General features: G+C 47.0%; 49 protein-coding genes (2 of these 49 only partly in view). 40 read left to right on the forward strand and 9 right to left on the reverse strand.

Features of this window, described 5'->3' with window-relative positions:
* The 3 genes from ACX9NY_RS03170 to rpsD form a co-directional block, all read right to left on the reverse strand.
* Window positions 1–1,932, reverse strand: partial view of a transglycosylase domain-containing protein gene (locus ACX9NY_RS03170; RefSeq protein ID WP_339235724.1) — the 5' portion only. It extends 1,164 nt beyond the left edge of the window; only the first 1,932 of its 3,096 coding nucleotides appear in the window; the start codon lies at window positions 1,930–1,932; its stop codon lies beyond the left edge, outside the window.
* Between the two features lie 231 nt (window positions 1,933–2,163).
* Complete coding sequence (locus tag ACX9NY_RS03175) at window positions 2,164–4,269, reverse strand: methyl-accepting chemotaxis protein (protein WP_472477031.1); 2,106 nt, start codon at window positions 4,267–4,269, stop codon at window positions 2,164–2,166.
* A gap of 187 nt (window positions 4,270–4,456) precedes the next feature.
* Complete coding sequence (gene rpsD, locus ACX9NY_RS03180) at window positions 4,457–5,056, reverse strand: 30S ribosomal protein S4 (RefSeq protein WP_062835377.1); 600 nt, start codon at window positions 5,054–5,056, stop codon at window positions 4,457–4,459.
* Between the two features lie 465 nt (window positions 5,057–5,521).
* Between rpsD and ACX9NY_RS03185 the strand changes: the two genes are divergently transcribed.
* The 5 genes from ACX9NY_RS03185 (at window position 5,522) to ACX9NY_RS03205 (ending at window position 10,592) form a co-directional block, all read left to right on the forward strand.
* Window positions 5,522–7,513, forward strand: a complete 1,992-nt coding sequence (locus tag ACX9NY_RS03185; RefSeq protein ID WP_339256335.1) for a sensor domain-containing diguanylate cyclase — start codon at window positions 5,522–5,524, stop codon at window positions 7,511–7,513.
* 101 nt (window positions 7,514–7,614) lie between these two features.
* The gene (locus tag ACX9NY_RS03190; protein ID WP_339235716.1) at window positions 7,615–8,505 is read left to right on the forward strand and encodes a hypothetical protein; all 891 of its coding nucleotides are present in this window, start codon (window positions 7,615–7,617) and stop codon (window positions 8,503–8,505) included.
* A 111-nt stretch (window positions 8,506–8,616) separates the two neighbouring features.
* Window positions 8,617–9,732 carry an aminopeptidase gene (locus ACX9NY_RS03195; RefSeq protein ID WP_253439101.1) on the forward strand — a complete coding sequence of 372 codons (1,116 nt, stop codon included), beginning with the start codon at window positions 8,617–8,619 and terminating at the stop codon, window positions 9,730–9,732.
* A 96-nt stretch (window positions 9,733–9,828) separates the two neighbouring features.
* The gene (locus tag ACX9NY_RS03200) at window positions 9,829–10,074 is read left to right on the forward strand and encodes an HPr family phosphocarrier protein (RefSeq protein WP_036614658.1); all 246 of its coding nucleotides are present in this window, start codon (window positions 9,829–9,831) and stop codon (window positions 10,072–10,074) included.
* A 224-nt stretch (window positions 10,075–10,298) separates the two neighbouring features.
* Window positions 10,299–10,592, forward strand: coding sequence for an Fpa/YlaN family protein (locus tag ACX9NY_RS03205; RefSeq protein WP_017687426.1), 294 nt, complete (start codon window positions 10,299–10,301; stop codon window positions 10,590–10,592).
* Window positions 10,593–10,776: 184 nt separating this feature from the next.
* On the opposite strand, the gene cax is transcribed toward ACX9NY_RS03205, so the two are convergent.
* Window positions 10,777–11,847, reverse strand: a complete 1,071-nt coding sequence (cax, locus tag ACX9NY_RS03210) for a calcium/proton exchanger (RefSeq protein WP_339235714.1) — start codon at window positions 11,845–11,847, stop codon at window positions 10,777–10,779.
* A 183-nt stretch (window positions 11,848–12,030) separates the two neighbouring features.
* Between cax and ACX9NY_RS03215 the strand changes: the two genes are divergently transcribed.
* Window positions 12,031–12,393 carry an Asp23/Gls24 family envelope stress response protein gene (locus ACX9NY_RS03215; protein ID WP_017687428.1) on the forward strand — a complete coding sequence of 121 codons (363 nt, stop codon included), beginning with the start codon at window positions 12,031–12,033 and terminating at the stop codon, window positions 12,391–12,393.
* Between the two features lie 130 nt (window positions 12,394–12,523).
* On the opposite strand, the gene ftsW is transcribed toward ACX9NY_RS03215, so the two are convergent.
* Both ftsW and ACX9NY_RS03225 read right to left on the reverse strand, forming a co-directional pair.
* Window positions 12,524–13,813 (reverse strand): putative lipid II flippase FtsW, encoded by a 1,290-nt coding sequence (gene ftsW, locus ACX9NY_RS03220; RefSeq protein ID WP_339256333.1) that lies wholly within the window; start codon window positions 13,811–13,813, stop codon window positions 12,524–12,526.
* Between the two features lie 13 nt (window positions 13,814–13,826).
* Window positions 13,827–14,174: a YugN family protein gene (locus tag ACX9NY_RS03225; RefSeq protein ID WP_017687430.1), complete on the reverse strand. Its 348-nt coding sequence runs from the start codon at window positions 14,172–14,174 to the stop codon at window positions 13,827–13,829.
* A 210-nt stretch (window positions 14,175–14,384) separates the two neighbouring features.
* On the opposite strand from ACX9NY_RS03225, the gene ACX9NY_RS03230 reads away from it, so the two are divergent.
* The 8 genes from ACX9NY_RS03230 to ACX9NY_RS03265 all read left to right on the forward strand — a co-directional run bounded on the left by ACX9NY_RS03230 (window position 14,385) and on the right by ACX9NY_RS03265 (window position 22,690).
* Complete coding sequence (locus tag ACX9NY_RS03230) at window positions 14,385–15,554, forward strand: M20 family metallopeptidase (RefSeq protein WP_339256331.1); 1,170 nt, start codon at window positions 14,385–14,387, stop codon at window positions 15,552–15,554.
* A gap of 189 nt (window positions 15,555–15,743) precedes the next feature.
* Window positions 15,744–17,438 (forward strand): DNA repair helicase XPB, encoded by a 1,695-nt coding sequence (locus tag ACX9NY_RS03235; RefSeq protein WP_339256329.1) that lies wholly within the window; start codon window positions 15,744–15,746, stop codon window positions 17,436–17,438.
* A gap of 36 nt (window positions 17,439–17,474) precedes the next feature.
* Window positions 17,475–19,196 carry a helicase-associated domain-containing protein gene (locus ACX9NY_RS03240; protein WP_339256327.1) on the forward strand — a complete coding sequence of 574 codons (1,722 nt, stop codon included), beginning with the start codon at window positions 17,475–17,477 and terminating at the stop codon, window positions 19,194–19,196.
* Between the two features lie 152 nt (window positions 19,197–19,348).
* Entirely contained in the window at window positions 19,349–19,786 is a 438-nt protein-coding gene (locus ACX9NY_RS03245) for a YlbF/YmcA family competence regulator (RefSeq protein WP_339235702.1), read from the forward strand.
* Window positions 19,787–19,816: 30 nt separating this feature from the next.
* Window positions 19,817–20,080 (forward strand): YlbG family protein, encoded by a 264-nt coding sequence (locus ACX9NY_RS03250; protein ID WP_095290540.1) that lies wholly within the window; start codon window positions 19,817–19,819, stop codon window positions 20,078–20,080.
* Between the two features lie 165 nt (window positions 20,081–20,245).
* Window positions 20,246–20,683, forward strand: coding sequence for a hypothetical protein (locus ACX9NY_RS03255; protein ID WP_017687436.1), 438 nt, complete (start codon window positions 20,246–20,248; stop codon window positions 20,681–20,683).
* 143 nt (window positions 20,684–20,826) lie between these two features.
* Entirely contained in the window at window positions 20,827–21,750 is a 924-nt protein-coding gene (locus ACX9NY_RS03260) for a selenium metabolism-associated LysR family transcriptional regulator (protein ID WP_339256325.1), read from the forward strand.
* Window positions 21,751–21,820: 70 nt separating this feature from the next.
* Window positions 21,821–22,690, forward strand: a complete 870-nt coding sequence (locus tag ACX9NY_RS03265) for a PHP domain-containing protein (protein ID WP_339256323.1) — start codon at window positions 21,821–21,823, stop codon at window positions 22,688–22,690.
* 144 nt (window positions 22,691–22,834) lie between these two features.
* On the opposite strand, the gene ACX9NY_RS03270 is transcribed toward ACX9NY_RS03265, so the two are convergent.
* Window positions 22,835–23,281: a GNAT family N-acetyltransferase gene (locus ACX9NY_RS03270; RefSeq protein ID WP_339256321.1), complete on the reverse strand. Its 447-nt coding sequence runs from the start codon at window positions 23,279–23,281 to the stop codon at window positions 22,835–22,837.
* Window positions 23,282–23,501: 220 nt separating this feature from the next.
* Window positions 23,502–25,274, reverse strand: a complete 1,773-nt coding sequence (locus ACX9NY_RS03275) for an Rqc2 family fibronectin-binding protein (protein ID WP_472477040.1) — start codon at window positions 25,272–25,274, stop codon at window positions 23,502–23,504.
* Between the two features lie 356 nt (window positions 25,275–25,630).
* On the opposite strand from ACX9NY_RS03275, the gene ACX9NY_RS03280 reads away from it, so the two are divergent.
* The 19 genes from ACX9NY_RS03280 (at window position 25,631) to spoVM (ending at window position 47,142) form a co-directional block, all read left to right on the forward strand.
* Window positions 25,631–28,489 carry a cation-translocating P-type ATPase gene (locus ACX9NY_RS03280; RefSeq protein WP_472477042.1) on the forward strand — a complete coding sequence of 953 codons (2,859 nt, stop codon included), beginning with the start codon at window positions 25,631–25,633 and terminating at the stop codon, window positions 28,487–28,489.
* Window positions 28,490–28,671: 182 nt separating this feature from the next.
* On the forward strand, window positions 28,672–29,505 hold the full coding sequence (dapF, locus tag ACX9NY_RS03285; protein ID WP_036614947.1) for a diaminopimelate epimerase: 834 nt from the start codon (window positions 28,672–28,674) through the stop codon (window positions 29,503–29,505).
* A 212-nt stretch (window positions 29,506–29,717) separates the two neighbouring features.
* A complete protein-coding gene (locus ACX9NY_RS03290; RefSeq protein ID WP_472477044.1) occupies window positions 29,718–31,607 on the forward strand; it encodes a bifunctional homocysteine S-methyltransferase/methylenetetrahydrofolate reductase in 1,890 nt (629 codons plus the stop codon).
* 19 nt (window positions 31,608–31,626) lie between these two features.
* Window positions 31,627–32,526, forward strand: coding sequence for a YicC/YloC family endoribonuclease (locus ACX9NY_RS03295; RefSeq protein WP_076211386.1), 900 nt, complete (start codon window positions 31,627–31,629; stop codon window positions 32,524–32,526).
* Between the two features lie 51 nt (window positions 32,527–32,577).
* On the forward strand, window positions 32,578–32,838 hold the full coding sequence (gene remA / locus ACX9NY_RS03300; protein WP_006209218.1) for an extracellular matrix/biofilm regulator RemA: 261 nt from the start codon (window positions 32,578–32,580) through the stop codon (window positions 32,836–32,838).
* 13 nt (window positions 32,839–32,851) lie between these two features.
* Entirely contained in the window at window positions 32,852–33,424 is a 573-nt protein-coding gene (gene gmk / locus ACX9NY_RS03305) for a guanylate kinase (protein ID WP_017687445.1), read from the forward strand.
* A gap of 158 nt (window positions 33,425–33,582) precedes the next feature.
* Window positions 33,583–33,795, forward strand: a complete 213-nt coding sequence (gene rpoZ / locus ACX9NY_RS03310; RefSeq protein ID WP_036614619.1) for a DNA-directed RNA polymerase subunit omega — start codon at window positions 33,583–33,585, stop codon at window positions 33,793–33,795.
* Between the two features lie 139 nt (window positions 33,796–33,934).
* A complete protein-coding gene (coaBC, locus tag ACX9NY_RS03315) occupies window positions 33,935–35,170 on the forward strand; it encodes a bifunctional phosphopantothenoylcysteine decarboxylase/phosphopantothenate--cysteine ligase CoaBC (RefSeq protein ID WP_339235684.1) in 1,236 nt (411 codons plus the stop codon).
* A gap of 3 nt (window positions 35,171–35,173) precedes the next feature.
* Window positions 35,174–37,723, forward strand: coding sequence for a primosomal protein N' (priA, locus tag ACX9NY_RS03320; protein ID WP_339235682.1), 2,550 nt, complete (start codon window positions 35,174–35,176; stop codon window positions 37,721–37,723).
* 117 nt (window positions 37,724–37,840) lie between these two features.
* Window positions 37,841–38,329, forward strand: coding sequence for a peptide deformylase (def, locus tag ACX9NY_RS03325; protein ID WP_017687449.1), 489 nt, complete (start codon window positions 37,841–37,843; stop codon window positions 38,327–38,329).
* 12 nt (window positions 38,330–38,341) lie between these two features.
* Complete coding sequence (gene fmt, locus ACX9NY_RS03330; protein WP_472477048.1) at window positions 38,342–39,295, forward strand: methionyl-tRNA formyltransferase; 954 nt, start codon at window positions 38,342–38,344, stop codon at window positions 39,293–39,295.
* Window positions 39,292–40,719 (forward strand): 16S rRNA (cytosine(967)-C(5))-methyltransferase RsmB, encoded by a 1,428-nt coding sequence (rsmB, locus tag ACX9NY_RS03335; protein ID WP_472477050.1) that lies wholly within the window; start codon window positions 39,292–39,294, stop codon window positions 40,717–40,719. Before fmt ends, rsmB begins: the two co-directional genes overlap by 4 nt.
* Window positions 40,720–40,973: 254 nt before the next feature.
* Window positions 40,974–42,014, forward strand: coding sequence for a dual-specificity RNA methyltransferase RlmN (gene rlmN / locus ACX9NY_RS03340; protein ID WP_036614609.1), 1,041 nt, complete (start codon window positions 40,974–40,976; stop codon window positions 42,012–42,014).
* 7 nt (window positions 42,015–42,021) lie between these two features.
* Window positions 42,022–42,798, forward strand: a complete 777-nt coding sequence (locus ACX9NY_RS03345; RefSeq protein WP_339235676.1) for a Stp1/IreP family PP2C-type Ser/Thr phosphatase — start codon at window positions 42,022–42,024, stop codon at window positions 42,796–42,798.
* Complete coding sequence (gene pknB / locus ACX9NY_RS03350; RefSeq protein WP_472477053.1) at window positions 42,795–45,008, forward strand: Stk1 family PASTA domain-containing Ser/Thr kinase; 2,214 nt, start codon at window positions 42,795–42,797, stop codon at window positions 45,006–45,008. The genes ACX9NY_RS03345 and pknB overlap by 4 nt, the downstream gene beginning before the upstream one ends.
* 61 nt (window positions 45,009–45,069) lie before the next feature.
* Window positions 45,070–45,978, forward strand: coding sequence for a ribosome small subunit-dependent GTPase A (gene rsgA, locus ACX9NY_RS03355; RefSeq protein ID WP_472477055.1), 909 nt, complete (start codon window positions 45,070–45,072; stop codon window positions 45,976–45,978).
* A 1-nt stretch (window position 45,979) separates the two neighbouring features.
* A complete protein-coding gene (gene rpe, locus ACX9NY_RS03360; RefSeq protein ID WP_017687456.1) occupies window positions 45,980–46,639 on the forward strand; it encodes a ribulose-phosphate 3-epimerase in 660 nt (219 codons plus the stop codon).
* A gap of 3 nt (window positions 46,640–46,642) precedes the next feature.
* Window positions 46,643–46,894: a hypothetical protein gene (locus ACX9NY_RS03365; RefSeq protein ID WP_105410212.1), complete on the forward strand. Its 252-nt coding sequence runs from the start codon at window positions 46,643–46,645 to the stop codon at window positions 46,892–46,894.
* A 167-nt stretch (window positions 46,895–47,061) separates the two neighbouring features.
* Window positions 47,062–47,142, forward strand: coding sequence for a stage V sporulation protein SpoVM (gene spoVM / locus ACX9NY_RS03370; protein ID WP_019424875.1), 81 nt, complete (start codon window positions 47,062–47,064; stop codon window positions 47,140–47,142).
* 194 nt (window positions 47,143–47,336) lie between these two features.
* On the opposite strand, the gene rpmB is transcribed toward spoVM, so the two are convergent.
* The gene (rpmB, locus tag ACX9NY_RS03375) at window positions 47,337–47,525 is read right to left on the reverse strand and encodes a 50S ribosomal protein L28 (RefSeq protein ID WP_017687459.1); all 189 of its coding nucleotides are present in this window, start codon (window positions 47,523–47,525) and stop codon (window positions 47,337–47,339) included.
* Between the two features lie 636 nt (window positions 47,526–48,161).
* Between rpmB and ACX9NY_RS03380 the strand changes: the two genes are divergently transcribed.
* The 7 genes from ACX9NY_RS03380 to ACX9NY_RS03410 all read left to right on the forward strand — a co-directional run.
* Window positions 48,162–49,973: a DAK2 domain-containing protein gene (locus tag ACX9NY_RS03380; RefSeq protein WP_472477058.1), complete on the forward strand. Its 1,812-nt coding sequence runs from the start codon at window positions 48,162–48,164 to the stop codon at window positions 49,971–49,973.
* 76 nt (window positions 49,974–50,049) lie between these two features.
* Entirely contained in the window at window positions 50,050–50,913 is an 864-nt protein-coding gene (locus ACX9NY_RS03385) for a DegV family protein (RefSeq protein WP_339235667.1), read from the forward strand.
* A 10-nt stretch (window positions 50,914–50,923) separates the two neighbouring features.
* Window positions 50,924–52,969: an ATP-dependent DNA helicase RecG gene (recG, locus tag ACX9NY_RS03390; RefSeq protein ID WP_472477060.1), complete on the forward strand. Its 2,046-nt coding sequence runs from the start codon at window positions 50,924–50,926 to the stop codon at window positions 52,967–52,969.
* A gap of 114 nt (window positions 52,970–53,083) precedes the next feature.
* Complete coding sequence (locus ACX9NY_RS03395) at window positions 53,084–53,371, forward strand: stage VI sporulation protein F (RefSeq protein WP_278299015.1); 288 nt, start codon at window positions 53,084–53,086, stop codon at window positions 53,369–53,371.
* Between the two features lie 934 nt (window positions 53,372–54,305).
* Window positions 54,306–55,958: a sensor histidine kinase gene (locus ACX9NY_RS03400; protein WP_339243138.1), complete on the forward strand. Its 1,653-nt coding sequence runs from the start codon at window positions 54,306–54,308 to the stop codon at window positions 55,956–55,958.
* Window positions 55,959–55,968: 10 nt separating this feature from the next.
* Complete coding sequence (locus ACX9NY_RS03405; RefSeq protein WP_472477062.1) at window positions 55,969–56,763, forward strand: LytR/AlgR family response regulator transcription factor; 795 nt, start codon at window positions 55,969–55,971, stop codon at window positions 56,761–56,763.
* A 180-nt stretch (window positions 56,764–56,943) separates the two neighbouring features.
* Window positions 56,944–57,671, forward strand: the 5' portion of a protein-coding gene (locus ACX9NY_RS03410; protein ID WP_472479202.1) for an L-lactate MFS transporter. It continues 508 nt past the right edge of the window; only the first 728 of its 1,236 coding nucleotides appear in the window; the start codon lies at window positions 56,944–56,946; its stop codon lies off the right edge, out of view.

A 57,671-nucleotide genomic window follows, 5' to 3' on the forward strand; every position in this document is an offset into this window, starting at 1 on the left:
ATAGCCTTCAAACCAAACATCTGCATAGTTTTGAGTGGAACCTGTTTTACCTACAATCGGTACACTTTTCGAGTATTTGTAATTTTCACGTACTTTATCTGCCGTTCCCTCTGTAATAACAGTCCGCAGCATATCGGTCATCAGGTATGCTGTCTGCTCCGAGAAGGCCTGAACTGGTTCCGTATCGTGTTTGTAGACGATGTTGCCTTTGGAATCTACAATTTTGCTAATCATGTAGGAATCATTATATACACCATTATTGGCGATGGCACCATAGGCACTGGTCAGCTCTTCAACGGTTACACCGTATTGGAGACCTCCGAGAACACCAGTTTGAGCCTGATAGTCTTCCTTCTGAATCGTGGTGATTCCTAATTTCTTGGCGAAAGCCCACGCTTTGTCGATTCCGACTTCTTCATTGAACAATTTCAAAGCCGGTATATTAAGTGAGTAATTCAGTGCTCTGCGGGCCGTAACAAGTCCTTGGTACCGGTTGTTAGCGTTCTTTGCAATGTGGTACCCGCTCGGACCGCTTTTCAAAATGATCGGTGAGTCATCAATAATTGAAGCTGGCTGAACAAGACCTTCATCTAACGCAGGAAGATAAGCGGCTATTGGTTTCATCGTTGAACCTGGCTGACGTATCATCTGCGTTGCGTAGTTCATCTGTTCATCCTGGAAATCCCGTCCTTCAATCATGCCGAGAATAGCACCTGTTTTGTGATTAATCAGCATGGCAGCAGTTTGTTCTTTTCCTTTGACAGGATCATCTGCTGAGAAGTTGCTGTCATCTTCCGCAATGGTACGCATCGTTTTGTAGATACTTTTGTTGATGGTCGTGTAGATGCGATATCCACCTGTCCGCAGTTGCGTCTGAGCTTCCTCTAATAATGCACTGCTTTCCTTCTGAGGTGTGTCGGCATCCGTACCTTTGTCTGTAGATTCAGCTGTGTCGGAATTTAATTGTTTCATCAAAATCTGTGCAGCTTGTCGTTCCGTTTCCATCATAAGATATGGATAAGTATTGTAAGCCTTGATGGTCTTCGGAGCGAGTGAACTTTTGATATCAAAAGCAAGAGCTTCGTCATACTCGGACTGATTGATCTTGCCCAGTTCAAGCATACGACGTAATACCAGATGCTGACGATTGATTGCGCGGTCAAAATTTTCCTCTACAAAATCACCTTTACCGTTAAAAGCGGAGTAAGAGGAGGGGAGTTGTGGCAATCCAGCAAGATAAGCAGCTTGAGCAATGTTGATTTTTTCTAGATCGTTAATATTAAACAATCCTTTGGCGGCCGCTTTGATTCCATAAACGTTGTATCCGCTGGAACCATTACCAAAAGGAACTTTGTTCAGATAGGCTGTCATGATCTCGTCTTTGGTCAGGAAACGTTCGAGTCGAAGTGAGAGCAAGATTTCTTTCACTTTTCGATCTTCCGTGCGATCCAGATTCAAAAATACACGACGCGCCAATTGCTGAGTCAGTGTACTACCGCCGGTTTGTACTGATTCTTTCAGCACTTTTTGTTTCACGGCACGTAGTGTTCCGCTCATGTCTACACCTTTATGTTCGTAAAAATGATTGTCTTCAATCGCAATGACTGCATCAATAACCTTTTGTGGGATCTGGTCCGTAGTGACCGGACGCCTGTCTTCTTCCGTACGTAATTGACCGATCGGACTGCCGTCGGCAAAGTAAGCAAAGCCTGTGATGGAGTTTTCGCTGACTTTTTGTTCAATCAGGGCCCTTGAACGGACAGGCTCGTCTTTCACAATGGAACTGACGTATCCCATCAAAGCACCGCCTACAAATAGTACCCCCATAAATCCAAGGACAACCATCCATTTGACGAAACTTCCCAGTCTGCGGGCAAAGCTGCGCTTGCGTACAGGCTGTTCATCGGGCTTTTTCTTATTAACATCAACCATTCAGTGTCTTCCTCCTTTTAACAGCACTTATTATAGCATAAAAAGGCGGGTTTGCATGCCTGAGAAATACAAGTAATGGTCGAAATTTGCCATTCTGCCATGCATTATGCTATATATCATGCGATATTGAAGCACATTTCATGAGTTGTAAGCCAAAATATAAGCAGGCCACCTCCATGCTGAGGTGCATAGGGTGGCCTGAATGATGTGTCGTATTGGAGGTCTTTTACATCAGGTTTTGAAACGTTGAATCAGTTCTAAGAGTTCCTGGGTAAGATTAGCCAGAGAGGCAGATGCCGCCGTAATCTCTTCCATGGATGCGAGTTGTTCTTCAGAGGCAGAAGCAACACGAGTTGCATGATCTGCTGTTTCATGACCGATGGTTTTGAGTTGTTCCAACGTGGCATCAACCTGCTGTGATCCAGCTGACATCTGCTGTGCAATGGCTGAGACATGCTCGATCTGCACATTAACATCTGAAATCTGTGATGAGATGGAGAGGAAGAGCTCACCACTCTCATTAATCACGTCCGCAATATGAATAACTTCGGAATTTCCATGTTCCATATTTTCAACGAGAGAAAGGACCTCTTGCTGAACGCTATGAATTAACGCTGCAATCTGCGCTGCTGATACTCTGGATTGTTCAGCCAGATTACGAATCTCGGAAGCAACAACGCCAAACCCGCGTCCGTGTTCCCCTGCTCGTGATGCTTCAATGGAAGCATTAAGTGCGAGTAGGTTGGTTTGACGGCTAACTTCCGTGATCATGCCTGTAATATGGCCAATCTCTTCGGAACGTTGGCGGAAATTCTCCAGTGCGGTCATCGATGTCTGCACAGATGAAGTGGCACTATCGACCATGCGCATGGCGGACTGAATCTTACCACTTCCGACGGTTGTTCGTTCGGCCACCGTTCGCGATGAATCGGATACATCGGAGGCGGCCTTTGCTATTCTTCCGATCCCGACAGATATTTCATTCATGGAACGGGAGGACTCTTGCAGCTCCTGCACCTGTTTACCTGCTTTATCTGCAAGTTCGACTCCTGTTAGGGCAATCAGTTCGGCGGCTTTACCTGTTTCTTCGGCACCTGCGGTCAACTGTTGAGAAGTTGAGCCTACAGATAGAGCATGTTCGGATATAACCGATATGGTATGTCGCAGGGTATCCATCATCTGATTCATATGACCTGCCATGACGCCAAATTCATCTTTGGATCGAACAGGTAACTTTTGTGTCAAGTCTCCGCCAGCCAGCTGCCCAGCGACGATATTAACTTGATTTAATTGTCTAACAATGGAGATGATGGTGTAGGTAACCACACCTGCAAGCAGAAGTACAGCCAGTGCGGCAATCAGTATGGACCAGTTCAAGCTGTCATAGAAGGGTTGAAGAATGTGGCTCTTTGGCAGTGCTGATACAAGATACCAGTTCGAATCTGTTCCTTGTAACCTGGCAGGTTCAGCAATAAACAGCTCTTCCCCTACTTCGGGATCAGTGGCATAAAACTGAGACTCGCCGGACTGTATACGCTGAATGACCGTCTTCATATCAGGTGGAATGACGGCGTCTGCATTAGCCAGTTCCGGTTTGGAGCCGTGCGCAGCGATCTGTCCTTCACTAGTAATCAGCATGGCATAACCTTGATCCGGATTAAGTGATGCTATATTTTGCTGAAAACGATCAATGGTAAAGTCGGCCCCAACAATACCGAGAAAAGTGTTGTTTTCATCCAAGAGAGGGAGGACAATCGAAACGAGTAGTGTTTCTTTCCCGCCAACCGTATAGGTAACAGGCTCTGACCAATAGATGGATTTGGTTTTCTTGGGCAGCTGATAATATGTACTGGTTTCACTGTTTCCCTCATAGGTCGTGAGCGGCTCAAAATGCAGAGAGTTGCCGTCCCGTATGGCGTATGGAACAAATCGACCCGTAGCATCATCATAATCATTTTTATTGACGTGACTCGCATCGTTTCCATCAAAGGCATTCGGTTCCCAGCCCGCATAAAAGCCAAAAACTTTCTCATCCTTTTTCAGATACTGCTCAAGAAGTCTAACGACTTCCTCGCGATTGAGTGAGCCGTTCTTAGCGGCATCCAATAACGTGATACTCATGGTGTCCAATGTGTTTTTGACCTGGTTCATGTCTGTCATGAACTCGTTCGTAGCACGATTCGCTGCTTGTCCCGCAACGGTTTCCCCGTATTGCAGGCTTTTGTCGTAAATCGATTTGGTGTTAAATGCAATCAGGGCTCCAATACAGCAGAGCAATACGATCCCGAGTAAAAGTCCCAGCTTAACAGCGAGCTTGCGATTGCGAAAAAAAATCATGTGTAATCCCCCTTGATGTAACTCTTGTGATGATTGTATGGATGTGTGCTTCTCCTAAAGGGAGTCTATATTTTATATCGTTAATTAAGGTCTTTTAATGAAGATAAATAGAAAAAAGCATAGAAAAACAGCTGTCGAGGAAATCTCGACAGCTGTTTGGATTGAAACTTTAATGTGATTCCAACGATTAACGGTTGTAGAACTCGACGATTTGTTTTTCATCGATGTCTTGGGACAATTCAGCACGCTCAGGCAAGCGGATGAATTTACCTTCTACAGCTGCTTCGTTGTATTCAACGTAAGCTGGAAGATGCGAACGGCCTTCCAAAGCTTCTTTAACGGAAGAAAGAGCGCGGCTCTTCTCACGCAAGCCGATTACATCGCCAGTGCTTACTTGGTAAGAAGCGATATCGACTTTTTTGCCGTTTACAGTTACGTGACCGTGTGCTACCAACTGACGCGCTCCAGCGCGGGAGTTAGCAAACCCAAGGCGGTAAACGAGGTTGTCAAGGCGGCACTCAAGCAAGAACATGAAGTTCTCACCGGCAATACCTTGCATTTTTTGAGCTTTAGAGAACAGTGTGCGGAATTGCTTCTCGCCCAAACCGTACATGTGGCGCAATTTTTGTTTTTCTTGCAATTGCATACCGTAGTTGCTCATTTTTCTGCGTTGGTTAGCTCCGTGCTGACCTGGAGGGAAAGGACGTTTCAATTCTTTGCCTGTTCCGCTAAGGGAAATGCCGAGGCGACGGCTCAATTTAAATTTAGGACCAGTGTAACGTGCCATGTTTAAAGTAGCTCCTTTTTAGTTAAAGTTCATATTAGGGCTCTGTTTGCGCTCCAATTTGTTGATGCGGGCTTGGCCTCGCATAGAACGATCAGGAAAGTTCAGCCGCTGTCCTGAAAGCAACAAAAAGAATGAGGGTGACACAACCGGTAATGCCCAAATTTAAAGACCCATTAGTAGTCTTCATCAACAATTTATATTACAGTTTAAGAGAACCAAAGTCAAGCGTAGAATAAAAGCAAAAAAACGTCTAAATTTGTCGATAGGTCATTGGGCCTAAAATAATGGGACAATTTTCTGAAATATGGATGCAAAAAAGCTTTAAACAGAGTAAAATAGATTGTATCTTAACTTTAAATCATCTTTATGTAATAAGGTTATCGTGACGAATTTGCAGGTTTGCGATAACGTCTGCAGATTAATGCATCCTGGTGGATGCAAAAACGGTGCAAAGGAGCGCCTGACATGTTAGAACATCTAAGAAGTTTACCTGCCAGCTTGAATTCACGAAGTTCGGGCGATTCCGCATCTGTTTCCGCTCCTCGTTCTCATGAAGAGCATGTGTTGTGGATGCAAAAAATGGATATCACACCTTTTGATTTTTCATATTTGGGCAGCTTGCTAGAGCAGGCATACAGTGACTGGAACTCCAAAGCAGATTCAGGCCTAGACAAGGGATCAACCTATTACAGCGTATGGAACACGGAAGGCGATTGTGTAGGGTACGATCGTGATCATGAGGCTGATCCAGGGTTGGATGCACGCAGGCTTGTATTGGAATGTTTGGATAAAAGACAGGCCCTGTCTCTCAGAGGGACTAGCGACCATGGAGAATATCTCCTGATAACACACCCCTTATTCTCCAGAACGAACAAGGATATGTTTGCCGTATTCACTGCTGTGATCTATGAATCCAATCGATATGAAACGTCTGAAGCTGTGGTTCGATCTGAGGCATTGCATTACCGCACCTGCTTTTACCGAAGATTTGAATACATATTTATGACGGACCTGTTACATGCTCATGAACAAACAGCGCGTGAGGAACACCGGAGGTCTATCCTCTTTCAGATTGTTCAGCGAATGCATGACAAAATGGATGTCGAGGCCATATTGGATGAGGTATTTGACAGTATGGACTACCTGTACCCGGCCACCTATATCAAACTCTATATGTCTCAGGATCAGAGCAACTATAATCCACGGATTAAACCGTTGCTTGTCCACGAGCGGGGAGAAGATATCTGTGTACGTTCATTTATGGCAGGCAAACTGATTGTTGCTCGTTCCGATGATGGAGAAGACCGCATTGTAGATGTAGGTATTCCGCTGAAAGGAAAACAAGGCATATACGGTGTGTTCCATATTGAAATGAATGAAGAGATCATGGAAGAATCGGACTTGCAATTGATTACCATGATGGTGGACACTGCAGGCACGGCCTTTGAGAACGCCAAGTTGCACGAACAATCCAATATGTTGATTCAGGAACTTCGTCTAATCAATGATCTTACACAGCGTTTAAACAAGAGCCTGCACCTTTCGGAGATTTATCAATTATCCGAGCAGGAGTTGAAGGAAATATTTCAGGCTGAAACATGTTGCATTCTTCAACTCAATGATAGTACAAACGACTTCGAAGTCATGTCATCCAATGTGAAGGATGTATTTCACCAATCTTTTTCTGTGGACTACGGTATTGCAGGCTTGGTGTATCGAACAGAGGAACCGCTTATTATAACCAATTATGCGCAATATGATAAAGTCTCCTCCTTTTTCATGGAAGATACGGGATCTATGTCACTGATTGCTTCACCGATTAGAGTTAATGGTGAAGTGAAGGGAGCCATTTTGCTGGGACACAGTCGAGAGCATTATTTTTCATATGACAATTATCGGCTCTTACAGATGTTGTCCATCCATATCGGGCTAGCGCTGTCAAATGCCACGTTACACGCCGAGGTTCGGCGCTTGGCTAATCTGGATATGTTGACAGGTCTGTACGTGAGGCATTATCTGGATAGTGTCATTCACGAGCGACAGGCTCATGAATTCTGTGGCTCCCTCATTGTGGTGGATATTGATCAGTTCAAACAGGTGAATGATACCTTTGGACACCAGACTGGCGATCAAGTACTGAAACAAGTGAGTGAGATCGTCACCAGTTCGGTTCGCACGGAGGATATATGCGCCAGATGGGGTGGAGAAGAACTCGCGATCTATATGCCGCAGGTGAGTGTACGTCAGGCGCTGGATTATGCGGAAGTGATTCGAAAGAGAGTTGCAGAAGAGACCAGACCACTCGTTACGGTATCCAGTGGCATCGCAGAGTGGAATTGGATGGATGAGAAGGTTAGCGTAGAGTCTTTGTTTTATCGGGCTGATATGGCCTTGTACAGCGCGAAGAATGGTGGTCGGAACAGAATTGTTGTAGAGGAACAGGATATAACGCGTTAAGAGAGAACAATTCCATTTGCGGAGTCGTTCTCTTTTTTTTATGTATTCGTGATCAAGTTGTGTATAGAAGGAAGTATAAGCATATACGGGCGGGGCAATCTATGGAGAAAGTTCATGGAAGGGTGAAGATAGACATGCTTAACCGCCATTCGGTACGTACGTTATGGTTATTAGTGAGCATCTTGATGATTGGTGTCCCGGGTTGTGGATTCATCCAGCGAGATCGAACGCCCGAAGAGGTTTTTTCCCTGGCTTTATCGGGGATAGCGGGAAAAGAAACATTAAGTTTTGAAGGAGAAGCAGGACTTCGACGGGAGAACAGTGGATTGTTCGAGAATCAGTTCAAATTCGAAGGAAAGCTGGAGAATCATGACCGCCTGACCCTTCAGACCCGATTACCTGGAGAAGTAACTGCTGTGGGCACAGGCATTCATACGACTGCCGTAAAAAATAATGGACAGCCCAGTGGGTTTAGCGCCTCTTTCGAGCGGAAACAAGGGCAGTGGATGGCATTATCAGCGCAACATGAGCCGCTTCGTGGTTCTCTTTCCCGCTTTAATCCAATTGCCCAGATGGAGAAAATAGACAAGATGAACAAAACCATTCAATCCGAATATGGGGCCGGTCGTCGAACCAGAACATTACGAATTGAACTTGCACCGGAAGATGCCAAAACATGGGCTGTAGCCCAGCTGAACGACGAAATGAACGCCATTCGGGCAGAATATATGCATAAGGCTTCTACGGTGAAAGGCGCACGTAAAGAGAAGCTTGAGAAGGATCTGGATCAAGTTTGGAAACAAGGTGAAATAACGATGCAACAGATGATGAAACAAGCGAGCGTACAGACGGTATATCATCTCACCGTAGATCGGAAGAGCAGTCTGCCTCTTCGCTTATCCTCTGAAAGTCAGGTAAGTTACACGGACAACAACCGTAAAAATAACAAAGAAGCCCTTGTCACCGATGTAAACTTCAAGTCATATCAATAAACGAAGTGAGGGACTGCCTGCTGACGGGATGACTGTTCGCGTGCTACAATAGTATCGTAATTTACCGTTGTTCAATTCAAGCATGGCAGAAGACAGGAGGATTTTACCAAGATGAAAGACCCAAGAATTCAAAAGCTTGCAGCAAGCCTGGTGGGCTATTCTGTAGATGTGCAGCCTGGTGAAAATGTATTGGTTGAGATGATTGGATCAGAACGTGATCTGATTAACGCCATCATTGAAGAGGTAGGCAAAAAAGGTGGTAACGTCTTTGTACAGTTGACTGATAAGACCGTACAGCGTGCTATGCTGAAAAATGCGACCGAAGAAATGATGAAAACATGGGCAGAGATTGATCTGAACCGTATGAAGCAGATGGATTGTTATATCGGTATTCGTGCGGGAGAAAATGTGAATGATCTGTCCGATGTACCGGAAGAAAAAATGAAAATGTACAATTCATTGTACTCCCACCCGGTACATAGTGAACAACGTGTCAAACATACGAAATGGGTTGTACTTCGTTACCCTAACGCAAGTATGGCGCAACTCGCCAATACGAGTACAGAAGCGTTTGAAGATTTCTACTTCGACGTATGTAACCTGGATTACGCCAAAATGGACAAAGCGCAGGACTCGCTCGCTAACCTGATGAAGCGTACAGATAAAGTTCGTATTACCGGACCGGAAACAGATCTGAGTTTCTCCATTAAAGATATCGGTGCAGAGAAATGTTCCGGGCAAAAAAATATTCCGGATGGTGAAGTGTACAGCGCCCCTGTACGTGATTCCGTGAACGGAACGATCAGTTATAACACACCAACGTTGTATAACGGAGTGACATTTGAAAATATCAAGTTCACATTCGAGAATGGGAAAATCATTGAAGCGACAAGCAACGATACTGAGCGTTTGAATGAAATCCTGAATTCGGATGAGGGTGCTCGTCATATCGGTGAGTTCGCAATTGGATTTAACCCGCATATTCTGCATCCGATGAAAGATATTCTATTCGATGAAAAAATTGCAGGCAGCTTGCACTTTACACCAGGTCAGGCTTACGAAGAAACAGACAATGGCAACCGCTCGTCCATCCACTGGGATCTGGTGTTGATCCAGCGTCCGGATTATGGCGGCGGGGAGATTTATTTTGACGATGTGCTGATTCGTAAAGACGGTATTTTTGTGATTCCTGAGCTGGAATGCCTGAATCCGGACCGTTTGAAATAGGAACAGGATTTTGCTGTTGCTAGGAAAGCGGATTCACGGTATCATGTAGTGGTAATTAATAGATGATACCAATCGTAAAAAGACGGAGGGATTCCTATGTCGAGTAATAACGCGGCTGTAGTGGAAATTGCTCAAACAGCAGGCAAGTTTACTTCTTCAATCGTGCTTCATTCGGAGAACAAGTATATCGATGTAAAAAGTATTCTCGGATTGTTTACAACGCTGATCAGCACGCACAGCTATGAACTGCATGTTCATGGTCCAGATGCAGTTGAAGCAAAAGCAGCCATGTCAGAAGTATTTGCCAAGCATGGACTGAATGTAAGCATCGCATCTGAGTAATAGCTCTCAAGAAGCACCTTTGCCTTTTTGGCAGGGGTGTTTTTTGGCATGGAAGGATCTGAATACTCATCTGGACGGGACTGGAACAGGAGGATTAAGGTTCAACAGCAGGCTTAACTTTGCGTTCTTATTTTGGTCAGGTTCTTGTATTAGCTCTTCATTTCGTCTAATATTAGAGGTAGAACGTCTTTACGCGATTTTTGGGACATAGGGGGGAAAAATGCATGACTTCATCTGATCTGCAGGACCAGCTGAATTTGAAAGCGATCAGTCTTCTTCAAGAAGATGCAGATAAAATACAGAAGCTTATTGAAGTACAGATGGAGAATCTGGCTACCCGCTACTGCCCTCTCTATGAGGAAGTATTGGATACACAGATGTATGGGTTCTCCAAGGAAGTTGATTTTGCTGTTCGTGCAGGGCTCCTTCCAGAAGGTGCAGGTAAGCAGCTGGTTAGCGCGCTTGAGCGGAATTTGGCAATTCTATATGAAGCCTTGAACAAGAAGAATGAGCAATAGCCTGCAAATGCGCGGGTCAGAATAGAAGGCATGCAGGCGTTTATGCATGCTTTTTTTGTGCGTCTGAAGGGGATGGGGATACAAGCCAGCCAGAAGGCGTATACAAGCAAAGAGACAGCTCCAAATGTACATTGGGCTGCCTCTTGTGGCTTGTTTATTATGATGATGGATGCGTAAGGCCTTGTTACACCAGGAAGAAGGATACGCCGAGTATGATATATACCACGAGCAGGAGTAGGCCTTCGTACCAATTGGTTGAACCATCTTGGGTAATGGACTTGGCAATAAATACGGATACGCCAATGGCGACCAGTTCAATGGTTGTAAATACGATATCCATGGTTCTGCCTGTGAAGTAGCTGACAAAAATCAGTACAGGAGCTACGAAAAGTGCGATCTGCAAACTGCTGCCGACCGCAATCTCGACGGCGGCTCCAATTTTATTTTTCATGGCAAGCATGATGGCTGCACTGTGTTCGGCCGCATTACCGATGATGGCCACCAGGAATGCACCGACAAACAGTTCGCTAAGTCCAAATTCCGAAGTGAAGACTTCAAGCGTGCCGACCAGCCATTCACTGACAAAGGCAACCATGACCGTTGCGAGCACCAGGTAGAGAATAGACTTTTTCTTGGACCATGCCGGAGCATGTTCATGCGGCAGCTCTTCATCGCGATCCTCAGTGACGTCTGCAAGGTAGTTCTTATGCGTCACCATGGAGAATAATAACCAGGCAATATACGCGAGAATGAGCAATCCGGCTACGATGAGACTAAGTGTATTGGTGTCTTTCTGTGTAATGGAATGTGTATTGAGAAAGACTGCCGGAATAAACAGCGCAATGATGGCAACAATCATCAGGGATCCATTCAGACCTGCGAGTGAAACATTATAATTCTGAATTTTGAACTTGAGTCCCCCGGCAAAAATACTTAACCCAAGCACTAACAGCAGATTACCGATGATGGATCCTGTCAGACTTGCTTTGACCATGTCGAACAGTCCCTCTTTAACGAGGAAAATGGCAATAATCAATTCGGCGGCATTGCCGAAGGTCGCATTCAAGAATCCACCCAGCCGCTGTCCGGCGTAGTGGGCAACATTTTCGGTGGCTTTGCCTAAAAAACCGGCCACAAAAATAACCGAAATGGCTGATATCACGAACTGTAGAATCGAATCCCATTTCAAGAAGTGGGCGATGGCACTGAGTGCAAAGAACACAATCAGCAAAATGGATGAAATCCGGTTTCTCACAACAAACACCTCGGTTATAAAATTATTTTGTTTTGAATTGCATGTAAATCGCTTATGAGATTATTTTCATATTTCAATATAACCAAATGGTGGTAGGTTGTAAACGCATCTTTTTGAGTTTAATTTGCTTTTTGGGGTGGAAAGGATTTAAAATACGAGTAACGAAGTGAAGGAGGATGTGGCATGGCAGAACAACTTCAACTGGAGAGCGGAAACATCCGGATTGCCGATGACGTGGTTGCGAAAATTGCCGGAATGGCTGCAATGGAAACGCCCGGAATTGCCGCAATGTCTGGAGGTTTGTCAGAGGGCTGGGCGAAGCGACTCAGCGGTAAAAACGTACAGAAAGGCGTGAGCGTTGAGGTCGGCCAGCTGGAAGCAGCCATTGACCTGCGCATCATCGTCCTGTACGAAACCCCGATTCATGAAGTTTCCCGTATGCTTCAGCAGAACGTAAGAGAAGCGGTAGAGACCATGACCGGATTACGCGTGGTTGAAGTCAATGTAAAGGTAGAAGGCGTATCTTTCAAAGGCGACGATCTGTAGACATCGCAATCCGCAATGGAGAACAGGATACATCAACCTGTTCTTCATCTTGATAGACAGAATTGTCAAACGAGTACACACAAAAAGGCTGCGCATCCATTAGGTGCACAGCCTTTTTTTATGTTGTTTTTTACCGAATCCGACGAATGGACTCCCGTGAACGAAGAGCAGGAGAGGTACGAGTCTGTGTCTGTACAGTCACGGACTTCGTTTTCTCTTCCTTGATTACGTCCAGATTGTTGGTGCGCGAGATACTGAGCAGAATGCCCATGGCGACCATCATCACAAAGAGTGAGGTACCCCCATAACTGATAAACGGAAGCGTGACACCCGTCACCGGAATGGTTTGAGTTACACCACCGATGTTGATAAATGCCTGAATCGCGATCAATCCCATAATGCCAATGCCGACCAATGTTCCGAATGGATCGGGACAGCGGAGAGAGACAATAATTCCTCGCCAGATGAAGTACAGGTAAACGAGCAGGAATAATGTACTTCCGATGAACCCGAGTTCTTCACCAATGACGGAGAAAATAAAGTCATTATACGCATTTGGCAAATAGTGAAGCTTCATCGTACCTTGTCCAATCCCGGAACCTGTCATGCCGCCATCACCAATGGCAACAAGGGAACGGTAGAGGTTAAGACTTCCGCCATTAATATCGGATAATGGATTCAGGAAAGCTTGGATACGTCCGATCTTGTAGTTCTGCTCCGCAGTGACAGCTGTTGTAGCGGTCGTCGTGTCGGAGGGAGACATGGAAGAAAATAGGGAATTTGCTCCGAACGCCAGGGCTCCACCGAGTACAACCAAGAGAATCGAACCTAAGATATGTTTCATACTGGCTCCACCGGCATAAATCAAGAGACCACAAGTGGACACCAGAATGAAGGTGGTACCAAAGTCTGGTTGCAGCATGATCAGTCCTGCGATGAATCCAACGATGAACAAGACGGGAAAATAACCTGTCTTGAAAACTCTGAATTTCTCACCTTTTTTGGTGATCAGAGCAGAGAGATATAGAATGATAGCAATTTTGGCGAATTCCGCAGGCTGAAGACTGAAGCCGAAAATGTGAATCCAGCTTCGTGCACCGTTCAATACTGCGCCTGAGATCAAAACAATCACCAGCATGACCGTAGTGATCAGGAAAAAGGGTGCATAGAGCTTTTTGTACTTGTTGAAGCGGATATTCATGGCAAAGAACATGCCAAATAGACCGATAATCGCCCACATAAGTTGTTTTTTCGTGAAGTAAAGGGCATCATTGTTAAATCTGTCGCTTGCGATTGCAATGCTGGAACTGGAGCTGAATACCATCACCAGTCCAAAGCCCACCAACAATAAAGTGAGGATTAGCAGTTGAAAATCCGGCGTGCCTCTCTTCGTTTTCGTTTGGGCCGTTTGTTGTTTCATCGTTTGGCCCAGCCTATGCTTCCAGCAGTTCTTTAAGCTGCTGTAATTTTTGGGCTGCCAGCTTCACGACTGGTTGGGGAACGGAAGAGTCATAGTCCAGGCCGTGAGGGAAGGTGGCTTTGCCAAGGTACACTGCTTCAACAGCAAGAACGGTATCCGGTTTTTCCAATTTGCCTTCCACGGCGCGGGTATTAATGCGTACAAAGTATTCTGAGTTGGTTTGTTCATCTTCAATTTTGTAGTCGTATGTAGCACGGTAATATTCCCATTGCCACCGGACAAATCCGACTTTCTCGGCGCTCTCATCCAGGTATGCCAAGTCGCTCTTCAAGCCATCCAAGCCTGTATTCTCAAAAATCATAAGCGTTTGATCCTCCTCATAAGCTTCCGAGTATAATTTCTCGAGTATTTCTCTAGTTCATGATAGTATGTTTCCCCTTCCCGTGCAAGCTTTCCAAGGGCGTTTCGTATCGGTTTTCTTCCAATTCTGCTACAATATACAGCAATAGGTTCGAAGAGGCAGGTTCGGGCTTGATATAAGTCCCGTTCAAGATTGAAAGGATGGAGAGACATGACTAATAATATATGGTGGGAAGATCTGCAGATCCACATGGTGGAATGGCGGCGTCACCTTCATCGCAATCCAGAGGTTTCCTTTCATGAGGAGAAGACATCCTCTTTTGTAGCGGATATGTTGGAGAGCTTTGGCGTTGAAGTAAGGCGTCATGTTGGTGGTCACGGGGTCATTGGTACAATCCGTGGCGACAAGCCGGGTCCTGTCGTCATGCTGCGAGCTGATATGGACGCACTGCCGATTCAGGATGAAAAGAATATCGAGTATGCTTCACAACAAGCAGGAGCAATGCATGCATGCGGCCACGATGGTCATATCTCCATCTTGCTCGGTACGGCATTGTATTTCAGCCGTCACAAGCAGGAGATTCGAGGAGAGATTCGCTTTTTATTCCAACCAGCAGAAGAACTTCTTCCAGGCGGTGCAGTCCAGGTTATTGCGGATGGTGCGCTTGAAGGTGTAGATGTCATATACGGAATTCATCTGTGGACTCCGCTCCCTGTAGGTGTGGTTGCCAGTAAAGCAGGACCAATGATGGCGGCGGCGGACGATTTTTACATTGAGATCAAGGGCAAGGGTGGACACGGCGGGATGCCGCAATCCACAATAGATAGTCTTATCGCCGGTTCTGCGCTTGTGATGCAGCTTCAGACGGTTGTCAGCCGTTCGGTGGATCCCTTACAGCCGGCGGTGCTGACCATTGGCACAATGCAGGCGGGATCTGCTCAGAATGTAATTGCAGAGCAATGTAAAATGAGCGGTACAGTTAGAACGTTTGATGAAGAGACCCGAAACGTGATGAAAGAGCGTGTGCTTACCATGGTAGACCAGACAGGGACAGCCTATGGAGCAGAGACACAAGTGAAATATATTATGGGATATCCACCTGTGGTGAACGATGAACAGGAGACAGCACGTTTCTTCAGGGAAGCTACAGAGTTATTTGGGGCAGAACGAGTACAAGCCTCCCCGATGCTGATGCCAGCGGAAGATTTTGCGTATTATCTGCAGAAGGTTCCAGGGTGCTTTATGTTTGTTGGAGCAGGCAACCCGGATAAAAATGCGATCTATCCGCATCATCATCCGATGTTTGATTTTGACGAAGACGCGATGCAGACGGCCGTGAGATTATTTATCGCCATGGCTAAGGGTTACACAGCCGAATGACTTTAGATGCAGTTGGGCATCCTGTTCATACCGAGGTATGGGCAGGGTGTTTTTTCATGGATTTTTTAGAGTTTGTTCAATAAGTCCACTTTTCGTTACTGAAATAAGACTTGTTGAACTCGGAATTATACAGGTTCATTTTCGGAAGCAGCCGGAACTGGACTTTTTTGTGATAGGAGGAAGGCGCGAATGGAAGGAACAGAACATATGGGTAGAACGGATGCTTGCATTGTTCAGCGAGATTTTACAGTTTTGCTGGAAGTCGGCCACCCCGGATTCGAAAGGGCAAGAGAGCAGCTTGGGATGTATGCTGAACTGGTCAAGACACCCGCAGCATTTCATACCTACCGAATCACTCCGCTGTCGCTCTGGAATGCAGCTGCGCTAGGGTGGAATTCAGATCAGGTCATCGCAAGTCTGGAGCTGGTATCGCGTTGGAACGTGCCTGCTGCACTGATACAGGATGTTCGGAGAATTATGGATCAGTATGGCAAATTAAAGCTGCATTCCGAAGCAGATCACACCAGAATGCGCCTTTACAGTGAGGATGAACGGTTGCTCGATGAATTAAGTGGATTGAAAACAATAGCTGCCTTTCGTATGGAACGTAAGGACGCTCATCAACTTATGCTCCCGGGAGAACAGCGAGGGTTACTAAAAAGGGAATTAACACGACTGGGTTACCCCGTACTTGATTATGTGGGGTATCGGAAGGGAACCGAGCTTTCATTTGAATGGCGAACCAATGATTCAGGGGCTCACTCTGAGCGATTTGCACTGCGTTCTTACCAGAAAGAGGCTGTGGACGCATTCGAAGGCAGTGAGGGCATGGGAGGAAGCGGGCTACTTGTACTTCCTTGTGGGGCAGGCAAAACGGTCATTGGCATGGCCGTGCTGGAGCGGCTTCAATGTGAATGCCTTATTTTGACGTCCAATACAACGTCTGTGCGACAGTGGATTCAGGAAATTCAAGACAAAACCACGATCACCAGCGAACAGATTGGTGAGTATTCAGGTCAGAAAAAACAGGTGAAACCTGTGACTGTAGCTACATATCAGATTCTTACACACCGGAAATCAAAAGATGCTGATTTTACCCATATCAAACTGCTCAGTGAGCGGCAATGGGGGCTGATCATATATGATGAAGTACATTTGCTTCCAGCGCCGGTGTTTCGTGCAACTGCGGATATTCAAGCTACGCGAAGGCTGGGATTAACAGCCACGTTGGTTCGAGAGGATGGCTGTGAACAGGATGTATTTTCGTTAATTGGTCCGAAGCTCTATGACATGCCGTGGAAACAACTGGAGCAGCAAGGGTGGATTGCTGATGTACAATGCCAGGAGATACGTATCCCATTCTCCCCGGAATTAAGATCGAATTATCTGCAAGCCGAGGTTAAGCATCAATTTCGATTGGCTGCAGAGAATCCGGCGAAGGTACGTGTGGTGAAGCGTTTGCTGGAACGTCATCAGGATTTGCCTGCACTAGTAATTGGACAATATCTGGACCAACTAGAGTTGATTGCCCGGGAAATTGAAGCACCTTTAATCTCCGGAACCATGTCACAGCAGGAGCGAATCAAATGGTTTGGCGCTTTTCGACGTGGAGAGATTAAAACGATTGTTGTATCCAAGGTTGCCAATTTTGCTGTAGATCTGCCCGATGCTGCTGTTGCGCTTGAAATATCCGGGAGTTTCGGTTCAAGGCAGGAAGAGGCACAGCGGTTGGGACGAATTCTGAGACCGAAAGCGGGGGAAAATAAAGCATATTTCTATGCGCTGGTATCGAAGGATAGTAAGGAACAGGAGTTTGCATTAAACCGTCAGATGTTCTTGGTGGAGCAGGGATATGAATATGCTATCGTTCATGAGAACGAATAGCCCATTTATACTCGCGAAAAGAGGAGGGATTGGGAAATGTCTTCATCTGGACCAACAAATGAACCTGTGGTACTGAACCTTGATTCATGGTCAAAGCTTACTTGGGTGGAACAAAAAGTACTTGGTGCAATTTTTCACAAACATGCTGGTCAGCCTTTTTCCTCCCTCATGCCGCGAGAACAATGGGCCATCGAAGGACTAAGTGTCGCAGAAGCCAATTCTTCCTTCGCCCACCTTCGGCAGCAAAAATGGATCGAATCTGTGCATAAGAGTTGGGGGGAGCGACTATTCTATATTCCTGCTTCACTGATCGAGACATTGACTATTGCTTATGCGCAAAGAGTGGGCATAACCGTCAAACAGGATATAAATTTTGCTCATGTAATACAGGAGGGAAAGTCGGATGTTGCTGGAGAGTTACTTCATCTGATTGCTTGGATCGGAAGAGAAGGACTTCCTTTGACAGGTAAAGGCACTATACATAAGAAAAGTGTTCAAAAATTAAGTATGATCACGGTGTTATCTTCGACAGACTTTGATGGTTTGGGTATCCGATATGAACATTCGGAGTTGTATCCGACCCACGTTGCCATTCTTCTGGATCTACTTCTTAGTCTGAATCTGGTTCAGAAGTCAGATGGGCGAATCCAGATTCAAGATCATCAATTAAAAAAATGGTTAGGGCTATCGTGGACACAGATGCATAGGGAAATATATCAAGCGTGTATGGAAAGATACGGAGAAGTTGAACCCGCGTTACAGCATTTCCGTTATCAATTGGCAGTGCTTGTTCCAGAAAAGAACATATGGTGCCGTATAGCGAATTCGGAGCTGAAACCACGAATTATGGGCTGGCTCTATGCCCTTGCTGGGTGGGGTTATGGTGAAGTTGGAGCGGATCAGTCGGGAGATCTGGCATTTCGTTGGCTGATCGACCCGCAGAGCCTTTTATATCGAGAACGAGAGATGGTAAGTGAGACGGAACCGAGTGGATTTTACATGCAGCCTGATTTCGAAATGTTGGTGCCACCGGAAGCAAGGCCTGATGTGATCTGGATGCTGGAGCAATGCGCAGAACGGGTAACGCGTGACCGGATGTCCATCTATCGCATGACAAGAGAACGATTCGTTTGGGCCTTAGCCAAAGGGCGTGGATTACGTGAAATGATGGAGTTTCTGGATCAATATGCCCTGACAGGCATACCGGAGAATGTACGTATTGCGTTGGAAGGGTGGGGAAGGGAGACGGTTGCTGTACCGTTGACTGTAGAAGGGAAGATGGAGGCAACGGAGGCAAGTACAGGTACCGAAGCGCCTTCGAAATTATTAGAAGAAGATGTGTTGACCGATGTATATGCTTCTTCTTTCTACACACCCGATAATCAAGGACTGGTTGATGTTCCTGAACTTCTGCATGGGTTGGAGCGTGATCATTCTGTCATTGAGAAGAAGTTCTCTCTGCTCGGATTGGAGGAGATACCGGAGACCTGGTACAAGGAGTGGCGTCGATATCATAGTTCAACCGCACGACAGATTGCTGCCAAAGCCATTGAGTGGCAGACCAAGCTGGGGATACAGCAGGAAAATTGTACGCGATACCTCATTCCACACCAGGTAGAGGGCCATGAACAATGGACTTTAAGTGGTTGGTACATGCTGGATTCAAATGAACATACATCAGAGACGGAATGGCGTACATTCTCCCCGTCGGAGTGGGATACAATGCGTCTTATCCTGCCTGATGATGTTACAACCTGACTGTTTTTCGTGAATATCAGGTTGAAAGGCGAATTTTAAAGCTCTCGCTATTTCTAATTGCAGGAAAAACTCTTCTTAACTATTCATGGATATGCTATGATGGGGTAGTCTACGTTAAGTAGAACTTTATATATAGATAGGATGAATATTTCATGAGCGTAGCGGAAATGAACACGGTCGATATGGCCCAAGTGTTAACGGGCGCATATGAACTGGGCGACATGATTAACCAATCTGCCGAAGTATCGGATTATTTATATTGGAAGCAGCAAGTCGAGACTTCCCCTGAGATTCAGATGGGGATTCGGAAGCTGAATGCCAAGAAGGAATTGTTTGAAGAAACACAGCGTTTCGGTCATTTTCACCCGGATTATCATGCAGCGAAAGACCAGGTGAAGGCTCTGGAACAGGAGTTGGAAAATTTCGAGGCGGTGGTCCGCTTCAAACAGGCAGAGAAGTCCCTGGATGATATGTTATTCCAGATGTCAGAGACCATTGCATTCGCAGTGTCAACGACCATTAAGGTACCGAGCAATGATCCGAATCCGAAGGGCGGCTGCGGTAGTGGCGGCAAGTGTGGTTGCAGTTAAGTAATCATTATAGAAGGGCGGGGAACGATGATGTTTGCGGAAAGGACAGGATTCATTATTTGGGTCAGTGATTTGAAGGCTGCCCGTAATCTCGAAAAATATGGCACCGTGCATTATATCTCCCGCCGTATGCATTATGTGGTCATGTATGTTAATGCAGAACGGGCAGAAGATACGATGAAAAACGTGAAGCGACTTTCCTATGTGCGCAAGATCGAACGATCGTATCGTAATGAGATCAAAACTGAGTATGCCAGCAAAACCATGGACAAAACGAGCTTTTACGGAATATAGACGAGAAACTGGAGGGGCCCCTTGGGGTCGCTCTTTTCTTAAATTATGCACAAATGAACTTTAGTGAAAAAAAGTTACACTTACGCCTTGAGGTTGCGGGACTAATGTTGTAATATATTTGGTAATAAATAGATAGAAAGTCCTATCTGGTGGAGAGTGATTCCCATGCGTGATAAGGTGATGCAACGTTGGAGCACCTACGAGCCGTTTTTCGTGGCTCTTGGAGACAAGAAAGTGGCCGACATCGTCATTACCCATCATGCCAAGATGCGGTATGCAGACCGTATTGAGCCTGCACGTAGTGATGATGACCATATTGCGGCGTGGTTATGGGAGTGTCTGAAGCAGGACCGTATAACACCATACTACCGTAATGAACAGGACGTCTACCTGATTGATGAGGATCTGGTGGTGGTCGCCGAATTTTCCGAACTTGAAGGGGAATATGATATTGCGGGCAACCCCTTGCACAAAATGATCGTAGTTACGTTTCTGGGACGAATGTCGGAGACCATTGAATTAAGGGACTTGAAGTCATACTATTCATGGTTAAGACACTCAAGAAGAATGACGTTGGTCAAAAATAGCCGTAAGCATAAGTAAGTTGATTAGATTCAATATGAGATTCAATATGTTGAAATCATAGATTCAAGTCGTATCGCATGCAGACAAGCTGCATGCTTTTTTTGTTGCCAAGCGGGAAATCGGCTACAATATAGAGAGTGTAATCGAAGAGGGGCGAAGATATGAATTTTCACCAATTGCATATTTTTTATACGGTAGCAGAGAAAGGAAGCTTCTCGGCTGCTGCACAAGCATTACATATGACTCAACCGGCAGTGACGATGCAGATTCAATCATTGGAGGACTATTTCGGGACCAAGTTATTGCATCGTTCCACCAAAAAAATAGAATTATCCGAGGCGGGTCGGACATTATTACCTCATGCCAAACGAAGTGTAGAACTGGTTAGACAGACGGATGAAGCGATGTCAGCGTTTACCCAAATGTTACAGGGCCGACTCCAGCTTGGAGCTAGTTTAACGATCGGGGAATATGTACTTCCACGTATGCTCGGACCTTTTGCACTTCAATATCCGGATATTTCAATCGTCATGAAAGTGATGAATACAACGCAAATTATGGATGATATCTTAAAGCACCAGCTTAATTTTGGTCTGATTGAAGCGCCAGTACACCATCCGGACATGATTGTAGAGCCTGTCATGCAGGACGAGCTGAAACTGATTGTACCTGCCGGGCATGATCTGGCTAAGCGTAGCAAAGTGAATATTGAGGATGTCATGAATTATCCCTTTGTACTGCGTGAGAAGGGCTCAGGTACTCGTCAGGTGATGGAAGACCAATTGCAAAAGAAAAAGATTGATCCACAGGAAATGAATGTTGTGATGGAACTTGGCAGTACAGGAGCGGTAAAATCAGCCGTGGAGGCAGGGGTAGGCATTACGATGTTATCTCCTTCTTCCGTGCAGCATGAACTGGCTCTGGGACTTGTTCATATTGTGGATATCCGAGGACTCGAATTCAAACGGCAATTCTATGCCATCCATCTAAAATCGTCCTTGTTGCCCCTGTCGGCAGTGGCTTTCCTGAATTATCTGCGCCAACAGGAGCAACCTGAGCCGGAGTCCAAGACGGGGAAGGCATAATCGTTCGCACCATTAATGATAGATAAGATGTAATCACAAACCACTTTTGGAAAGAAAGGAGTTGTTGTACATGAATCAAAGCAAAGGACGCTGTGATCTGCATACCCATAGTCAGGCATCGGATGGAATGCAGCCACCTGCTGATAATGTGAAGCTTGCCAAACAAAAAGGGCTATCGGCGGTTGCTCTAACAGACCATGATACAGTTGCTGGTGTAGCGGAAGCACAGCAAGCGGGAAAAGAGTACGATATTGATGTTGTTGCCGGAGTGGAGATCAGCACTCGGGCTGGCGGAAAAGATATTCATGTGCTCGGATATTATGTGAATACGGAGGATGAGCCATTCCTGCAACGGTTGCGCGGATTACGAGAAGCGCGAGATGAGCGGAATCATCTCATTATCGCGAAGCTTCAGGAACTTGGGCTTGATATCAGCTGGCAGGAAGTACTGGATGAGCTGGGACGGCCACTAGAGCCTGACGAGAGTATCGGCAGACCTCATATGGCTGATGTGCTGGTGAAGAAGGGATATGCGGTTGACATGCGGGATGCATTCGATCGATACCTTGCTGAAGGCAAGCCTGGCTTCGTATCTGTACCCCGCGTTGCGCCGAAGGATGCGTGCGAATGGATCAGAGCCGCAGGTGGAGCCGCAGTGATTGCCCATCCGGGCCTCTATGAAGATGATGAATTGGTACGGCGAATCATTGAGGATTGCCGTCCAGATGGACTCGAAGTGTTTCACTCGGACCATGAACCGGAAGATGAGCGCAGATACGCCGAGATGGCTAAGGATTATGGGTTAATTGAGACTGGCGGATCCGATTATCATGGGGAACGGCAAGGTGTCGTTTTCCACGGGGATCTGGGTAGCAAGACCGTAATGGTTGATGTGTTGGAAAGGCTGAAGGCAGCTGCCTCACAGCAAAAGGGAGTATAAGCTAAACGTGGTAACGCTTTTTATGACCACAATGAATTCTGCGTTAGAGAGATACATGTTAGGGACGTTTGAGAAAAGGACATGGAGCATGCAAGGGATAAACCTGCATGTATTCATGTCCTTTTTTTGTGTGCCAAAAAGAGTCTATGTAATCGAATAATTGACCCAAGCGCCGCGTGTAGCTCCAAGACGCTCGAATAATTGTTGTGCTCGTTCATTAGTCACGGCTGTGATCCAGGACATATAAGCACACCCATGTTCACGTGTATATTGCTGGCAGTGTGCAAATAACTTGGCTTCTGCTTCGCCTTCTCTGAATGCTTCCGTAACAAATAAATCATTCATGATTGCGACACGCTCTGCTTTCATTGTGCTGTAAGTGAAGAACAGGGTGGCAAATCCGATAAGCTCCCCGTCCTGCTCTGCCACGAATTGAGCACCGATCTGCTGATTAAGCAGGTTATTAATCAAAAGCTGGATGGATTGATCACCAGGCCAGGGGTTGTTGTAGAATCCCACCACATAGTCATGCATTAATACCATCAAGGGTTTCAGATCATCAGGTTGAGTTTCTCGAATATGTATGGTCATGGTACACTTCCTTAAAAGTAGTTTTATTCGTGAGAATTGAATTATTATACATTTAAAAGAATTAATATTCAACAAAAACGATAAATAAGATGAACTTCACATTAGTATTGAAACAATTTTGATGCATCCACAAAAATCCCCTGAACCGTTATGGTCAGGGGATTTTTCTACTGTTACATCTATATAAGTGGAACTAATCTTTAGTTCCACTTATATAGCCTTATCCATTTTTAATGGTGGATGGCAAACTCTTGATCAATTCATCATTTGGCGTGACAAACAAGGTCTTTTGATGATCATAAATGACAAAACCAGGCTTCGCACCACTTGGTTTGCGTACATGACGGATAAACGTATAATCCACAGGCACACTGCTGGACTCCTTGGCTTGGCTGAAGTAGGCAGCAAGCTGTGCTGCTTCTTCCAATGTAGCTTCACCAAAGTCCGTGCTGCGAATGACGACATGTGAACCTGGAATGTCTTTGGTATGCAGCCAGGTGTCGTTGGAAGAAGCGAGGCGATTCGTCACGTACTCGTTCTGGAGGTTGTTTTTGCCCACAAGAATATCAATTCCCTCTGAGGACGTAAACTGGTGTACGGTCGGACGATCACTTTTCTTTTTCTTTTTACCCTTTTTATTGCGGTCACGAAGGTATCCTTGCTGCACAAGCTCGTCCCGTATTTCCTCAATGTCGTTCATCGATGCAATGGATAGCTGCTGTAACAGGTTATCCAGATAGTCAATTTCGTCTTTGGTTTTGCCAAGCTGCTCATGAATGACAGCCAGACTGTTTTTGTATTTGTTATACCGCTTGAAATAACGTTGTGCGTTGTCAGACGGTGTGAGCAGCGGATCAAGCTGAATGGTAATGTTGGCTTGGTCTTCGTCGTAGAAGTTCACAAGCTCCACGCTCTTGTCCCCTTTGTGGACCTGATGCAGGGAGGCAAACAGCAACTCACCCCATAGTCTGAACTTGTCCGCATCGTCTGCTTCCAGCAGATCCTTGTTCAGGTTGTCCAGCTTTTTGATATTCTTGCTTCGCTCATTTTGCAGAAAACGGAGCAGATCACTTACTCGCTGTTTAACCGTGTCCCGTTCAGCCTTGTCTCCATAATAATCTTCCATGCACTTGCTCATCGTGTCATACGTTTTCTCCAAGTCTTGAATGCTCTCAAGATGAACGGCGGAGAAAATCATTTTGCCTTTGGCATTCATTCCGGTTACAGGCGTGTAGCGATGATCTCTGACAGGACCCATCACGGCTTCAAAAGCGTTCCAGAGCGCATCAATCTCAACTCGGCTCTCACCCTCAACCACAGCCTGGGTGTTCCCTTTGCCTTCAGCAGCAATCCCACGGGCAGCAATCTCGCCAGCAATTAACGGGCTAAGACCGCTAAAGGAGTTCACAAGCCAGCGTGATGCCTCTTCTTCAACGGCTTGATAGCTGTCCTCGAATGCTGTACGACTCACTTCGAGCGGATTACTCTTATGTTGCTCAGGTGGGGCAGTATACGCGAAACCTGGCATGATTACCCGGTAGCTGCTGATGGACGGAGTCACATGATGAATGCCATCCAGAATCGTTCCTGTAACGGGATCAAGCAAAATAATGTTACTGTGACGACCCATTAATTCAATGATGATCCGTTTAACCGAAACATCCCCCAATTCGTCGCGCTGGCGCACATCGATGTGGATGATACGTTCCATGCCAATCTGACGGATCTCCTCAATGATTGCACCTTCACAGTGCTTGCGGAGCAGCATGCAGAACATGGGTGCTTCCGTAGGATTAAGGAATATTTTTTCCGTAAAATGCACACGGGGATATGTTGGGCTTGCCGAAACAAGCAATTTACTATTACCGCGCTGAGCTCGCAGTGTGAGAACTACGTCATGACCATTCGGCTGATGGATTTTGCTGATACGTCCACCAATGCAGCCTTGCAATTCATGAACAATGGCCCGTGTTACGATGCCGTCCAATGCCATTTTTTCCACTTCCTCTCTCTATCGAGCACCTGCATTTGTCATGCGCAATGCTTCATCTATATAACTGAAACGTGCAACCAGATATGTAAAAAAACAAGGACCGGATGCAGATTCTTCGTTGCTTACCTGTTGAACACTGAACATGGTACTGCGCAGAACATCGCAGACCTTTATTTTAGCCTATTCTGTCCATCAGGGAAAGGATTCACCTTCCGGGTGCTAATCACAGACCTGTCCGAATACATATAGAGCAGGTAGTTTGTCCGGCATTGTGTACAGCCTGTCGACCAGCACGCCGGTGAAGCATGTGAGCTTATTTAGCAGATGAAATACAGACTGGGAGGGAAACATGAAGCATGGAACATACCAAGTGGCATCAACTTAGTGATGAAGAGCTTCGTAACACTCTTGGCGTCAGCCCGCAGGAAGGATTGACGGATGAAGCTGTAGCAGAGAAGAGGAAAGTGGTCGGTTCGAATGAGCTGAGCGAGGGGAAACGTATATCTCCGATTACATTGCTCTTGAATCAGTTCAAGGATTTTATGGTGCTGGTGTTGATGGGAGCAACGTTGGTATCCGGATTGCTGGGTGAGTATCTGGATGCGGTAACGATTGTGGCCATTATCGTACTGAATGCCATTCTGGGGTTTGTACAGGAATTCCGAGCTGAACGATCACTTCGTGCATTAAAACAGTTGTCTGCACCTCTCGCCAAAGTGCTTCGTTCAGGCCAGGAAGTACACCTTGCAGCCAAACAACTTGTCCCTGGGGATATCGTCATGGTAGAGAGTGGGGACCGCATTCCTGCTGATGTGCGCTGGCTGCAAACGAACAGCCTGGATGTGGAGGAGTCTGCTCTTACCGGGGAATCGGTTCCCGTAAGCAAACATTGCCTTCCGATTGCCGATGAGGACGTTCCGCTTGGTGATCAGAAGAATATTGGTTTTATGGGCACCATGGTCACTCGTGGTACGGCCAAAGGTGTGGTTATCCGTACAGGCATGGAGACGGAGATGGGCAAAATCGCCGATCTGATCCAGAATACGGAGGAGCAGGAAACACCCTTACAGCACAGGTTGGAACAACTGGGCAAAATTCTGATTTTTGTCGCATTGGGATTAACCATTATGGTTGTCGTCGCCGGCATATTGCACGGACAACCAGCCGTTGGCATGTTCCTGGCAGGGGTCAGCCTTGCGGTGGCTGCCATACCGGAGGGTCTGCCGGCCATTGTAACCATTGCACTCGCACTAGGCGTGCAGCGTATGATCAAACGTAAAGCCATTGTACGCAAACTGCCTTCTGTCGAAACCCTTGGCTGTGCATCCGTAATCTGTTCGGACAAGACAGGCACGCTCACCCAGAACAAGATGACGGTAACGGATGTATGGCTGGAGGGACGCAGCATCAAGGTTACCGGGGATGGTTATGCACCTGAAGGGCAGATGCTGGAGAATGGCCGAACGGTGGAACTGAAGAGTGACCAGTCGCTACGCAGAATGCTTCAGATTAGTGCGCTATGCAACAATGCAAGTATTGTGGAGACCATTGCAAACGAGTCTGGAAGCAAGAAAAAGGGCAAGGATAACAAAAAAGACGGCAAGAAAAATACCAAAAAAGATGATTTCCAAGAAGAAATGGTTAAGCGAGAAAATGTATTCTGGGAGTTGAAGGGAGATCCGACGGAGGGGGCGCTCGTCACACTGTCCTCCAAAATGGGGCTTACTCCTGCTGGCCTCAAAGAGCTGTATGCCCGGGAGCAGGAGTTCCCGTTTGATTCGGAGCGCAAACGCATGTCGGTCCTGGTTCATCATCAGGGAGGCCGAATGATCTACACCAAAGGTGCACCGGATGTGTTGATCGGACACTGCAGTTATATTTTGTGGGAAGGTAAAGTCGTACCTTTCACTGGAACGCTGCGGCAGAAAGTGATGGCAGCCAACGAGAGCATGGCCGGAGCGGCACTACGTGTCCTCGGAATGGCCTATCGTGAAGTGCGGCCGGAAGAAAAAGTGGCCGACGAACACGCCGCCGAGAGTCAGCTTATATTCGTAGGGCTTACAGGCATGATTGATCCGCCACGTCGTGAAGTGCGCGATGCAATTGCAACATGCCGCAAGGCGGGGATACGAACTGTCATGATCACAGGTGATCATGGTACAACGGCAGAAGCCATTGCTCATCAACTCGGGATTCTTCCACGCGGCGGTGCTTCTCTAAGTGGTCAGCAGCTGGCAGGCATGACGGATGAGCAGCTGGATAAACAGGTAGAGGGTATCTATGTGTTCTCAAGAGTGTCTCCTGAACATAAGCTTCGCATCGTGAAATCTTTGCAGCGCAAAGGACATGTCGTTGCCATGACGGGGGATGGGGTGAACGACGCTCCGGCGATTAAAGCGGCTGACATCGGGATCGCGATGGGCATTACAGGAACGGATGTCACGAAGGAAGCTTCGGCGCTTATTCTGAGTGATGATAACTTCTCGACGATTGTGGCGGCCATAGAAGAAGGTCGTAATATTTATGAGAACATTCGTAAGTTTATCCGTTATTTGCTGGCATCGAACGTGGGTGAGATTCTAACCATGTTCTTTGCAATGATGATGGGCTTGCCACTGCCGCTTGTACCTATTCAGATTCTATGGGTTAACCTGGTGACGGATGGTTTGCCTGCAATGGCGCTCGGGGTAGATCAGCCGGAAAAAGATCTGATGGAACACAAACCCCGTGGTGCCAAAGAAAACATTTTTGCCCGCAGACTGGGTTGGAAAATTGTCAGCCGGGGTGTATTGATTGGACTATGTACACTCGGAGCGTTCTGGCTTACCCTTCAGGCTGCGCCGGATAACCCGGGTCAATTGATTAAAGCACAGTCTGTGGCTTTCGCTACACTCGTATTGGCGCAGCTCATTCATGTCTTTGATTGCCGCAGTTCGCGCTCCATCTTCCATCGAAATCCACTGCAAAACAAATATCTCGTTCTTGCCGTGATTTCATCGGTTGTACTGATGCTGGTTGTCATGTACGTTGAACCGCTGCAGCCGATCTTTAAAACCGTACCGCTAGGTTTGCGTGAATGGGCAATTTGTATCGTTGCTGCTGGCATTCCAACGTTCCTTATGGGCGCGGGCAGCGTGTGGGGTGGTCGTCGTAACCGCCGCCGTATGGGTGGTTCTGGACGCTTCGTACCGAAAAGTACAAAGTTTTCAGCATAAAATCAATACCTTTTCCTTACCCATTTCGTTATGCTATCCTCAAAATGATTCGAAGCGGCAGCTTTGGCATTTTGCAGGATAGCTTTTTTGTGTAAACGTTGAATATGAATTTCTATGGTAATCCTGTAGAAGAGCAAGAATATAGCTTTGGCAGCAGACTGCCAAAAGGAGTGGGCAAGATGATGGAATTTACGAAAATGCATGGACTTGGTAACGATTTTATCGTTGTATTTGGTGAAAAGGAGCTTCCGGCAGATGCTGCAGAATTGGCTGTGAAATGGTGCAACCGTTTCTTCGGCATCGGTGCGGACGGCCTGGTCTATATACTGCCTTCGGAAAAGGCGGACTTTCAGATGCGCATCATGAACTCGGACGGATCGGAAGCAGAACAGTGCGGTAATGCCATTCGCTGTGTATCCAAATATGTATACGATCATGGTCATGTTAACCAGGAGCAAATTACCATTGAAACGATTGGTGCAGGGGTACAGCCTGTGAGTCTCAACATTCGTGATGGTAAAGTGGAAACGGTTCGTGTGGATATGGGTGAGCCGATCCTGAACGGTCTTCAAGTGCCTACAACAGTGGATGCCAATCCGGTGGTTGATCACTACATTGAAGCGAACGGACATGCGTTCAAATTCACTGCCGTATCCATGGGTAACCCGCATGCCGTTATCTATGTTGATGATGCTGTTAATTTTGATCTCACGACGTGGGGCCCGCTTCTTGAAGTACATCCCATGTTCCCGAAAAAAATCAATGTGGAATTCGCAACAGTTCGTGACCGTGGATATGTGGACATGCGTGTATGGGAACGTGGAGCTGGCCCAACACTGGCTTGTGGAACCGGAGCTTGTGCAACACTGGTATCCTCTGTCCTGAATGGACATACAGATCGTACAGCAGTCATTAGCCTCAAGGGTGGGGATCTCCACATTGAGTGGAATGAAGCTGACAATCATGTGTACATGACTGGACCGGCTGAAGTTGTCTTCAAGGGAATCACTTCATAATAAGAAAACGGTGTAACCCAAGAGGCCTGCGGGCCTCTTTTTTTGTTAAAGGACAGTGCGTGTCTCCTGTACAGAGACATATTGGGTGTTATGTGGAAAGAAAGTCCATATGAGCTGGATATTCAACAAAAACCTGTGTTTTTCTTCGTTTTTTAGCGTTTTTTGTGTTACATTAGTATGAAAATGATCACAGCTAGGCGGGGGGAAAAGGGATGAAGGCGGATTTGCGCAAAGTTATGCAGGAACGAGTTCTCATTGGAGATGGGGCCATGGGAACCTATCTGTACCAAATGGGATTCCCGGTAGGGATTTCATATGAAGAGTTAAACTTGATTTCACCTGAAGTAGTGGCAGAAGTACATCGCCGTTATCGGGACGCAGGTACAGAGATATTTGAAACGAATACGTACTCTGCCAACTATGACAAGTTGTCCAAGTTCGGCTTGGAGTCCAAAGTGGAGGATGTGAACCGGACCGGCGTTCGTATTGCCAAAGAGGTGGCTGGAGCTAACGGTTATGTTCTTGGTGCAGTAGGCTCTATTCGCGGAGGCAAACGGACAAACGTCTCCACAAGTGAACTGAAACGCTTTTATCAACAACAGATCTTTGCACTGCTTGATGAAGGCGTGGATGGTATTCTGCTTGAGACCTTCTATGATATCGAGGAAATGGATATTGCCCTTTTGCAAGCGCGCAAGCTAAGTGATCTACCCGTGATTGGACAGTTCGCGGTAGAGGATGTAGGACACACACTGGACGGATACACAATGCCCGAAGCATTCCGGATCATGCGGGAGCAGGGTGCGGACGTGATTGGTTTTAACTGTCGCTCAGGTCCAAATGGAATTATGCGTGCCATGGAAACCGTCTCCGGACGTATTGGTATTCCAATGTCTGTTTATCCGAACGCGGGTGCAGCAGATTATGTGGATGGTCAGTTCCGTTATGGTGCGACTCCGGAGTACTTTGGTCAGACTGCAGTGCAATTTGCGGAACTCGGTGCCCGAATTATTGGCGGATGCTGTGGTACAACGCCCGATCATATTACAGCCATGAAAGAGGCGCTCGCAGATTACGTACCTTCGCCTATTTTGGAGCCTGATCCATCAGAATCCAAACCGCGTATTGTACTGCATGAGCATGTGGATGAGCGCTCCGGACGTGGAGGCCAGCCTACGATTGTTGATCTGGTCAAGCAGCGTCACACGGTCATTGTTGAACTTGATCCGCCGCGTGATTTGGACATTGCCAAGTTCATGAAAGGTGCCGAGACCCTAAAAGCAGCAGGAGCAGACGCTCTGACACTGGCCGATAATTCATTAGCGGTTACACGAATGAGCAACATGGCGCTGGGTCACCTCGTTCAGGATCGCACGGGTCTCCGTCCATTGGTGCATATTGCCTGCCGTGACCGGAATCTGATTGGAACGCAGTCCCACATGATGGGGTTTGATGCTCTGGGCATTAATCACGTACTGGCTGTGACAGGTGATCCTGCAAGATTTGGCGATCTGCCGGGTTCAAGCTCGGTATACGATCTGACCTCTTTTGAAATCATACGCATGATTAAACAGTTGAACGACGGGGTGGCCTTCTCGGGTAAACCGCTGAAGCAGAAAGCTGGCTTTGTTATCGGAGCCGCATTTAATCCCAATGTGAAATATTTGGATAAAGCTGTACAACGTCTGGAGAAGAAAATTGCCTCTGGTGCAGATTACATCATGACTCAGCCTGTCTATGATCCGGAGTTGATTGTGGCAATGCACGAAGCGACCAAACACCTGGATGTGCCTATTTTTGTAGGTGTAATGCCACTGGCAAGTGGACGGAATGCAGAATATCTGCACAACGAAGTTCCCGGAATTCAGCTTTCGGATGAAGTGCGTTCCCGTATGGCAGGTCTGGAAGGCGAAGAGGGCCGTGCGACGGGGGTAAAAATTGCCAAGGAACTGCTGGACGTAGCAACAGCACATTTCAAAGGCATCTATCTTATGACACCGTTTATGTTCTACGGCATGACGGCCGAACTGACTCAATACGTATGGGAGAAGTCGGAGCATCAATGTCCTACTTGTTTCAACCCTAATAATCAATTACAATAGTAAAACGGATGTGATGCCGATGTCATTCAGTATGACCGGATACGGTCAATCCGCCTTTCATTTTGGCGGCTATAAGGTACAATTAGAGATCAAATCTGTTAATCATCGTTATTGCGAAGTGATGATGCGTCTGCCAAGAGAGTGGACGTATTATGAAGACGGTTTGAGGAAAATCGTACAGAGTCGTTTGAAACGTGGGCGGATTGATGTTTATGTAATGAAAGAAAAAGAGGAAGACCAGGCTCTTCCCGCTGTTCTGAATGAACAGACGGTCAGGGCCTATCTGCAGGCTGCAGAGCAACTGGAGACCCAATATGGAATGCAGGGCAAACCAAGTATTGTGGATATGCTTGGGCTGCCGGACGTTATGGTTCATTCGGATGGGACAAGTTCCATTCCCGAAGAGCAGAAGGACGAATGGGAGCGAGTTTTGCAGGAAGGATTGAAAGAGGCACTGTCCAGCCTTGAACAGATGCGCGCTCGCGAGGGTCTTCATCTGGCCAGTGATCTGGAACGGCGTATTACCCGTCTGGAGTCACTGCATACCGAGATGCTTGATCTTGCACCGACTGTGGTAAGTGATTATCGCAACAAGCTAAGACAGAGGCTTACGGAAATGCAGGAAGAAGGCTCTTTCCCTTTTGATGAGCATAAATTGGGTATGGAAATTGCAATGTTTGCCGATCGTTCTAACATAGAAGAGGAGCTTACGCGTCTACAGAGTCACTTTGGACAGAGCAGGGAACTGCTGAAAAGTGATGAGCCCGTAGGTCGTAAGTTGGACTTTCTAATTCAAGAGATGAATCGGGAAGTCAATACGATTGGATCAAAAGCCAACCATTTGGCTCTGGTGAATCGTGTTGTCGAAATGAAGGCAGAACTGGAGAAGATTCGTGAGCAAGCTGCGAATATCGAATGAACAGCCAAATTTCGGCAAAAGAGTCGCATGTATAGGGGGAAGAACCTGATTATGGCAATCAAACTCATTAACATTGGATTCGGTAACATCGTATCGGCGAACCGGATTATATCCATCGTGAGTCCGGAATCGGCGCCGATCAAGAGAATTATACAAGAGGCAAGAGATCGTCACATGCTGATTGATGCAACGTACGGAAGACGTACTCGTGCCGTAATTATTACGGATAGCGATCATGTCATTTTGTCTGCAGTTCAGCCTGAGACGGTCGCCCATCGTCTTTCTTCGAAAGATGATGATAACGACGAATAAAATGGAGTGTAATATGTCTAAAGGATTACTGGTAGTGTTGTCCGGCCCATCTGGGGTCGGGAAGGGTACGGTATGCAGCGCTTTGCGCAAACGGGTGCCGGAATTGATCTATTCCGTATCGGCGACAACCCGTCAGCCTCGTCTGGGTGAAGAACATGGTGTGAACTATTTCTTCAGAAGTCATGAAGAGTTCCAGAACATGATTGCTGAAGATCAATTGTTGGAACATGCGGAGTATGTCGGTAATTATTACGGAACACCGCGTGATTTTGTAGAGAAAACGATTAACGAAGGCCGTGACATCATTCTGGAGATTGAGGTTCAAGGCGCGTTAAAAGTGAAAGAGAAATTCCCGGAAGGAATCTTTGTTTTCCTGCTTCCTCCTTCATTGGACGAGCTGAAAGATCGCATTCAGGGCCGTGGTACCGAGAGCCAAGCGACCATTGATCACCGGATGTCCGTGGCGGTCGATGAGATCAGTCTGCTGGAGCAGTATGATTACGCTGTTGTTAATGATGAAATTGATTTGGCGTGCAAGAGAATAGAAAGCATCATAATCGCCGAACATTGTAAGATCAATAAATAATCCCTTTTGCCGCTGCAGAATGCGATATAAGTGGGGCAGTTGTCATATCATGTACTGAAGCACTCCCTTCGGGGAATGCCTGGATGAGAAGACATGCCACATCCGTTCTGTCAGGCGGCAACTTGCGATTATACTAATGCGAAGAGGTGTTTGTTAATATGCTGTATCCTTCTATTGATGAAATGATGAACAAAGTCGACAGCAAGTATTCCCTTGTTGTTGCTGCTTCCCGCCGGGCTAGACAGCTACGTGAAGGTGAAAAAACGGATTTAAGAGGTGCGAGATCCCATAAACAAGTTGGCGTTGCACTGGAAGAAATCTATGGAGACCTGCTCGTTGTCATCAAAGGACAGGACGAAGAAGAAGAGTAAGCCGCCTGCGGCTGCTCTTCAACTGCATACGGCGTAAGCCGGATTAATTGACAACCGCGAGGTTGTTATTTTTTTACGAATAAGCATATTTCAATGAACTCATTGTTTAGATGTCGTATAAATATCGGGGGAAATAAACATGTTGAACGGTAAAAAAATCGTGCTTGGTGTGACAGGCGGCATAGCCGCATACAAAGCAGCAACATTATGCAGCAGACTGGTGCAAAAGGGTGCGGATGTTCATGTCATTATGACAGCTTCCGCTACACAGTTTATTACCGAATTAACGCTGCAAACGTTAACCCGAAACACCGTATATACCGATACATTTGATGAGCGTGAGCCAGCAGTCGTATCTCATATTCATCTGGCTGATCTGGCTGATCTTGTTCTGGTTGCCCCGGCTACCGCCAATGTGATTGCCAAGATGGCACATGGCATGGCCGATGATATGCTCTCAACAACGCTGCTTGCCACGACAGCTCCTGTCATGATTGCTCCAGCGATGAATGTACATATGTATGATCATCCAGCGGTAAAGCATAATATGAACCTGCTTGTTGAACGGGGCGCCATGATGATTGAACCGGGTGAAGGTCTGCTTGCGTGTGGATATGTAGGCAAGGGCCGTCTGGAAGAGCCGGAGAGCATTGTGAATGTGGTGGAACGTTTCTTTGAACAGCGCGAGTCCGCAGACCGTACAAGGAAAGAACAAGCTTCACTATTACAAGGCAAGAAGGTAGTTGTTACGGCTGGAGGTACGATTGAGCGAATTGACCCCGTACGATACATTACGAATGATTCGTCTGGCAAGATGGGATTTGCCATCGCTGCAGCTGCGCGTGATCTGGGGGCCAACGTGAAATTGGTCATGGGCAATACACAAGCCAAGCCGCCAGAGAACGTAGAGTTGATCCCTGTGCAGTCAGCACAGGATATGTATGAAGCCGTAACACGCGAGTGGGACGATGCTGATATCGTGGTTAAGGCGGCGGCTGTTGCCGATTATCGCCTTAAGGAAGTTTACACCGAGAAGATCAAGAAGAAAGGCGACACGTTGTCGCTCGAACTTGTTAAAAATATAGATATTCTTGAAACGCTGGGCAAACAGAAAACCCATCAGTTTTTGATTGGTTTTGCTGCGGAGACTCAGTCCGTTGAGATGTATGCACGTGAGAAATTGGAACGGAAAAACTGTGATCTGATCGTAGCCAATGACGTAACCCACACGGGTGCAGGATTTGGAACAGACACCAACGCGGTACATATCTATGACCGGGAAGGTTTGGTGGAGGAGCTACCAGTGATGGCCAAGGACGATGTGGCTCATCGGTTGCTCCGGATTGCGGCGGAGCGCATTGCCGGGAGGAATTAGGATATGGAGATTGCCAAGGTCATTGTCGATGTTCCCGTGAAGGATACAGACCGGCCGTTTGATTACCTGGTACCTGAATCGATGAGGGAATGGATCGAGATTGGCAGCCGGGTGGGTGTACCTTTTGGACATCGGACGGTGCAGGGATTCGTGATTGATCTTGTGCCGCGTACCGGAGAGGAAACATTCAAGCTCAAGCAGATTCAGGAGTTACTGGACATTGTCCCCCCATTGTCAAAGGATTTGGTGGAGTTGGCTGAATGGATGAGTGGGCGTTATGCCAGTAACCGGATTCTGTCTTTGCAGGTCATGGTACCGACCGCATTGAAAGGAAAAGCAGAGCGATACATCTCGCTGGGAGATGCACTTGATGGACAGATGGCGGGTGCACAACCGGATGATGAGGTGTTATTTGTTTGGGGAGAAGAGTCTACGAACGAGAAAGTGCAGCAGGATATCATCCGTTTTGTCAAAAGTCGGGGTCAGGTACCGTTGCAACAATTGAGTCGAAAATATCCCAATCATGCTGCACTAATTAAGAAACTATTACTTGGTGGTGTGCTGCTTGAGAGTCAGGCGATCAAGGACAAGCTGAATAAAAAAACGATGAAATCCGTTGATCTGGCTGTAGATATTGCTGCTGCTCAGGAAGCACTTGCTTCATTCCCGGCGAAAGCACAGCGGCAGAAGGAGATTCTGGCTTTTTTGCTGGAAATGAAAGAGCTGCTGCCCATGCCGATGAAAGAAGTGTTATCCACCCTGCAGGTATCGGCGGCGACGATGAAGGGACTTGAGGAAAAGGGATTAATCGTCACCGAGGACGTAGAGGTCTTTCGTGACCCTTATCAGGGCAGGAAGTTCCAAGCAACGGAGCCGCTGGTTCTGACCGATGAGCAAAAGCATGTCTACAACAATATCAATGGCCGATTGCAGGAACAACGCCACGGGGTATTTTTGCTACATGGTGTCACAGGCAGCGGCAAGACGGAAGTCTACCTTCAAACCATTCAACAATGCATCGAGCAGGATCGGCAGGCCATCGTACTGGTACCCGAGATTGCATTGACACCACAGATGGTGGAACGTTTTAAAGGGCGATTCGGCGACCAGGTTGCGGTCATGCACAGTCGTCTGTCCGGCGGTGAACGTTATGATGAATGGCGCAAAATTCGTGAGGGCCAGGTGAAGGTTGCGATTGGGGCGCGTTCAGCCGTATTTGCTCCATTCAGTCGGCTTGGGTTGATCATTATGGATGAGGAGCACGAGACTTCCTACAAACAGGAGGAAACGCCGAAATATCATGCCCGGGATGTAGCGGTTAAAAGAGCACAGCAGCATCAGGCCGTGGTTGTTCTGGGTTCAGCGACACCTTCGCTGGAAAGTTACTATGCGGCACGCTCGCAGAGTAACGATGATTTTGCACCACTCTTGCTGGAGATGCCAACACGCGCACTGGGTAACAAGCTGCCCGAGGTGCGAATTGTTGACATGCGCGAGGAGTTGAAGGATGGTAACCGCTCCATGTTCAGCAGGGCTTTGCACAAAGGGCTGGAGGAGCGCTTGGAGCGTGGTGAACAGACGGTGCTTCTGCTGAATCGCCGGGGATATTCGACCTTTGTCATGTGCCGCAGTTGTGGATATGTAGCAGGTTGTCCCGAATGTGATATTTCACTGACGTACCATCAGCGCTCCAATAATCTCCGTTGTCATTACTGTGGCTATGCGGAAGCCGCTCCGGAAGTGTGCCCGGATTGTGGAAGTGAGCATATTCGATACTTTGGTACAGGTACACAACGGGTCGAGGAAGAGCTTGCGAAGCTCTTTCCGGGTATTCGGGTCATACGGATGGATGTAGATACAACAACGGAAAAAGGGGCTCACGAGAAGCTACTGAAACAGTTTCGTGAGAAAAAGGCTGACGTATTGCTTGGCACCCAGATGGTTGCGAAGGGGCTCGATTTCCCTGATGTGACTCTGGTTGGCGTGATAACAGCGGATTCAGCATTGAATTTGCCTGATTTTCGTGCTGCCGAAAAAACGTTTCAGTTATTAACACAGGTAGCTGGCCGAGCTGGTCGGCACCAATTGCCTGGTGAGGTGTTTGTTCAGTCCTATACGCCGGAGCACTACTCTATTGGCCATGCGAGTAAGCATGACTATGTATCGTTTGTACGTGAGGAACTGCTGCATCGTCGTAATTTGCAATATCCGCCATACTGTCGCCTGATTCTGGTGACCTTTTCGCATGAGCAACTTCCGGTGTTGATTCGTCTTGCCGAGAACTACACGCGGATACTGAAAGAGAAGGCTAATGCGGCCGGATGGCTCGGCAGTCTGGATCGATTCAGTAATGAGGCCTTTGATGTATTAGGGCCGGTAGCGTCCCCGATTCCCCGGATCAAGAATAGATACAGATTCCAATGTATGATAAAATGGCGGGGGGATGTAGACGCCATAGGACTCGCTCTGGCAACAGCCCGACGCATGGACGATGATGTTCAGGCGCAAAAATTGCTTATTAGTCTGGATGTAGACCCGCAAATGTTAATGTAAGCATTTTGCAGCAATGCGGATGTAAACAAGCGGTATAAACATAGATTAAAATGAATACCCCAAAAATACAGAATATCGTCCTGAAATTATGATGAGGATTAGGAAGGTGCTTACAACATGTCGATTCGCATTATCGTGCAAGAACCAGATGAGGTGCTCCACAAGAGAGCCAAAGAAGTAACCAAAATTACACCAAATGTACAAAAATTGCTGGATGATATGGCGGATACCATGTACGATGCGGAGGGTGTAGGTCTAGCTGCGCCGCAAGTTGGTATTTTGAAACGTCTGATTGTTATCGACGCAGGTGATGAGCAAGGGCTGATCAAGATGATTAACCCGGAGATCATTGCAAGTGAGGGAGAACAGTTCGGACCGGAAGGATGTCTGAGTATCCCTGGAATTAATGGCGATGTTCGCCGTTTTGAGACCGTTACGGTTAAAGGTCTGGATCGTGAAGGCAAAGAGTTGATTATTACGGGTAGTGGCTTGTTGTCCCGTGCATTCCAGCATGAGATTGATCATCTGGATGGAGTTCTCTTTACGGATGTCGCCGAGAAAGTGTACGAAATTGCAGCCGATCAAACGGGACCGCGTCGTAATTAAGGAGTGATCGATTTGAATATTGTTTTTATGGGAACACCTGAATTTGCAGTTCCTTCTCTCGATATGCTGATTGCAGAGGGGTACAATGTGGTGGGTGTGGTGACTCAGCCTGATAAACCACAGGGACGAAAAAAAGTACTTACGCCAACACCGGTTAAGGCCGCGGCAGAACGCCACGGTCTGCCTGTGTTTCAACCCGTTAAACTGCGTGATCCGGAAGCGGTAGCCCGCTTGGCTGAATGGAAGCCGGACCTGATCGTGACTGCGGCTTTTGGCCAGATTCTGCCCAAAGCCGTGCTGGATATGCCTGTTCGCGGTTGTGTGAACGTGCACGGCTCTCTTTTGCCGAAATATCGGGGAGGAGCTCCAATCCAACGTTCCATTATTAACGGAGAATCCGTGACAGGAGTCACATTGATGTATATGGCTGAAGGCCTGGATACCGGAGATATGATCTCGCGTGTGGAACTGCCAATTACGGACGAAGATACATCAGGATCGATGTTTGATAAATTAAGTGAGGCTGGTTCCAAACTGCTTCAGGCAGAAATGCCGCGATTGATTGCAGGCGAGACAACGGCAGTCCCTCAAGATGATGCCGAGGCTTCGTATGCTCGCAATCTGACTCGGGATGACGAGAAGATGGACTGGAGTCGTACTTCACGTGAATTGTTCAATCAGATCCGCGGCCTTGTGCCGTTTTCGGGTGCATTTACGATGTGGGATGATCAGGTCTTCAAAGTATGGGCTGCGGCTAACCCCGATCAGGTGGATCTGGAAACCTCTTCGGATGCTGGACAAGCAGAGCCAGGAACAGTGCTACAATTGAACAAGACAGGGATTGAAGTTCGTACAGGTAATGGATCTCTGTGGTTGACTGAGGTGCAGCCTGCAGGCAAAAAAGTGATGAAGGCGGCTGACTTTGCCCGTGGCGGTACATTGAAATCTGGAACGGTGCTGCGATGAGTGGTAACACACCAGGTCGTTCGTCGGGAAAAGGTCATAAAGCTACAAGTGGTGCATCTCGCCCCCAGAAACCCAAAACATCTGCTCGTGCATTGGCAGTCAAGGTTCTGAGTGCTGTTGAGCAAGATGGAGCATACAGTAATCTGGAGTTGAATCGTCGTCTGAAAGAGGCTGAACTGAGCCCTGCGGATGCTGGACTAGCTACCGAATTGGTGTATGGAACAATCGCCAGATTGAATACACTTGATTATTATCTGGAACGGTACGTCGCCAAAGGAGTATCCAAACTGCAACCTTGGGTTCGCAGTCTGCTGCGGATCAGCGTATATCAGATGATATATCTGGATCGTATTCCGGAGCATGCCGTGGTGAGCGAAGCGGTTAATCTGGCGAAGAAACTGGGCCATCAGGGAATCTCGGGAATGGTGAATGGTGTACTGCGCAATATGATTCGCAATCGGGATGAACTTCGTATTCCAGAGAATCTGCCGTTTGCCGAACGTATTTCACTGGAACATTCCCACCCGTTATGGATGGTTGAACGCTGGATCGCCTATTATGGCGCGGAGACAGCGGAAGCCATCTGCCGTGCGAATAATGAGCCTCCAGCAGTGAGTGTCCGAGTTAATACAACAATGACCACACGGGAGAAACTGATGCATGAGATGGCAAACGCAGGTGCAGTCGTTGAAGCTTCTCAGTTGAGTTCGGATGGAATTCTTGTACGCAGTGGTGGGAATATGGCACTAACGTCCTGGTATCGGGACGGCTTGTTCTCTGTACAGGACGAAAGTTCCATGCTGGTTGCTGAAGCAGTTGCACCAGAAGAAGACCAACTTGTATTGGATTGCTGCGCAGCTCCGGGTGGTAAAACAGCTCACATGGCGGAGAAAATGCACGATCGCGGTCGTATTGTCGCGAACGATGTACATGCTCATAAGCGCCAGTTGATCCTGGATCAGGCGGAGCGTCTCGGTCTGAGCTGCATCGATGTTGTAACTGGAGATGCTCTTGATCTGAACGAGCGGTATCCGGAAGCATCGTTTGACCGCATTTTGCTGGATGCGCCATGTTCCGGCCTGGGTGTTATTCGGCGGAAGCCCGATGTAAAATGGACCAAATCCATAGAAGACATCAAAGATATCGCAAGCTTGCAACGTGAACTGCTTGATCGTGTTGCGCCGTTGTTAAAACCAGGTGGTATTTTGGTGTACAGCACATGTACAATTGAGCCTGCTGAGAATGAGGATATGGTCGCAGACTTCTTGAATCGACATCCGGAATATCGTCCAGCAGAAGCATCTGTCTGGACTGAATCGGAGACAGCGAAATTGAAGGTTGTGAACGGAGGCGTTCAGATTTTGCCACAATACGCTCACAGCGACGGATTTTTCATCGCACGGTTGACAAAAACAGTGGAATAACAGTTTAATAGAGCACGGAAGCACGGCCGCCGAGGGGAACTTCGGCGGATTTCTTTGTGATGGGACTTCAGCATAATGGTTAGAGAAAAGGGATGACAGGGTGCGATTGCGGCATTCAGGTGTTATAATGCATGAAGTACAGATATCAAGGGTATACATGGATGTAACCTGGTCTTTGTGATAGAATAGGACGAATGGAACGAAAAGAAGGAAGCCAAACGAAAAGAAAAGAAGGAATAGGTGTTGACAACAAAATGAAACCTTTTATATATGATTATTCTCTGGAACAATTGCAGCAATGGGCTGTGGAGAATGGAGAGCCGGCGTTTCGCGGTGGTCAAATCTTTGACTGGATTTATGTAAAACGCGTGAATGATTTCAGTGAGATGACGAATCTGTCCAAGCCATTGCGTGAGAAGCTGACAGAGCAATTTGAATTCGTAACGCTTAAGGAAATTACAAAGTTTGAATCCAAGGATGGAACGGTTAAATTCCTTTTTGGTCTTCATGATGATCATGCCATCGAGACCGTAATTATGAAGCATAACTACGGGAACAGCATCTGTGTAACCACGCAGGTTGGATGTCGTATTGGTTGTACGTTCTGTGCATCTACATTGGGCGGACTCAAGCGTAACCTTACGGCCGGAGAGATTGTTGCCCAGGTTGTACAGGCTCAGAAAATTCTGGATGAACGCGGCGAGCGTGTCAGCAGCATTGTAATCATGGGTTCGGGTGAACCTTTCGAAAACTATGAAGCAACGATGACTTTCCTGCGCATCATGATTCATGAAAAAGGATTGAACATTGGTCAGCGTCATATCACGGTATCAACGAGCGGAATTGTTCCGAACATCTACAAGTTTGCAGATGAAGATACACAGATTAACCTCGCCATTTCGATTCATGCACCGAATGATGCACTTCGTTCGAAATTGATGCCGGTTAACCGTCGTTTTCCTTTTGAAGACGTAATGGAGTCTCTTCGTTATTATCTGGCCAAAACAGGACGGAGAATTACGTTTGAGTATGCACTGATTGGTGGCGTAAACGATCAGCCAGAGCATGCAGCGGAACTGGCAAGTGTGCTTAAGAACATGTTATGCCACGTGAATCTGATTCCGGTTAACCATGTACCTGAACGCAAGTACGTAAGAACATCGAGAAGCGACATTTTCAATTTTCAGAAGATTCTCTCGGAACAGGGTGTTAATGTAACCATTCGTCGTGAACAGGGACATGATATTGCTGCCGCTTGCGGTCAGCTTCGTGCAAAGCATATGGAGTTGAGGTGAGAACGTTTTGATCAAAACAGTTCATGTGAGCCATATCGGACGAGTGCGTTCGGTGAATGAAGATTCAGCCTGGATTCGTAATCTGGATACAGGATATATTCTGGGTATTGTTGCCGATGGCATGGGTGGACATCTTGCAGGGGATACGGCAAGCCGCTTGGCAGTGGAGACGTTGGTACAAGATTTGGGAACACTGGAACCAGGTCTGTCACATGCGTCTCTGTCTGCAGCTCTAAGCGATGCTATTTTGCATGCCAACGAAGTTATCTTCCGCACGGCATCCACAGATGACAAGTATCACAACATGGGAACAACCGTGGTTGCGGCATTATTAAACGATACGGAAGGTGTTATTGGACACATCGGGGATAGCAGAGCCTACAAAATTGCGAACAAAGCTGTGATCCAGCTAACCGAGGACCATACACTGGTGAATGAATTGTTCAAAAACGGTCAGATTAGCAAAGAGGATGTGTCCCATCATCCACGTCGCAACGTGTTAACTCGTGCACTTGGAACCGATGCCGAGGTGAAGGTAGACCTGGATACCGTCAAGCTGGAGGAAGGCGAAGTTCTTCTCCTGTGCAGTGATGGTCTCAGTAACCTGGTCAGCAATGAGCAGATTATTCAGGTTGCCGGCAATCTGGAACTGGCACTCGAAGATCGTGCAGACCGACTGCTTCAGTTGGCTTTACTTGCTGGGGGAGACGACAACATCACGGTTGCCTTGTTCGAGTTGCAGAAGGATGGTTCCGTGGATACGGAAACGGGGTGTGAGTCATGATTGGGCACCAGCTAGGCGGACGCTATGAAGTGATTGAGCGTGTCGGCGGTGGCGGCATGGCTCTTGTGTACAAAGCCCAGGATCTTCTGTTGAACCGGAATGTAGCGATTAAAGTTCTAAGACAACAGTTTGTGCATGACGAAGAGTTTATTCGCCGTTTCCGCAGAGAAGCACAATCGGCAGCATCACTGTCTCATCCGAATGTAGTTAGCATTTATGACGTGGGGCAGGAAGATGACGTTCATTATATTGTCATGGAGTATGTGGAAGGCAAAAACCTGAATGAAATTATTAAAGAGCGTGCGCCTCTGCAAGTGGACGAATCGGTCCGCATTGCATCACAGATTGCAGATGCTCTTGATCATGCACATCATAATCAAATCATTCATCGGGATATCAAACCGCATAATATATTAATTGGCCGGAATGGCCGCGTGAAGGTAACGGACTTTGGGATCGCCCGTGCAGTTACATCTACAACGATTACGCAGACGGGTTCCGTAGTTGGTTCTGTACATTACTTCTCACCGGAACATGCCAAAGGCATCGTTACTGGTGAAAAATCGGACTTATATTCTCTTGGGATCGTACTTTACCAAATGCTTACTGGGCAACTTCCGTTTCTGGGTGAAAGTCCAATCAGTGTGGCATTGAAGCATTTGCAGGAAGAGTTCGATGAACCACGCAAATTTAATCCATTGATTCCGCAAAGTGTGGAAAATGTCATCTTGAAATCCATGCGTAAAAATCCGCAGGAACGTTATCAGTCGGCCAAGGAAATGCAGACTGATCTGGAAACTTGCCTGATGCCGGAGAGACGTAATGAAACGAAGATTGATTTTCCGGATGAGGATGATATAGACCAGACCCGCGTTATGCCAGCGATCAAGCCTGAACCGCGCGGAGTTACGTCGACGGGTGCGGTGCCAGTGATGGAGTCTGACGAAGAAACTGGCAAGGGTAAAGCGAAAGCTAAGAACTGGAAAAAACCAGCATTACTCATTTCATTAACCGTTCTTATTCTAATCGCCATGGTGGGCGTTGTATGGTATGTCAAAGGTATGCTGGTTGTACCTGAAGTTACCGTGCCTAACGTGATCACCCAGACAGAAGAAAAAGCTCGCGAAATGCTTGAGGAGAAAGGACTCGTCGTCAGTGATGAGGTCATCCGTCTCTATCAGGAGGGTGTTGAACCCGGTATTGTCTTTGACCAGAGCAGAAAAGAAGGCGATGTCGTCAAAGAAGGTTCTGAGGTCCAACTCAGTGTGGGTGCAGAAAAAGAACTGGTGAAGATGATTGATGTCAAACAGGAAACTTATGATGAGGCTGTCAAGAAGCTGACTGCGCTTGGCATTAAGGAAGATCAGATTCAGCGGAAAGATGAATTCTCTAATGATGTGCCTTCAGGTTCTGTTATTTCCCAGACCCCGGGTGTCAATGAGGAATTCGATCCAGAGGCCGTTCAGATTGAGCTAACCGTAAGTAAAGGCACTGAAACGGTCAAAATGCCTGATTTGAAAAATTTAACCCGCAGTGAAGCCGAAGAAAAACTGAAATCTGCTGGACTTGTGCTTGCTCAGGTGCAGGAAGAATCAAGTTATACGGTGGATCAGGGGAAAGTGACGCAGCAGTGGCCTGTGGAAGCGGGCACAGAGGTTAATCCTGGCGATAAGATTACAATCTTTATCAGTACAGGGTATCCGCCTGAAGCGCTGAAATATCCGTTTAATATCAATGTATCACCTAAAGAAGATGGTAAAAACAGTAAAATTCGTATCACGTATGAAGACGCACGCGGCAAGAATCAGGAATGGGGAACACGCACCGTGAACTCAACCCAGACCTTGACCATTCCGCTTGTGCTCGCTCCAAATGAAAATGGGGCTGTGTCTGTATATCGTGATGGACAGTTCCTGGATACGTATCTCGTCTCCTACAGTGAAGCCAAAAACGGAACAGTAAACGTACCTTCCATTGACCCGGAACCAAACACGCAGACGCCGCCAGAAAATGAGCCTGATCCAGGCCAAGGCAGTGTTGATGAGGGCAGTGGTGACCCCAATCAGGAAGGTGAGCCTGAGTCCACACCGGCAGACGGTGAAGGTGACAGCGTAGATGAAGACACTTCTGCCATGAATAAGGGTAAGGAGCCCGGCAAGGAAAAAGAGAAGAAGAAAAAGGAAGTCATTAACGCATCAAGCCGTCCATAAGGGCGGCTTATGCTGGCGTCTGGATTAAATGTACCACCATCAAAAGGAGGACGACGGAGCTATGCCAGAAGGTATCATCGTTAAAGCGCTAAGCGGTTACTATTATGTCATGCCAGTGGAAGACAACGGGGTTCCTTCGGTTGAAGGTTCCGCCGTTCAATGTCGAGCCAGAGGTATCTTCAGAAAACGGGGAACATCACCGCTTGTAGGTGACCGCGTCAGCTACATGTTGACTGAGAACGGTGAAGGAACGGTGGATGAAATCCGGAAGCGTGATACGGAACTCATCCGTCCTCCAGTGGCCAATGTAAGTTTGGCTGTTCTGTTATTCTCGGTGAAAGAACCGGATATGAACCTGAATTTGTTGGACAAGTTCCTTGTTCACATCGAGCAGGCTGGTCTGGATGCTCTGATTGTGCTGACCAAACAGGATTTGGCTGATCCAGCCAAAGACACTGTTGCTGAAGTGAAAGCATTGTATGAACAGGTTGGTTACGAAGTGATTTCCACAAGTTCACGTACCGGTGAAGGCAGTGAACTGCTCAGAGATCGCCTCGCTGGCAAGATTAGCGTATTCTCTGGTCAATCCGGTGTAGGCAAGTCGTCCATGTTAAATGCATTGATGCCCGGCCTAACGCTGGAGACGAGTGCGATCAGCATGCGTCTTGGACGAGGGAAACACACCACCAGGCACGTAGAACTTATCCCCTTGGATAATGGTGGATTTGTGGCGGATACGCCAGGGTTCAGCCAACTGGACTTTCTGGAGATTGGTGTGGAGGAACTCTCCACGTGTTTCCGGGAATTCGCCCAGTTTGCAGATCAGTGCAAGTTCCGGGGGTGTACCCATACCCATGAACCAGGTTGTCGTGTGCTCGCGGCCAAGGAGGAAGGTCTAATCTCCGAAAGCCGATATCAGCACTATGTGCAGTTCCTAACCGAAATGAAAGATAAGAAGCGGAGGTATTAACATGATTAAAATTGCCCCATCGATATTATCAGCTGATTTTGCCCGCCTTGGTGCGGAAGTTGCCGAAGCCCAAGCTGCAGGAGGAGACTGGATCCATGTTGACGTTATGGACGGTCACTTTGTCCCTAATATTACGCTTGGACCCGCGATTGTAAAGGCGATCGCACCGCATACAAGCTTGCCGCTCGATGTGCATTTGATGATTGAGAATCCGGAACGTTATGTTGAGGAATTTGCCAAAGCCGGTGCAGCAGTCATTACCGTGCATGCTGAGGCTTGTGTGCATCTGCACCGCGTTATTCATCTGATCAAGGAGCAGGGAGTGAAAGCAGGAGTTGCCCTTAATCCGGGAACGCCAGCGTCTGCTATTCTTGAAGTACTGGATGATGTGGACATGGTTCTTGTTATGACGGTCAATCCTGGATTTGGCGGACAGGCTTTCATCTCAGGTACCATGAACAAAATCAAGCAAATTCGTACCTGGTTGAATGAAAAGGGACGTCATGATGTACATATCGAAGTGGATGGCGGAATTGCTGCCGACACAGCCCCGCTTGTGGTGGAAGCTGGAGCAGATGTACTCGTTGCCGGTAGTGCCGTATTTGGACGTGAAGATCGTGCTGCAGCGATTACTGAAATTCGCCGTAGCTACGGAGGCTAATTGATGACTCTTAAGGAGACGCTGTGGACGATGGCTGCGAGTCTCGTAACGGGACTTGTGCTTGCTCTGTTTGCGGTCATTCAGTCCCCGTATAATGCCATTACGTCATTGATCGGGGTAGGTGTTGTTATTATGTATTTCCGCAAATTTGATCGTACGGGACATCGGGTTACTTTTGTTATCTTCGGCATACTGTATTATCTAATGAGTGTTTTCATGATCGCTGCCTATCAATATATTCCTACCCAAACGTAAATGACCTGATCTTCGGGCTTGTCATTGTGGAATAGGGATCGATGGTTCCGCATAAATATGGTTACATGAGCAGGTTTCTCATGTAGCCTTTTTTGTCGTGTTTGAGGTAAAGAAGGCCTGAAGCATAGGATACGGCGGACGCATGAGCATGATGGGGAGGGTGAATTATGAAATTTTACACATTCAAACTGCCGAAGTTTTTGGGAGGGTTTGTAAAGGCGATTCTTAATACGTTTCAAAAGAACTGATCTGATTGATAAGGTAACAGGGAATACCGCCGCTTTGGCTCAGGCTAATCTGGAATTCGTACCTGCGAAGCGCCATGCGGCGGCCATTCACATGTTCATGAGTGTATTCAAGAATCCCTTTTTTGAATACCAAAAAAGCACCTGCAAGGAACAAGGTGCTTTTTGCTTACCCGATTTATAGTAGCTTTGCGTGATTATACGCGAGTCACTTTACCGGCTTTCAGTGCACGGGTGCTTACGTATACACGTTTTGGTTTGCCGTCAACGAGAATGCGGACCTTCTGAACGTTTACGCCCCAAGTACGACGGTTACGGTTGTTAGCGTGGGATACGTGGTTACCGGTGCCCGGTTTCTTACCTGTCACATAACATTTGCGAGACATAGATTACACCTCCTATCCTAAAATAACCAGTTGCCTTCAGAAACGAAAAGTCATTCCATAAGGACTAAATTGTTCTTCCTGATCATAAAGATCAGGCTTCAGTAGCTAATGGCGTTGTTTAAGCCGGCATGACCGGATCATTTCCATTACTTAACCTGCATAAAACAATACTTGAATATAATATCATAATCAAAAAAGCTTCGTCAACTGATCCAAAAACTTTATTTATTTCTCCTGCCTAATATAGTACAATGTTGAGTAGTCCATAATACAGTGGTGAACAGGCTGTTGCCGCGAGGAAGTCGGAGAATACACCGTACCTAGAGGTCGGTGGTCTGCTTTTTGGCAACGCTGTGAGCTGCGGCATTCCATCATTGGCACCAGTCTCCACGCGGCATTCATGCCGGCTCTTGATACCGGTGCATATCCGTATGCCCCGAAGTTAGGGGTGCAGAGAGTGCAGGATATTGGTAGCCCGGCCGCCCAGACCGTTAATCCGGCTGACATGTTGTATTGTATGCCTGTGCCGGACAAGGTATGGACGAAGAATAACGCAGTCCGCGTTAGCGCATGAACAGACCAGACACATCTTGGTGCAAGGTGTTCGTGTATCAAGCTAGGAAGGGGAATTCTCACTTGAGTATACGTTCTTTAAATGGAACAGATTTCACCGCAATGGTACTTGCCGGAGCGGAACAACTTGGACAGCATGCAGAGCACGTCAATTCCCTGAATGTTTTCCCTGTGCCGGATGGTGACACGGGAACGAACATGAATTTGACAATGAGTGCAGGAGTCGCAGAGATTAAAAGAAAAAGTTCTGCCTCCATCGGCGAAGCTGCCGGTATTCTATCGAAAGGCCTGCTTATGGGCGCACGGGGGAATTCAGGAGTTATTCTGTCGCAATTGTTCCGTGGTTTTAGTCGTTCAGCTGCTCCCTATGAGGAACTGAATACGCTCCAATTTGCAGCAGCCCTGCAGAACGGTGTTGACGCAGCTTACAAAGCAGTCGTAAAACCCGTTGAAGGGACCATTCTTACCGTAGCCAAGGAAGCGGCGAAACATGCCAACTACTACGCAAGACGGACGAATGATATTACTGAATTAATGAATGAAGTTTTGTTAAAAGCAAAAGAAGCACTGGCCATGACTCCGGAATTGCTTCCTGTACTGAAACAGGTGGGTGTTGTGGATTCAGGTGGTCAGGGGCTTGTATATATCTACGAGGGCTTTATGGAAGTATTGCTGCAAAGTGACGGTGTGAATCGTACTTCGCTGAACAAAGAAGTAACCCCATCCGTGGCAGCATCTGCTTTGAAACCGGCTGCACCGGCAGAATTGGATATCAAGAAGCCTGCACAACAGCAGGTGATTGCGCCGGAGATGCCATTGTCTGCTCAGGCGAGATTGGAAACGGAGGATATTGAATTCCTGTATGATATGGAATTCTTCATTAATCGTGAACTTGGAGAGAACGCAGGAGTGGCATTTGATGATGAGGCATTCCGGAAAGCGTTGTCAGTTAACGGGGATTCGATCATTATCATTGCCGATGATGAAGTTATCAAAGTTCATGTCCATTCCAAAACTCCAGGCGATGTGTTGAATCTGGCACTGCATTATGGTGAGATTACACAGATTCATATTCTCAATATGCGTGAACAGCATCGGGATCTCCTGACAGCAGGCATGGATATTGCTCCATCACCTGAATTGTTTGCAGAGATTCCACCTGAGGCAGCACGCAGTATGGAAGAAGCTGTGCTTCCTGCAGATGAGATGGCACCGTATGGTTTTATTGCGGTATCCTCCGGTGACGGTATTGCAGAGATTTTCCAAAGTCTTGGCGTCGATGTTGTTCTGTCCGGTGGACAGACGATGAATCCGAGCACGGAAGATTTTGTAAAAGCCGTTCGCTCCATTGCTGCGGAGCAGGTATTCATACTCCCGAATAACTCGAATATTGTACTGGCTGCGGAGCAGGCACGTGAACTGCTTGAAGATGAGCGCCGAATTACGGTTATTCCGAGCAAGACCATTCCACAGGGAATGGCTGCTGCTTTTGCATTCCAGGAAGATGAGTCTGCGGAAACGAACCGTGACCAAATGTTGGAGGCCATCAGCCGGGTACAGTCCGGTCAAGTAACTCATGCGGTTCGTGATACGCAATATGATGAATTGGATATCAAGGCGGGACACTATATTGGTATTCATAACTCCAAAATTGTAGCGACGGATGAAGTCATGCTTCAAGCATGTGAAGGTCTGCTCAAGCAGATGATGGAGAGCGGAGATGAAGTGGTGACGATCCTTGAAGGGGACGAAGCTGACCCTGAGGTTACTGCTGCCCTCGCTGCATGGCTTGAAGTAGAGTATCCTGATGCTGAGGTAGAGGTACATCGTGGAGGACAGCCTGTGTATTATTATTTGTTCTCCGTAGAGTCCTAATAAAGGTTGTTCAAAACGTCTCTTATTGAGTTTTTGAACAGGTACCAATAGCACTCTGGCAAAGAGGAGGAGAGTCATGAGCCACAAGGTTGCGATAGTAACAGACAGTACGGCGGATATTCCCGAAGAACTCATTCGCAAATACGGGATTCATATTGTTCCGTTGCGCGTTCTGTTCGGTGAAGAGACTTATGCAGATGGCGTTGATCTGACTTCGGAACAGTTCTACGAAAAATTGAAGAAGGTTTCTGTGTTGCCTACAACTTCACAGCCTTCTCCAACTGATTTCATGAATGTATATCAATCACTTCTGGATGAGAACCCGGAACGCCCGATTGTATCCATCCACCTGTCATCCGGCATGAGTGGTACCTACCAATCGGCCATGCTTGGCAAGTCTTTGCTGGAGCGTGAGGGTGACATCACCGTGCTGGATTCGAAGTCAGCATCGTATGGATACGGTCTAATGGTGGTACAGGCTGCTGAACTTGCCGAACAGGGGAAGTCAGCAGTCGAAATCGCTGCTGCCATTGAAGAGATGCAAAAATCTCGTAAATTGTTCTTTCTGGTGGATACCCTTGAGTATCTGCAAAAAGGCGGTCGGATTGGCAAAGCTTCAGCCATCTTGGGAACGTTGCTTAACATTAAGCCGATCCTGTCTATTGATGAAGAAGGCGTTATCTACGCAGTTGAGAAAGTCAGAGGTCATAAAAAGGCAATGGCACGCATTATTGAGCTGTTCCAGAAGGATCTTGCAGGCAAACGGGTTAACCTCGCGGTAGGTCATACCGCTGACCCGGGATCAGCGATCGCTTGTGCAGAGCAGCTGCGTGGTCATTTTACAGTGAATGAAGTGATCTATACCAATATTGGAGCCGTAATTGGCAGTCATGTTGGACCTGGTGTCATTGCGATCTTTATGTGGCCTGTTCCGGAATGAGGGATTAGACATGAAATTGGAAGAAATATCTGTTAAGCAAATTAACGGCGTGAGTGCTCTCAAAGAGGGAGAGCTTCACGCCTTTGGCATCTCTACTGTTAAAGACCTGCTTGAATATTATCCGTTCCGTTATGAGGACTATCGTCTGCGTTCGCTTAGTGAAGTGAAGGATGGGGACAAGATTACGGTCCAGGGACAGGTGATGGGCATTCCTGTATTACAACGATACGGTAAAAAGTCCCGTCTCACCTGTAAGATCATGACGGAAGAGTGGATGATTACAGCGACCTGGTTCAATCGCCATTTTCTCAAAGAACAGCTTACGCCCAATCGTGAGATTGTGATTACGGGGAAGTGGGAACAAAAGCGCATGCAGATGACAGTTACCGACTCGGAGTTTCCCGATAAAGGCGATGGGCGTTCAGGTACACTGCAACCTGTATATTCGGTAACCGGCAAGCTGACGCAACAATGGATGCGCAAAACGATTAATCAGGGATTGATTCAGTTCGGGGATATGATTCCCGAGATTCTGCCCCAGTCCTTGATGAGGAAATACAGCTTGATGCCGCGTAAGCAAGCGATTGCGGGAATTCATCGTCCACAGGACAACCGGGAAGGCCAACAGGCCAGACAGCGGATGGTGTATGAAGAACTGTTTCTGTTCCAGCTGAAAATGCAGGCGTATCGTGCGCTCAACCGGAATCGGATGGATGGTGTGGTACATACCACGGACAATACAACGATTCGTGAGTTTGTACGCAGTTTACCATTTGAACTGACAGATGCTCAGAAAAAGGTGGAGCTTGAAATTCTGCATGATATGCGTTCGCCTTATGCAATGAATCGGTTATTGCAGGGTGATGTAGGATCGGGTAAAACGGTTATTGCGGCAATTGCGCTATACACGACTGTTCGATCCGGTTTTCAAGGGGCTCTGATGGTGCCTACAGAGATTCTGGCGGAGCAGCATATGCGTTCACTGCAAAAGCTGTTTGAACCGTTTGGGGTAACTGTAGGGCTGTTAACGGGCAGTGTAAATGGACGTAAGCGTAAAGATCTGATCGCCTCGTTGCAAATGGGCATGATGGATATCGTGGTGGGTACACACGCCCTGATTCAGGAAGATGTCTTCTTCCGTGATCTGGGTCTTGTGGTGACGGACGAGCAGCATCGCTTCGGGGTGAATCAGCGCAGCGTTTTACGACGCAAAGGATATAATCCAGATGTGTTAACGATGACGGCTACACCCATTCCACGGACACTGGCAATTACGGCTTTTGGTGACATTGAAGTATCCACCATCTCGGAACGTCCGAAGGGACGGATTCCAATCTCTACGTATTGGGTCAAGCACGATATGATGGAGCGGGTGCTCGGGTTTATCTCCAGAGAAGTGGATCAGGGGCGTCAGGCCTATCTGATCTGTCCGCTCATTGAAGAGTCGGAGAAGCTGGATGTGCAGAATGCGATTGATCTGCATGTGCAGATGCAGCAGAACTTTCCGAAATATCGTGTAGGTCTGCTGCATGGACGGATGACGGCTGCGGAGAAAGAAGAGATGATGCGTGACTTCTATAGCAATGATATTCAGCTGCTGGTCTCCACCACCGTTGTGGAGGTCGGGGTCGATGTGCCGAATGCCACGTTAATGGTCATTATGGATGCGGACCGTTTCGGTCTGTCCCAGCTGCATCAGCTTCGTGGTCGGGTTGGTCGTGGGGCCCATGCATCCTATTGTGTACTCATTGCTGATCCCAAGACAGAGGTCGGACAGGAACGTATGAAAGTCATGACGGAAACGGAGGATGGATTCGAGGTATCTCGTCGGGATCTCGATCTTCGGGGTCCGGGTGACTTCTTTGGTACCAAACAGAGCGGATTGCCCGAGTTCCGTCTTGCTGATATGGTTGCCGATTTTGCTGTGCTGGAACAAGCCCGAGATGATGTATCCCAGTTGATTGCGGAAGTAAATTTCTGGACATCTGTGGACTACGCACCTTTGCGTGATTTCCTACAGCAACAGCAAGTATTTAAGGGTGATCTGATTGACTAAAGCTTGCTTTGATAGCTGGTTTTTCATATTACCTTTGTAAAAAAAGACAAGTGTACAAGCCCTCCCGACATATGAATAAGAAGTGAGTTCATTTTTTGGGAGGTGCTATACGTTTTGGGTTACCAACAATATGGAATTAGTCCGCAACTGGTGGAGCGGATCAAACTAAAGATGAAAAACCCCGCAGTTAAAGAGCGTATCAAAAAGTTGATTGATGGGGTGACCAAGTCTGATCTGCAAGATAAGGCCAAGGTCAGAAGGCTGGTCAAGTCTTCAGCAGTCATTATGAATGAGAATTTTTCTGCGGCACAGGAGGAGCAGTTTGTTGCGTTTGTACTCGCGCAGAAGATTGATCCGAACAATACGTTTCATTTGATTAAGCTGTGGGGGATGTTTAGGTAGGGATTCGATGTAATGTTGGGTTAACTAAAGAGAGTTGTTTACACGGGGGCACTACGATGACAGAATAACCTTCCGAGCGCTGTTATCCCCAGATTTTCTGATTGACCCTTTCCAAGGGCAAAATCCGGGGATAAAGGCGCACACTTCGCTTCTTTAGGTTATTTCTGTCCTCTCCGTTGTTGTGTAAACGAAAGTACTTTAGAAAAACCAAATTACATGAATGATTGTTTGGTAGTTTAGGAAGGGGTGTTCCACTAGTCATGTATGACATGGTGGAACACCCTTTTTTTGTGGTGGAGAGCAGTTGGGATGATGGAGGTTTTAGTTGGGCATTAAATGGAATGATTATGTAATTTTATCTGCTGCACTCTTACTTTGATCAGGAAAAGAGCTGATGATGATTAAAGTTATGATTAGAACTACAATGATAATGCTATTGGAAGGCAATTCTTTCAGGATGTAGTCTTGCACAAGTAAGACCAGGATTGAAATAAATAAAATCATTTGCAGGACAAGTCTTGTTGAGCGATCAGGATCGTTCGATCGTCTGGAGACACCATATAGGATAAGCCATATTAGACTAAAAAGCAGAAGTGAACCTAGGAGTATAATGGCAAGCATGCTTGAACACCTTTCTGTAATTAATTTTTGACCAATTGGAATAACATGACAAGTCATTAATTATATCATAGGAATTTCTGTATTTGTTGATTTTATGGAAATATGAGGTGATGGTTGATCTTCACATATTCCCTTTTTTGATTGTCACAGGATGTACTTTGCTTTCCTCCAGGGGGAGCGGTAAACTGTTGCATACAAGTTAGTTGTGTGAATCAGAGTTAATTTATAGATGTTGTGGCGGATTGGCATTACAATGAGACATGCCTTTTATTTTCAGACAGATGTGGAGGAAGTACGATTGGAGATGTTTACGATGCTGCTTGGTTTATTTGAACGGGCGGCGCTGTTGATTATATTTTTATTCTTTCTGTCGAGGGTGCCGAGGTTTAGGCAGATTCTGCAAAAGGGGAAATTAAGGTGGCAGGAGTCTATTGCGGTTACCTTGTTATTCTGTGCTTTTGCCATCTTCGGAACGTATACGGGCATTAATGTGGAAGGTTCACTGGTGAATGTCCGCATTATAGCGGTGCTATCGGGTGGTATTTTGTTCGGGGCGCCTGTGGGTATTATTACGGGGATTGTGTCAGGTGTACATCGGTATTTGATCGATATGGATGGTGTCACAGCTATACCTTGTCTAATCACGAGTATCCTGGCGGGTCTGGTATCCGGATATATACATAAGTACACGCCCAAGCCTAAGCGATGGATCATCGGTATTGGAGCAGGTATGATCTGTGAAGCGCTCACGATGTTACTGATCCTGCTATTTTCCTATCCCGATCCATTGGGTGCAGATATTGTTTCGAAGATTGCGCTGCCTATGATTCTGGGTGAAGTCAACATAGGGCTGATTGTGCTCCTGGTGCAGAGTGTTGAAGGGGAAAAGGAAATGATTGCAGCTCGTCAGGCGAAGCTCGCCCTAGAGATTGCTAACAAAACCTTGCCGTACTTCCGTTCCATTGACGAGGATTCTCTGCGCAAAATCTGCCGTATTATTCAGGAGGATATTCAGGCAGATGCCGTTGCGATTACGGATACCCGGAATGTACTGGCATATGTAGGATTTGGTGAGGAACGATATCATATTGGCAATGAAATTATAAGTGAGATGACCAAGAAGACGATCTCCAGCGGGGAGATTACAATCAGTAATGATGTCATTGATGAGAAAACACCGGATATCCACTCGCTGTTAATCATTCCGCTTAAAGAACGAGGAGAAATTACAGGTGCGCTCAAAATCTATTATCGCAAAGCCTATAAAATTACGTATCCTTTGCAAACGATGGCTGTAGGTCTGTCGCAGATCATCTCGACCCAGATGGAGGTATCGCGGGTAGAGGAGATCAAGGCTGCTGCCAACAAAGCGGAGCTGCGTGCATTACAGACAACCATTCACCCTCATTTTCTGTTTAATGCGCTAAATGCGATTGCTTCGTCCATTCGAACCAAACCGGATCGTGCGCGGGAGCTGATTGTGAATCTATCCGGATACATGCGGTACAATCTGGAACTGTCGGATGAGTTAATTGATATTCATAAGGAACTGGAGCAGGTCCGTAATTATGTAGAGATTGAGAAAGCCCGCTTTGGCAGCCGACTGAATGTAATCTATGAGATTGATGAGGTCGCGGTGCATATTCCGAGTCTTGTCATCCAGCCGCTCGTCGAAAATGCCATTATTCATGGCATTCTCAAGGTGAAAGGACCGGGTACTGTTCGAATTCGGGTACAGGATTATCCGGAGTTTGTTCGCATTAGTGTCAGCGATACAGGGGCAGGGATCAGTGCAGATATTATTGAACGGGTCTACCATGACCGTATGCCTGGTAACCAGATCGGGCTGTATAATGTGCATCGCCGGGTCAAGCTTATTTACGGACAAGGTGTAACCATTACCAGGCTGGAACAAGGAACCGATATTTTATTTGATGTGCCCAAAGGAGATGTCGTAACAAGGTGATGATGGATCGATGAGAGCTCTTATTGTGGAAGACGAGATTCTGGCAAGCGAGGAATTGAATTACTTAATCCAGGAACATAGCCAGATTGAGGTGGTGGATCGCCTTGAAGACGGGCTGGATGTACTGAAATTTTTGCAGGAACAAGAAGTGGATGTCATTTTCCTCGATATCAATATTCCCTCGCTGGACGGCATGATGCTGGCCCATCATATTGGGAAATTTGCAACAAAACCCTATATTGTTTTTACTACGGCATACAAGGAACATGCAGCAGAAGCCTTTGAGTTGGAGGCATTTGATTATATTTTGAAGCCTTATGACGAGAAGAGAATCGCTGCGATGCTCCATAAGCTGGAGATAGCATTCAAGCGCGATCATGCGCCAGTGGAGCAATATGTTGAGGATGAACCAGCCCCTATGGAAGATGGATCTGCCGCGCACGGTGAACTGGTACGAGATACGAATTCCCATCCCAACAGAAGAATTAATCTGCTGCGGAATGACAATATTATTGTTACGGATACGGCAGATATCTACTATGCGGAAGCGCAAGAGAAAGTGACGAAGGTATATACCAAAAATGGGGAGTTCACCATGCCAGTGAGCATATCGGATTTTCATAGCCGTCTGCCACAGGATACGTTCTTTCGCTGCCACCGTTCGTACGTTGTAAATCTGTCGCAAATCCGTGAAATCGTACCTTGGTTCAACAATACGTACCTGCTTCGCCTGCGCGATCTGGAAGCTGAAGTGCCCGTGAGTCGCGGGAAGGTCAAAGAGTTCAGGCAACTCATGCGCATCTAGAAGCATTTCATTCCGCATCTGATGCAACTCATGCTCAAAACGGTGTAATGAATCCCCTTTCATGTATGATTACCTTGTGAACGCATTCATGTATATGACATCGGCAAAGGGGAGATCACGATGAAAGCAGCTATTTCATCCGCTTCATCAGCACCTACATCAACAATTACACCTACAAAAATGAACCGCTGGCTTATTGTTTTGGGGACTATCATTGTACAAATGGGTCTTGGAACCATCTATACGTGGAGTTTATTCAATCAACCGCTGTCTGATCGTTTCGGATGGGACGTCAGCTCGGTCGCGATAACTTTTTCAATTACCAGTTTTGCTTTGGCATTTGCCACATTGTTTGCAGGGCGGTTGCAGGAACGTTGGGGTCTTCAGCGCCTGATTCGTGTGGCCGGGGTTGTGCTTGGGCTGGGTCTTATTCTAAGTTCCCAAGTCTCTTCATTAACTCTGCTGTACATTTTGGCTGGATTTGTCGTTGGTTTTGCAGATGGTACAGCGTACATTACGTCGCTATCCAATCTGATCAAGTGGTTCCCGGAACGTAAAGGTCTGATCTCGGGGATCTCAGTCGGAGCTTTTGGTACCGGTAGTTTATTGTTCAAATATGTGAACTCGGCATTGATCGGGGCCGTTGGTCCTGCTCAGGCATTTATGTACTGGGGCATTATTGTTCTGGCTCTGGTGGTTGCCGGATCATTCCTGATCCGTGAAGCGGTTGTTCGTGAACAGGCTCCGGCAAGCAAGAATGGCCCGAAACAAGTGGTGGCGCGTCAGGACTACACGGTGAAAGAGATGCTGCGTACAAAAGAAGCGTACATGTTGTTCGTTATTTTCTTCACAGCGTGTATGAGCGGTCTGTATCTAATCGGTATTGTCAAAGATATCGGTGTACAGCT

The sequence above is a fragment of the Paenibacillus sp. CB74 genome (assembly GCF_055687625.1).

What these genes read in the sequence shown, in the direction of transcription:
- ACX9NY_RS03205 (WP_017687426.1), top strand. Translation starts at nt 10,299, where the DNA reads ATGACTTCATCTGATCTGCAGGACCAGCTGAATTTGAAAGCGATCAGT.
- ACX9NY_RS03235 (WP_339256329.1), top strand. Translation starts at nt 15,744, where the DNA reads ATGGAAGGAACAGAACATATGGGTAGAACGGATGCTTGCATTGTTCAG.
- ACX9NY_RS03405 (WP_472477062.1), top strand. Translation starts at nt 55,969, where the DNA reads ATGAGAGCTCTTATTGTGGAAGACGAGATTCTGGCAAGCGAGGAATTG.
- rpsD (WP_062835377.1), bottom strand. Translation starts at nt 5,056, where the DNA reads ATGGCACGTTACACTGGTCCTAAATTTAAATTGAGCCGTCGCCTCGGC.
- ACX9NY_RS03245 (WP_339235702.1), top strand. Translation starts at nt 19,349, where the DNA reads ATGAGCGTAGCGGAAATGAACACGGTCGATATGGCCCAAGTGTTAACG.
- ACX9NY_RS03260 (WP_339256325.1), top strand. Translation starts at nt 20,827, where the DNA reads ATGAATTTTCACCAATTGCATATTTTTTATACGGTAGCAGAGAAAGGA.
- ACX9NY_RS03225 (WP_017687430.1), bottom strand. Translation starts at nt 14,174, where the DNA reads ATGATTTTTGAGAATACAGGCTTGGATGGCTTGAAGAGCGACTTGGCA.
- ACX9NY_RS03400 (WP_339243138.1), top strand. Translation starts at nt 54,306, where the DNA reads ATGCTGCTTGGTTTATTTGAACGGGCGGCGCTGTTGATTATATTTTTA.
- ACX9NY_RS03295 (WP_076211386.1), top strand. Translation starts at nt 31,627, where the DNA reads ATGTCATTCAGTATGACCGGATACGGTCAATCCGCCTTTCATTTTGGC.
- coaBC (WP_339235684.1), top strand. Translation starts at nt 33,935, where the DNA reads ATGTTGAACGGTAAAAAAATCGTGCTTGGTGTGACAGGCGGCATAGCC.
- ACX9NY_RS03215 (WP_017687428.1), top strand. Translation starts at nt 12,031, where the DNA reads ATGGCAGAACAACTTCAACTGGAGAGCGGAAACATCCGGATTGCCGAT.
- ACX9NY_RS03190 (WP_339235716.1), top strand. Translation starts at nt 7,615, where the DNA reads ATGGAGAAAGTTCATGGAAGGGTGAAGATAGACATGCTTAACCGCCAT.
- rpe (WP_017687456.1), top strand. Translation starts at nt 45,980, where the DNA reads ATGATTAAAATTGCCCCATCGATATTATCAGCTGATTTTGCCCGCCTT.
- ACX9NY_RS03255 (WP_017687436.1), top strand. Translation starts at nt 20,246, where the DNA reads ATGCGTGATAAGGTGATGCAACGTTGGAGCACCTACGAGCCGTTTTTC.
- ACX9NY_RS03265 (WP_339256323.1), top strand. Translation starts at nt 21,821, where the DNA reads ATGAATCAAAGCAAAGGACGCTGTGATCTGCATACCCATAGTCAGGCA.
- ACX9NY_RS03200 (WP_036614658.1), top strand. Translation starts at nt 9,829, where the DNA reads ATGTCGAGTAATAACGCGGCTGTAGTGGAAATTGCTCAAACAGCAGGC.
- spoVM (WP_019424875.1), top strand. Translation starts at nt 47,062, where the DNA reads ATGAAATTTTACACATTCAAACTGCCGAAGTTTTTGGGAGGGTTTGTA.
- ACX9NY_RS03290 (WP_472477044.1), top strand. Translation starts at nt 29,718, where the DNA reads ATGAAGGCGGATTTGCGCAAAGTTATGCAGGAACGAGTTCTCATTGGA.
- pknB (WP_472477053.1), top strand. Translation starts at nt 42,795, where the DNA reads ATGATTGGGCACCAGCTAGGCGGACGCTATGAAGTGATTGAGCGTGTC.
- ftsW (WP_339256333.1), bottom strand. Translation starts at nt 13,813, where the DNA reads ATGAAACAACAAACGGCCCAAACGAAAACGAAGAGAGGCACGCCGGAT.
- rsmB (WP_472477050.1), top strand. Translation starts at nt 39,292, where the DNA reads ATGAGTGGTAACACACCAGGTCGTTCGTCGGGAAAAGGTCATAAAGCT.
- ACX9NY_RS03275 (WP_472477040.1), bottom strand. Translation starts at nt 25,274, where the DNA reads ATGGCATTGGACGGCATCGTAACACGGGCCATTGTTCATGAATTGCAA.
- ACX9NY_RS03175 (WP_472477031.1), bottom strand. Translation starts at nt 4,269, where the DNA reads ATGATTTTTTTTCGCAATCGCAAGCTCGCTGTTAAGCTGGGACTTTTA.
- priA (WP_339235682.1), top strand. Translation starts at nt 35,174, where the DNA reads ATGGAGATTGCCAAGGTCATTGTCGATGTTCCCGTGAAGGATACAGAC.
- dapF (WP_036614947.1), top strand. Translation starts at nt 28,672, where the DNA reads ATGGAATTTACGAAAATGCATGGACTTGGTAACGATTTTATCGTTGTA.
- ACX9NY_RS03195 (WP_253439101.1), top strand. Translation starts at nt 8,617, where the DNA reads ATGAAAGACCCAAGAATTCAAAAGCTTGCAGCAAGCCTGGTGGGCTAT.
- ACX9NY_RS03185 (WP_339256335.1), top strand. Translation starts at nt 5,522, where the DNA reads ATGTTAGAACATCTAAGAAGTTTACCTGCCAGCTTGAATTCACGAAGT.
- ACX9NY_RS03240 (WP_339256327.1), top strand. Translation starts at nt 17,475, where the DNA reads ATGTCTTCATCTGGACCAACAAATGAACCTGTGGTACTGAACCTTGAT.
- ACX9NY_RS03250 (WP_095290540.1), top strand. Translation starts at nt 19,817, where the DNA reads ATGTTTGCGGAAAGGACAGGATTCATTATTTGGGTCAGTGATTTGAAG.
- rsgA (WP_472477055.1), top strand. Translation starts at nt 45,070, where the DNA reads ATGCCAGAAGGTATCATCGTTAAAGCGCTAAGCGGTTACTATTATGTC.
- rpmB (WP_017687459.1), bottom strand. Translation starts at nt 47,525, where the DNA reads ATGTCTCGCAAATGTTATGTGACAGGTAAGAAACCGGGCACCGGTAAC.
- ACX9NY_RS03270 (WP_339256321.1), bottom strand. Translation starts at nt 23,281, where the DNA reads ATGACCATACATATTCGAGAAACTCAACCTGATGATCTGAAACCCTTG.
- def (WP_017687449.1), top strand. Translation starts at nt 37,841, where the DNA reads ATGTCGATTCGCATTATCGTGCAAGAACCAGATGAGGTGCTCCACAAG.
- rlmN (WP_036614609.1), top strand. Translation starts at nt 40,974, where the DNA reads ATGAAACCTTTTATATATGATTATTCTCTGGAACAATTGCAGCAATGG.
- gmk (WP_017687445.1), top strand. Translation starts at nt 32,852, where the DNA reads ATGTCTAAAGGATTACTGGTAGTGTTGTCCGGCCCATCTGGGGTCGGG.
- ACX9NY_RS03365 (WP_105410212.1), top strand. Translation starts at nt 46,643, where the DNA reads ATGACTCTTAAGGAGACGCTGTGGACGATGGCTGCGAGTCTCGTAACG.
- ACX9NY_RS03385 (WP_339235667.1), top strand. Translation starts at nt 50,050, where the DNA reads ATGAGCCACAAGGTTGCGATAGTAACAGACAGTACGGCGGATATTCCC.
- rpoZ (WP_036614619.1), top strand. Translation starts at nt 33,583, where the DNA reads ATGCTGTATCCTTCTATTGATGAAATGATGAACAAAGTCGACAGCAAG.
- recG (WP_472477060.1), top strand. Translation starts at nt 50,924, where the DNA reads ATGAAATTGGAAGAAATATCTGTTAAGCAAATTAACGGCGTGAGTGCT.
- ACX9NY_RS03280 (WP_472477042.1), top strand. Translation starts at nt 25,631, where the DNA reads ATGGAACATACCAAGTGGCATCAACTTAGTGATGAAGAGCTTCGTAAC.
- ACX9NY_RS03230 (WP_339256331.1), top strand. Translation starts at nt 14,385, where the DNA reads ATGACTAATAATATATGGTGGGAAGATCTGCAGATCCACATGGTGGAA.
- remA (WP_006209218.1), top strand. Translation starts at nt 32,578, where the DNA reads ATGGCAATCAAACTCATTAACATTGGATTCGGTAACATCGTATCGGCG.